Annotated in this window: 54 protein-coding genes and 1 pseudogene (1 of these 55 only partly in view); 25 read left to right on the top strand and 30 right to left on the bottom strand. The window is 61.0% G+C overall.

What is annotated here, in order from left to right; all coding sequences use genetic code 11:
• The 3 genes from G5137_RS18115 to G5137_RS18105 all read right to left on the bottom strand — a co-directional run.
• Window positions 1-262: the 5' portion of a DUF885 domain-containing protein gene (locus G5137_RS18115; RefSeq protein ID WP_421255758.1), read on the bottom strand. 1850 nt of this gene lie to the left of the window's left edge; 262 of the gene's 2112 nt are visible here — the first part of the coding sequence; it begins with the start codon at window positions 260-262; its stop codon lies beyond the left edge, outside the window.
• A 202-nt stretch (window positions 263-464) separates the two neighbouring features.
• Entirely contained in the window at window positions 465-944 is a 480-nt protein-coding gene (bfr, locus tag G5137_RS18110; RefSeq protein WP_005335967.1) for a bacterioferritin, read from the bottom strand.
• A 144-nt stretch (window positions 945-1088) separates the two neighbouring features.
• Window positions 1089-1295: a bacterioferritin-associated ferredoxin gene (locus G5137_RS18105; protein ID WP_111901511.1), complete on the bottom strand. Its 207-nt coding sequence runs from the start codon at window positions 1293-1295 to the stop codon at window positions 1089-1091.
• A gap of 136 nt (window positions 1296-1431) precedes the next feature.
• Between G5137_RS18105 and G5137_RS18100 the strand changes: the two genes are divergently transcribed.
• Entirely contained in the window at window positions 1432-1743 is a 312-nt protein-coding gene (locus G5137_RS18100; RefSeq protein ID WP_005354958.1) for an HlyU family transcriptional regulator, read from the top strand.
• Complete coding sequence (locus G5137_RS18095) at window positions 1740-3806, top strand: tRNA(Met) cytidine acetyltransferase TmcA (protein WP_421255757.1); 2067 nt, start codon at window positions 1740-1742, stop codon at window positions 3804-3806. The genes G5137_RS18100 and G5137_RS18095 overlap by 4 nt, the downstream gene beginning before the upstream one ends.
• Here the strand turns inward: G5137_RS18095 and G5137_RS18090 are convergent.
• Complete coding sequence (locus G5137_RS18090; RefSeq protein ID WP_421255756.1) at window positions 3793-4512, bottom strand: SDR family NAD(P)-dependent oxidoreductase; 720 nt, start codon at window positions 4510-4512, stop codon at window positions 3793-3795. The two genes, G5137_RS18095 and G5137_RS18090, sit on opposite strands and share 14 nt — an antisense overlap.
• Window positions 4513-4713: 201 nt before the next feature.
• Here G5137_RS18090 and G5137_RS18085 point away from each other — a divergent pair, with 201 nt between their 5' ends.
• The 3 genes from G5137_RS18085 (at window position 4714) to G5137_RS18075 (ending at window position 7017) form a co-directional block, all read left to right on the top strand.
• On the top strand, window positions 4714-5730 hold the full coding sequence (locus G5137_RS18085; protein ID WP_421206066.1) for a chemotaxis protein: 1017 nt from the start codon (window positions 4714-4716) through the stop codon (window positions 5728-5730).
• Window positions 5731-5905: 175 nt separating this feature from the next.
• Entirely contained in the window at window positions 5906-6385 is a 480-nt protein-coding gene (locus G5137_RS18080) for a hypothetical protein (RefSeq protein ID WP_421255755.1), read from the top strand.
• 17 nt (window positions 6386-6402) lie between these two features.
• Window positions 6403-7017: a superoxide dismutase gene (locus G5137_RS18075; protein ID WP_421202983.1), complete on the top strand. Its 615-nt coding sequence runs from the start codon at window positions 6403-6405 to the stop codon at window positions 7015-7017.
• 83 nt (window positions 7018-7100) lie between these two features.
• Here G5137_RS18075 and G5137_RS18070 read toward each other — a convergent pair whose 3' ends face one another.
• The 9 genes from G5137_RS18070 to G5137_RS18030 form a co-directional block, all read right to left on the bottom strand.
• Window positions 7101-8048, bottom strand: a complete 948-nt coding sequence (locus tag G5137_RS18070; protein WP_421255754.1) for an ElyC/SanA/YdcF family protein — start codon at window positions 8046-8048, stop codon at window positions 7101-7103.
• Between the two features lie 187 nt (window positions 8049-8235).
• Window positions 8236-10995, bottom strand: a complete 2760-nt coding sequence (locus G5137_RS18065) for a collagenase (RefSeq protein ID WP_421255753.1) — start codon at window positions 10993-10995, stop codon at window positions 8236-8238.
• A 218-nt stretch (window positions 10996-11213) separates the two neighbouring features.
• The gene (locus G5137_RS18060; protein ID WP_421172275.1) at window positions 11214-12641 is read right to left on the bottom strand and encodes an AMP-binding protein; all 1428 of its coding nucleotides are present in this window, start codon (window positions 12639-12641) and stop codon (window positions 11214-11216) included.
• Window positions 12634-13563: an o-succinylbenzoate synthase gene (menC, locus tag G5137_RS18055; protein ID WP_216950106.1), complete on the bottom strand. Its 930-nt coding sequence runs from the start codon at window positions 13561-13563 to the stop codon at window positions 12634-12636. Before menC ends, G5137_RS18060 begins: the two co-directional genes overlap by 8 nt.
• Window positions 13563-14423 (bottom strand): 1,4-dihydroxy-2-naphthoyl-CoA synthase, encoded by an 861-nt coding sequence (menB, locus tag G5137_RS18050; RefSeq protein ID WP_005354934.1) that lies wholly within the window; start codon window positions 14421-14423, stop codon window positions 13563-13565. The genes menC and menB overlap by 1 nt, the downstream gene beginning before the upstream one ends.
• Complete coding sequence (locus G5137_RS18045; RefSeq protein ID WP_258224330.1) at window positions 14416-14541, bottom strand: hypothetical protein; 126 nt, start codon at window positions 14539-14541, stop codon at window positions 14416-14418. Before G5137_RS18045 ends, menB begins: the two co-directional genes overlap by 8 nt.
• Window positions 14534-15331, bottom strand: a complete 798-nt coding sequence (gene menH / locus G5137_RS18040; RefSeq protein ID WP_323912755.1) for a 2-succinyl-6-hydroxy-2,4-cyclohexadiene-1-carboxylate synthase — start codon at window positions 15329-15331, stop codon at window positions 14534-14536. The genes G5137_RS18045 and menH overlap by 8 nt, the downstream gene beginning before the upstream one ends.
• Window positions 15291-17048 (bottom strand): 2-succinyl-5-enolpyruvyl-6-hydroxy-3-cyclohexene-1-carboxylic-acid synthase, encoded by a 1758-nt coding sequence (menD, locus tag G5137_RS18035; RefSeq protein WP_421172274.1) that lies wholly within the window; start codon window positions 17046-17048, stop codon window positions 15291-15293. The genes menH and menD overlap by 41 nt, the downstream gene beginning before the upstream one ends.
• Window positions 17049-17080: 32 nt before the next feature.
• The gene (locus G5137_RS18030; RefSeq protein ID WP_019445479.1) at window positions 17081-18403 is read right to left on the bottom strand and encodes an isochorismate synthase; all 1323 of its coding nucleotides are present in this window, start codon (window positions 18401-18403) and stop codon (window positions 17081-17083) included.
• Window positions 18404-18611: 208 nt separating this feature from the next.
• Between G5137_RS18030 and G5137_RS18025 the strand changes: the two genes are divergently transcribed.
• Window positions 18612-19517 (top strand): 1,4-dihydroxy-2-naphthoate polyprenyltransferase, encoded by a 906-nt coding sequence (locus G5137_RS18025; protein WP_421255752.1) that lies wholly within the window; start codon window positions 18612-18614, stop codon window positions 19515-19517.
• Between the two features lie 73 nt (window positions 19518-19590).
• On the opposite strand, the gene G5137_RS18020 is transcribed toward G5137_RS18025, so the two are convergent.
• On the bottom strand, window positions 19591-20985 hold the full coding sequence (locus G5137_RS18020) for a PepSY-associated TM helix domain-containing protein (protein ID WP_421255751.1): 1395 nt from the start codon (window positions 20983-20985) through the stop codon (window positions 19591-19593).
• Between the two features lie 268 nt (window positions 20986-21253).
• Here G5137_RS18020 and G5137_RS18015 point away from each other — a divergent pair, with 268 nt between their 5' ends.
• The gene (locus G5137_RS18015) at window positions 21254-21658 is read left to right on the top strand and encodes a hypothetical protein (protein WP_421255750.1); all 405 of its coding nucleotides are present in this window, start codon (window positions 21254-21256) and stop codon (window positions 21656-21658) included.
• Here G5137_RS18015 and G5137_RS18010 read toward each other — a convergent pair.
• Both G5137_RS18010 and dbpA read right to left on the bottom strand, forming a co-directional pair.
• A complete protein-coding gene (locus G5137_RS18010) occupies window positions 21655-21945 on the bottom strand; it encodes a YkgJ family cysteine cluster protein (RefSeq protein WP_216980058.1) in 291 nt (96 codons plus the stop codon). The two genes, G5137_RS18015 and G5137_RS18010, sit on opposite strands and share 4 nt — an antisense overlap.
• Window positions 21946-22034: 89 nt before the next feature.
• Window positions 22035-23414, bottom strand: coding sequence for an ATP-dependent RNA helicase DbpA (gene dbpA / locus G5137_RS18005; RefSeq protein ID WP_421255749.1), 1380 nt, complete (start codon window positions 23412-23414; stop codon window positions 22035-22037).
• 544 nt (window positions 23415-23958) lie between these two features.
• On the opposite strand from dbpA, the gene G5137_RS18000 reads away from it, so the two are divergent.
• Window positions 23959-25164 (top strand): NupC/NupG family nucleoside CNT transporter, encoded by a 1206-nt coding sequence (locus tag G5137_RS18000; RefSeq protein ID WP_005363118.1) that lies wholly within the window; start codon window positions 23959-23961, stop codon window positions 25162-25164.
• Between the two features lie 64 nt (window positions 25165-25228).
• Here the strand turns inward: G5137_RS18000 and G5137_RS17995 are convergent, their stop codons facing one another.
• Together G5137_RS17995 and G5137_RS17990 are read right to left on the bottom strand one after the other, a co-directional pair.
• On the bottom strand, window positions 25229-25729 hold the full coding sequence (locus G5137_RS17995) for a metal-dependent hydrolase (RefSeq protein WP_041234360.1): 501 nt from the start codon (window positions 25727-25729) through the stop codon (window positions 25229-25231).
• Window positions 25730-25854: 125 nt separating this feature from the next.
• On the bottom strand, window positions 25855-26304 hold the full coding sequence (locus G5137_RS17990; RefSeq protein WP_124928468.1) for a YaiI/YqxD family protein: 450 nt from the start codon (window positions 26302-26304) through the stop codon (window positions 25855-25857).
• Between the two features lie 140 nt (window positions 26305-26444).
• Here G5137_RS17990 and zntB point away from each other — a divergent pair, with 140 nt between their 5' ends.
• On the top strand, window positions 26445-27410 hold the full coding sequence (gene zntB, locus G5137_RS17985; RefSeq protein ID WP_162506411.1) for a zinc transporter ZntB: 966 nt from the start codon (window positions 26445-26447) through the stop codon (window positions 27408-27410).
• 13 nt (window positions 27411-27423) lie between these two features.
• Window positions 27424-27936: a mechanosensitive ion channel domain-containing protein gene (locus G5137_RS17980; protein WP_005354921.1), complete on the top strand. Its 513-nt coding sequence runs from the start codon at window positions 27424-27426 to the stop codon at window positions 27934-27936.
• Between the two features lie 142 nt (window positions 27937-28078).
• Here G5137_RS17980 and G5137_RS17975 read toward each other — a convergent pair whose 3' ends face one another.
• Complete coding sequence (locus G5137_RS17975; RefSeq protein ID WP_216952830.1) at window positions 28079-28492, bottom strand: hypothetical protein; 414 nt, start codon at window positions 28490-28492, stop codon at window positions 28079-28081.
• 262 nt (window positions 28493-28754) lie between these two features.
• On the opposite strand from G5137_RS17975, the gene pulA reads away from it, so the two are divergent.
• Window positions 28755-32819 carry a pullulanase-type alpha-1,6-glucosidase gene (gene pulA / locus G5137_RS17970; protein ID WP_421255748.1) on the top strand — a complete coding sequence of 1355 codons (4065 nt, stop codon included), beginning with the start codon at window positions 28755-28757 and terminating at the stop codon, window positions 32817-32819.
• Window positions 32820-33029: 210 nt separating this feature from the next.
• Here pulA and G5137_RS17965 read toward each other — a convergent pair whose 3' ends face one another.
• The gene (locus G5137_RS17965; protein ID WP_421255747.1) at window positions 33030-35453 is read right to left on the bottom strand and encodes a zinc/cadmium/mercury/lead-transporting ATPase; all 2424 of its coding nucleotides are present in this window, start codon (window positions 35451-35453) and stop codon (window positions 33030-33032) included.
• 184 nt (window positions 35454-35637) lie between these two features.
• Between G5137_RS17965 and tpx the strand changes: the two genes are divergently transcribed.
• Complete coding sequence (tpx, locus tag G5137_RS17960; RefSeq protein ID WP_005341463.1) at window positions 35638-36138, top strand: thiol peroxidase; 501 nt, start codon at window positions 35638-35640, stop codon at window positions 36136-36138.
• Window positions 36139-36196: 58 nt separating this feature from the next.
• Here the strand turns inward: tpx and G5137_RS17955 are convergent, their stop codons facing one another.
• A complete protein-coding gene (locus G5137_RS17955) occupies window positions 36197-37024 on the bottom strand; it encodes a transporter substrate-binding domain-containing protein (RefSeq protein WP_100646827.1) in 828 nt (275 codons plus the stop codon).
• A 145-nt stretch (window positions 37025-37169) separates the two neighbouring features.
• Between G5137_RS17955 and G5137_RS17950 the strand changes: the two genes are divergently transcribed.
• Window positions 37170-38399 carry a DEAD/DEAH box helicase gene (locus G5137_RS17950; RefSeq protein ID WP_421255746.1) on the top strand — a complete coding sequence of 410 codons (1230 nt, stop codon included), beginning with the start codon at window positions 37170-37172 and terminating at the stop codon, window positions 38397-38399.
• A gap of 3 nt (window positions 38400-38402) precedes the next feature.
• On the opposite strand, the gene G5137_RS17945 is transcribed toward G5137_RS17950, so the two are convergent.
• Window positions 38403-39233, bottom strand: a complete 831-nt coding sequence (locus tag G5137_RS17945) for a CPBP family intramembrane glutamic endopeptidase (protein WP_227341890.1) — start codon at window positions 39231-39233, stop codon at window positions 38403-38405.
• A gap of 162 nt (window positions 39234-39395) precedes the next feature.
• On the opposite strand from G5137_RS17945, the gene G5137_RS17940 reads away from it, so the two are divergent.
• Complete coding sequence (locus G5137_RS17940) at window positions 39396-40100, top strand: substrate-binding periplasmic protein (protein WP_254204244.1); 705 nt, start codon at window positions 39396-39398, stop codon at window positions 40098-40100.
• A 71-nt stretch (window positions 40101-40171) separates the two neighbouring features.
• On the opposite strand, the gene G5137_RS17935 is transcribed toward G5137_RS17940, so the two are convergent.
• Together G5137_RS17935 and G5137_RS17930 are read right to left on the bottom strand one after the other, a co-directional pair.
• Complete coding sequence (locus G5137_RS17935) at window positions 40172-40468, bottom strand: hypothetical protein (protein ID WP_005348860.1); 297 nt, start codon at window positions 40466-40468, stop codon at window positions 40172-40174.
• A gap of 53 nt (window positions 40469-40521) precedes the next feature.
• On the bottom strand, window positions 40522-40896 hold the full coding sequence (locus G5137_RS17930; protein WP_026034971.1) for a YacL family protein: 375 nt from the start codon (window positions 40894-40896) through the stop codon (window positions 40522-40524).
• Between the two features lie 209 nt (window positions 40897-41105).
• On the opposite strand from G5137_RS17930, the gene G5137_RS17925 reads away from it, so the two are divergent.
• The 7 genes from G5137_RS17925 (at window position 41106) to G5137_RS17895 (ending at window position 48533) form a co-directional block, all read left to right on the top strand.
• Complete coding sequence (locus G5137_RS17925; protein WP_159142986.1) at window positions 41106-42221, top strand: sugar diacid recognition domain-containing protein; 1116 nt, start codon at window positions 41106-41108, stop codon at window positions 42219-42221.
• Between the two features lie 118 nt (window positions 42222-42339).
• Window positions 42340-43602: a GntP family permease gene (locus G5137_RS17920; protein WP_005340326.1), complete on the top strand. Its 1263-nt coding sequence runs from the start codon at window positions 42340-42342 to the stop codon at window positions 43600-43602.
• Window positions 43603-43611: 9 nt separating this feature from the next.
• Window positions 43612-44745, top strand: coding sequence for a glycerate kinase (locus tag G5137_RS17915; protein ID WP_421255745.1), 1134 nt, complete (start codon window positions 43612-43614; stop codon window positions 44743-44745).
• A gap of 232 nt (window positions 44746-44977) precedes the next feature.
• Window positions 44978-45541 carry an NnrU family protein gene (locus tag G5137_RS17910; protein ID WP_042084306.1) on the top strand — a complete coding sequence of 188 codons (564 nt, stop codon included), beginning with the start codon at window positions 44978-44980 and terminating at the stop codon, window positions 45539-45541.
• Between the two features lie 58 nt (window positions 45542-45599).
• Window positions 45600-46136, top strand: coding sequence for a glutathione peroxidase (locus tag G5137_RS17905; protein ID WP_005340333.1), 537 nt, complete (start codon window positions 45600-45602; stop codon window positions 46134-46136).
• An 82-nt stretch (window positions 46137-46218) separates the two neighbouring features.
• Entirely contained in the window at window positions 46219-47154 is a 936-nt protein-coding gene (locus tag G5137_RS17900; protein WP_421255766.1) for a LysR family transcriptional regulator, read from the top strand.
• Between the two features lie 182 nt (window positions 47155-47336).
• Window positions 47337-48533, top strand: coding sequence for a NupC/NupG family nucleoside CNT transporter (locus G5137_RS17895; RefSeq protein ID WP_160881766.1), 1197 nt, complete (start codon window positions 47337-47339; stop codon window positions 48531-48533).
• A gap of 101 nt (window positions 48534-48634) precedes the next feature.
• Here G5137_RS17895 and G5137_RS17890 read toward each other — a convergent pair whose 3' ends face one another.
• The 5 genes from G5137_RS17890 to G5137_RS17870 all read right to left on the bottom strand — a co-directional run bounded on the left by G5137_RS17890 (window position 48635) and on the right by G5137_RS17870 (window position 51631).
• Window positions 48635-49054: a DUF4426 domain-containing protein gene (locus tag G5137_RS17890; RefSeq protein ID WP_120414748.1), complete on the bottom strand. Its 420-nt coding sequence runs from the start codon at window positions 49052-49054 to the stop codon at window positions 48635-48637.
• A gap of 43 nt (window positions 49055-49097) precedes the next feature.
• Complete coding sequence (yggU, locus tag G5137_RS17885) at window positions 49098-49400, bottom strand: DUF167 family protein YggU (protein WP_005340341.1); 303 nt, start codon at window positions 49398-49400, stop codon at window positions 49098-49100.
• Complete coding sequence (locus G5137_RS17880) at window positions 49400-49951, bottom strand: YggT family protein (RefSeq protein ID WP_421255744.1); 552 nt, start codon at window positions 49949-49951, stop codon at window positions 49400-49402. The genes yggU and G5137_RS17880 overlap by 1 nt, the downstream gene beginning before the upstream one ends.
• Window positions 49952-49962: 11 nt before the next feature.
• The gene (gene proC, locus G5137_RS17875; protein ID WP_421255743.1) at window positions 49963-50787 is read right to left on the bottom strand and encodes a pyrroline-5-carboxylate reductase; all 825 of its coding nucleotides are present in this window, start codon (window positions 50785-50787) and stop codon (window positions 49963-49965) included.
• A 142-nt stretch (window positions 50788-50929) separates the two neighbouring features.
• Window positions 50930-51631 carry a YggS family pyridoxal phosphate-dependent enzyme gene (locus tag G5137_RS17870; RefSeq protein WP_204480235.1) on the bottom strand — a complete coding sequence of 234 codons (702 nt, stop codon included), beginning with the start codon at window positions 51629-51631 and terminating at the stop codon, window positions 50930-50932.
• A gap of 39 nt (window positions 51632-51670) precedes the next feature.
• Between G5137_RS17870 and tapT the strand changes: the two genes are divergently transcribed.
• From tapT to G5137_RS17850, 4 genes are all read left to right on the top strand, one after another.
• Entirely contained in the window at window positions 51671-52705 is a 1035-nt protein-coding gene (gene tapT, locus G5137_RS17865) for a type IVa pilus ATPase TapT (protein ID WP_005340354.1), read from the top strand.
• A 28-nt stretch (window positions 52706-52733) separates the two neighbouring features.
• The gene (gene tapU / locus G5137_RS17860) at window positions 52734-53843 is read left to right on the top strand and encodes a type IVa pilus ATPase TapU (protein WP_216954525.1); all 1110 of its coding nucleotides are present in this window, start codon (window positions 52734-52736) and stop codon (window positions 53841-53843) included.
• Window positions 53844-53890: 47 nt separating this feature from the next.
• On the top strand, window positions 53891-54664 hold the full coding sequence (gene yaaA / locus G5137_RS17855; protein ID WP_421206081.1) for a peroxide stress protein YaaA: 774 nt from the start codon (window positions 53891-53893) through the stop codon (window positions 54662-54664).
• 194 nt (window positions 54665-54858) lie between these two features.
• Window positions 54859-55284, top strand: coding sequence for a hypothetical protein (locus G5137_RS17850; RefSeq protein ID WP_005340360.1), 426 nt, complete (start codon window positions 54859-54861; stop codon window positions 55282-55284).
• Window positions 55285-55441: 157 nt separating this feature from the next.
• On the opposite strand, the pseudogene G5137_RS17845 reads toward G5137_RS17850, so the two are convergent.
• A pseudogene (locus G5137_RS17845) lies at window positions 55442-55683 on the bottom strand (integrase core domain-containing protein); the annotation flags it as partial.

The raw sequence follows: 55683 nt of genomic DNA, 5'->3' as shown, positions 1-55683 counted from the left end.
TTAGCACCGTGGGATCCAGAGCATTCAGTCGTTGGAGCAGTGAGCTGTCGAGTGCTTTGCGCTTGGCGATGCTGGTGGCATCGATGGCAAAACCGTAGGGGTCGAGCGACTGGCTCTCTCGCAGGGCTTCATCCATGGTCTGCATCAGGGATGCCTTGGTGGCTGCGGGATCTGCAGGTGCGTTCGAGCTGTTGTCATTGCAGGCGGCAAGAGACAGGGCAATGGCGCAGGCTAGCGCGAGCTTGTTGGGTAGGAAGTGCATGATGTAGTCCTTTCACATGTTGTTATTGTATGTCCCTGTGAGGGGCCCCAATAGTGCAACTCCCAAGCGTCTGTTTTTGCGATCTGAATAGCAAAAATACGCTTATTTTTCATGCTGATAAGTGGCGTGAAAAGCTATGCAGCCAGACATTAAAAAACCCGCCTGAGCGGGTTTTTTAACCGTTTTTTCATGCCATAACTATTCAGGATGAACCATGGTGCAGTTGCGACTGCTGGTAGTTCTCCAGCCCGATGCGATCGATAAGGTCTAGCTGGGTCTCCAGCCAGTCCACGTGTTCCTCCTCATCCTCCAGGATCTCCTGGAACAGGTCGCGGCTGATGTAGTCCTGCACCGACTCGGCGTAGGCGATGGCTACCTTGAGGTCGGGGATGGCATCCATCTCCAGCGAGAGGTCGCAGCGCAACATCTCTTCGACGGTCTCGCCGATGCGCAGCTTGCCCAGATCCTGCAAATTGGGCAGCCCTTCGAGAAACAGCACGCGCTTGACCAGCTCGTCGGCGTGTTTCATCTCATCGATAGACTCGTGATACTCCTTGTGCCCGAGCGCCTTGAGGCCCCAGTCATCGTAGATGCGGGCGTGCAGGAAGTATTGGTTGATGGCAATCAGCTCATTGGCCAGCACCTTGTTGAGGTGGGCAATGATCTTGGGATCTCCTTTCATCGACAGTGCTCCTTGGTTCGTGCCTGAGGCTCCGATCGTTAGAGCTTAGTCCAGAAAAGTGACAACAAGAGGTCTGGCGAGCCAGCTCGCCTGAGAAAAGGGGTGACCCTGTTGGCGGGTCGCATCAGAAAAGAGGTGTCCGGATCACGCCACTTCGTAGTAGAGCACGGGTTGCTCCTGCTCCAGCTTGTCGAGCTCGGCGGCGATGATCTCCATGGTCATGCGCACGCACTTGCCACATTGGGCGCCCACCTCGAGCGACTGCTTGAGCTGGCGGAATTCGCTTTTACCTGACTGCACCGCTTTGCGGATCTGGGTATCTGTGATGCCGCGGCACAAACAGACGTACATGATGGTCACCTCTTGTGGAATGAGATGAAATCTAAATGAGAATGGTTCGTAGTGCAAATAACCATTGGTAATAAGATCCCCTGCTTGCCACTGTGCAACCCCTTGGGGACAATGCTGGCAACCAGAGGAGATCACCATGCTCAAGAAACTGTTCAGTGCCCTGTTCGGGGGCGAGCCGACCAAGGCGCCGGAAGTCACTCCCACCGAATATGCCGGCTATCTCATCTATCCGGAGCCCATGGCGGAAGGGGGTCAGTACCGATTGGCAGGGCGTATCACCAAGGAGCTGGACGGCGTGCTGCAAACCCACCGTTTCATCCGCTCCGATCTGTTTGCCAATCCGGCCGATGCCGAGCGTTTCATGGTGCAGAAGGCCCACACCTTTATCGATCAGATGGGAGATCGCATGTTCGAGCCCCGCAAACCGGCTGACAGCCAAGCTTCATGACATTGCAAGAGGTCACCCTGCTGCGCGAGGCGCTGGCCCGCGCCGGTGAGCGGCGCCTGATCTGGCTGGAGGGGGAGGATGCTGAGTGCATTGCCCGCGCCCAATCCCTGCTCGGCGAGACCGTCTTCTGGCTGGGTGCCGGGCCCGAGCATTATGCTCCGCAACCAGCAGCCAAGGCGCTGCAGCGGCTCGGTCAGGAGTGCGACACGCTGGTGTTCAACGCCTTCAGCGGCTTTCATCCCGACGCCTTCGGGGCGCTGGCGGGCACTCTATGCGCCGGTGGCTTGCTGTTGCTGCTGACGCCGCCCAGAGTAGAGTGGCCTTCATGGCCGGATCCCGACCGGATCCGGCTGGTGGCCCAGCCGGAGGAGGCGGGCCGGGCCGGCCACGCCTTTATCGCCCGGCTGGTGCGGTTGCTGGCGGGGGATCCTGCCCTCTCTCTGGAGCCGCCGGTTTGCTCGCAGCCGTGGCAACCGATTGGGCCCGCACGCAGGCTGAGCTGCGATCAGGCACGGGCACTGCCTGCCATCCACAAGGTGTTGCAGGGCCATCGTCGTCGGCCGTTGGTGCTGAGCGCCGACCGCGGTCGTGGCAAGAGTGCGCTGCTGGGGCTGGCTGCCGCCGAGTTGCTGCGCCAGCAACCCTCGCTGAACATAGTGGTGACGGCCCCCTCACAGGCAACGGTAGCGACCCTGTTTGCCCACGCCGCTCGCGGGCTAGATACTACGCCTGAACAGCTGACCGGACTGAGCTACTGCTCGCCGGATCGGCTGGTGCACGAGGCGATTAATCCCGATCTGCTGCTGGTGGATGAAGCGGCCGCCATTCCGACCCCGCTGCTCGAGGCCATGCTTGCCCGCCAAAGTCGCATCGTGTTTGCCACCACCGAGCACGGTTACGAGGGGACGGGGCGCGGTTTTCACCTGCGCTTCAAGCGTGTGCTCGATAGCCAGACCCCGGAGTGGCAGGAGATCCGCCTCTCTGAACCCATTCGCTGGAGTGAGCGTGATCCACTGGAGCCGCTGATTTTCCGCCTGCTCGGCCTCAATGCCGAAGTCGCAATGCCCTTGCCGCCGACCAGCCCGAGCTGGCGTCTGGTCAATCAGGAGGCGCTGGAGAGCGACGAGACGTTGCTCAACCAGCTGTTCGGCCTGCTGGTGCTGGCTCACTACCAGACTACGCCGAGCGATCTCAGATCCCTGCTGGAGAGCCCGGATCTCGATATCCATCTGCTGGAGCAGGACGAGAGCCTGCTGGGTGTGGCCTTGGTGGCGCGGGAAGGGGAGATAGAGCCCGAGCTGGCCGAGGCGATCTGGGCCGGACGCCGCCGTCCGCGCGGCCATCTGCTGCCCCAGTCGTTGCTGGCCCACGCCGGTTTCAAAACGGCGGGGGGGCGCAGCTACGCCCGGGTGATGCGCATCGCCATCCATCCCGAGCTGCATCGCCACGGTCTGGGGTCGCTGCTGCTTGGCAAGCTTGAGGAGCACTATCGCCAGATTGGCACCGACTACCTCGGCTCGGCTTTTTCGGCCAGCGCCGACCTGCTCCCTTTCTGGCGTAAGGCCGGGCTGGAGGTGCTGCGCATCGGCCTGCAGCGGGATGCCGCCAGCGGCTGCCACGCAGCCCTGCTGCTCAAAGCGCTGAAACCCGGGCATGAGCCCGAGCTGGATCAGTGGCAGCAGCGTTTTGTACGCCAGCTGCCGACCCTGCTGGCGGGTGAGTTGAAAGGATTGGATCCCGAGCTGGTATGGCAATGTCTGCAAGGCAGCACCGCTACCGCAGCGGAGCTTGGCGAGTACGAGCGCGATGAGGTTGAGTGCTTTGCCCTGCATCACAAGCCATTCGAACTGAGCCAATCCAGCTTGCAGTTGTGGTTGGCGCGCAATCTGGATGTGCTGGCTTCGCTGACTCCTGACGAGCGTTATCTGCTGATCGCAGCCATCTGGCAATACGCAGAGTGGGGAATGCTGGCCGCGAGGTTGCAACTGGTGGGCAAGCCCGCTGTGATCAAGAGTTTGCGGGCACTGCTGGCGCGTCTCCTGATCTCCCCTACCACTCGATAGGTTTGCCCTGCCAGTCGAGAAAGCTCAGCTCGCCATCCGGTTGCAGCCGGTTCATCAGGTTAATCAGATGGTCGGCTACCAGCTCGGGGCTCTGCACATTTCCCGCCGGTACATTGGCGTGAAACGGGCGAGAGAGTTGGGTATCCACGGTGCCGGGGTGGAAAGCCAGCAATTTGACGCCGGGGGCCCGCCGGGCCAGCTCGATGGCGGCACACTTGAGCAGCATGTTGAGGGCAGCCTTGGATGCACGATAGCCATACCAGCCGCCTGTTCGGTTGTCGCCAATGCTGCCGACCCGGGCACTGAGAACGGCCAGAGTGCAAGGCTCGCGGCCAAACAGCGGTAACAACTGGCTGATCCAGCGCAGCGGCAACAGGGCGTTGGTCTGGTAGAGGCGGGTCATGGCATCGAGATTGATTGCTTCGAGTCGCTTCTCTGGCTGGATTTCCCCCTGATGCAGGATGCCGTTGCAGATCACCACCCTGTGCGGTTTCGGTGCCAACTCCGCGATGCGGGCTACCGCAGTTGCCATCTGCTCATCGCTGTAATCACAACATAGCCAGTGCAGGGCTGGCGAAGAGGCTCCTGCTGGTGCGGGCTGACGGCTGATGGCAATCACTGGCCCGACACCCTCCGCCAACCAGTGTGCGACCAGCGCCGCCCCGATACCGCCAGAAGCGCCAATCACGACGATACCTTCACTCATCTCAGGCTCCTTGTGAGTGCATGATGGATTTCACCATCCGCCAATGTTGTCCTGATTGGCAGATACGCTCCCGCCAGTCTGCGGGATCAAGCGGTTAACGCTGTAATCTTGCCGAGATCCGAGCCGTTGGGTGAATTCCATTCCTATACTGAGGGAAAACCGCAGCGGTCTGCTGCCCGCGCAACCAGAATGAGAGTCACCATGATGTCCAAAGATGGGGAAGAGCGTAAATCTATCCTGACCGAAAGTGGCACCAACGAGCTTGAGATCATCGAGTTTCACCTCAAGAAGCAGCTACCGGACGGTCGTGAAAAAACCGCTTATTACGGGATAAACGTCGCCAAGGTGCGCGAGGTGATCCGGGTGCCGGAGACCACAGATTACCCCAATGCCCAGCGCCATATGGTGGGGGTCTTCTCCCTGCGGGATCGCCTCATCCCGCTGGTGGATCTGGCGGGCTGGCTCGGCATCGAGACCAACCCCGACCCCAGCCACAAGGTGGTGATCGTCACCGACTTCAACAAGATGGCCAACGGTTTTCTGATCGATAGCGTCAGCAGGATCCATCGGGTCTCCTGGGAGGATGTGGAGTCTCCCAGCCAGTTTCTGGAGGCGGGGGAGAACGACTGCGTGGTGGCCGTGGTCAGGCGTGATGGCAACCTCATCATGATCCTCGACTTCGAGAAGATCATCGCCGATATCAACCCCGAGCTCAGCATGGAGAAGTACGACGTCACCCAGGATCGCAAGGTGCTCATCGACGATCGCATGATGGCGCTGCGACAGGGCAAGACCATTCTGGTGGTGGACGACTCGGCCTTTATCCGCAAGATGATCGAGACCACCCTGCGCACCGCTGGCTACAACGTGATCACGGCCAAGGATGGGGGAGAGGGGCTGGAGATGATGACGGATTTCGATCGCCTAGCCCAGGAGGAGAGAATGCCGGTGACCGGCTTCGTCAATGCGGTGATCACCGATGTGGAGATGCCGCGCATGGATGGCATGCACCTGCTCAAGCGGCTGCGGGACACCCCCTCCTACAAGGAGATGCCCATCGTGATGTTCTCCTCCCTGATGAGCGATGACAACCGTCAGAAAGCGCTGCAATTGGGGGCCAACGATACCATCACCAAGCCCGAGATAGGGCGCATGGTGGGGATGATGGATCACATGCTGCTGGGGATTGCCCCGCCCTCGCCCGCCAACAACATCTGACCTGCCGTTAACTTCCAATTGGCCGGTCGAATCCACTGACCGGTGCCTCAAGCGGCCACTCCTTGCCAAGGGGTGGCTGCGTTGTTTTGGCTGTTTACTGCGATTCCCGACGCCCCTTGTCTCCCGGATATAATTCATGTAATGATAATTATTATCATTTGTTGGTGTGAAGCATATGACAGCAACCTGGGTGAAGGGGTGGGTCGAGTCGACCGAAGGTGGCAGCAGCATGAGTCACTGGAAAAAGCAGACCCGAGAGGGCAACCGGCTGTTTGATTGCGGCGAGTATCATCATGCGCTGGCTCATTATCAGCAGGCGCTCTGGCTGGCTCGTCAGCAATTGGTGCAGTGGCACGATGCCGATGAGGCGGTGGCGGCGCTGGTTGTGGCTCACCACAATCTGGCGGATCTGCTGGTGGCCATGACTCTGCCCGATCGCGCCGCCGACCTGCTCTGCTATGTGCACGACTGCCTGCTGGCGACCTGTCACTCCCCCGCTTGCTCCTCTCGCCTGCGTGAAGCCGCGTTGCGCCATACCAGCACAACCCGTGCCGAGTTGCTGGCGTTCGTACAGCGCCACGGCAGCCACGCCGGGATCATGCGTTCGCTCGGGCACTGCCTGTGTCAGAGCGAGCCCTCATCCCGGCTCCATTAATCCGAACAGAGGTCATCATGATCCATACCCTACCAGCTCTGAACTATGCCTACGACGCACTGGAACCCCATATCGATGCCCTGACCATGGAGATCCACCACAGCCGTCATCACCAGACCTATATCAACAACCTCAACGCCGCGCTGGAAGAGGCGCCAGAGCTGGCCGCACTGCCGGTAGAGGAGCTGCTGCGCCGCTTCGATACTCTGCCTGCCACCTTGCAGGGGGCGGTCCGCAACCATGGTGGCGGCCATGCCAATCACTCTCTGTTCTGGCTGGTGATGAGCCCGCAGGGGGGCGGTGAGCCGGGTGGTGAGCTGGCTCTGGCCATCGAGCGGGAATTGGGGGGATTCGATGCCTTCAAGCAGGCCTTCACTCAGGCGGCTCTGAGCCGCTTTGGCAGTGGCTGGGCCTGGCTGGTGGTGGACAAGGCGGGCAGATTGCAGGTGGAGAGCAGTGCCAATCAGGATAGCCCCCTGATGCATGGCCATACCCCGATCCTGGGGCTGGATGTGTGGGAGCACGCCTACTATCTCAAGTACCAGAACAAGCGTCCTGACTATATCGCTGCCTTCTATCAGGTGGTGGATTGGGCCGAAGTGGCCCGCCGCTATCAGGCGGCGCGAGGCTGACTTGGCCGCTGGGAATGGGTGTACAGGTCACCGCCACAACCTGCGCTGTAATAACAAGACCCGCCAGTTGGCGGGTCATCTGTTTATGGTGTGGCTGTGCTGGCGCTGGCGGCTGAAGGGGCCACCGGCAATGTGGGCAAGGCCGCGCTGGGCGTCTTGGCGGTGGTTTCTACCGCGGGTTTAGCGGGAGTGACCGGCTCAGTCGTTGCCGCAGCGGATAAAGCTAGCGTGACTTGTTCAGTCACAGCCGAGGCAGATGGGGTAGCCGACTCGGTGGCAACAGCGGCAGAGACTGCCGCTGGCTTTGCCTCATCCACCGCCGGTTTGGGTTGTTTTAGGCAGGGTTGCAGGCTGCCGATGGTGCTCAGTGACTGGCAAGGCACAGGCAGACCGATGGGGACCGGAGCCCCGAGGAACTTGGGCCCCTTGTCCAGTACATAGAGGTCGAGCAGCCCCATCAGGCGGGCAAAGACTTCCCGCACCCGGGTGCGGATCCCCTGATAGGCGCTGGGATCCTCGGCATTGAAGCCGACCGCATCGATACCGAAATGGCGAGCGATGAAAATGGCCCGCTCGTTATGAAAGCCCTGGGATACCACGGTAAAGCGCTCCTGGCCGAACACCTCCTTGGCGCGAACCACTGAGTCGAGGGTGCGAAATCCGGCGAAATCCATATAGATGGCGGAGGCGGGGATGCCCGCCTTGATCAGGGCGCGGCGCATCTGGCGTGGCTCGTTGTACTGCACGGTGGCGTTGTCACCGGAGACGATGATGAAGTCCACCTTGGCATTGTTGTAGAGCTCGGCCGCCGCCTTGATGCGGTATTTGAAGTAGTGGTTGGGGCCGCCACCAGAGAGATATTTGGAGGTACCCAGCACCACCGCAACCCGGTTGTAGGGCACCTTGTCCACCTGATCGTAGGTGTAGTGACGGGCATCCGAGACGATCCACTCGCTGTAGCCCAGCAGCATGGCAATCAGGGCCAGCAGCAAAACGAGGCAGGCGAGGAGGATCTTGGCAAACTTCTTCATGCGCGGTGCGGTCAGGGTCTGAAGTTGGGAGTGGCTATCGGCATTCTATTACAACTCGGCCGCTGGCGTCAGGCTTGATAACGGGCGGGCACCTCATTCGGGCAGAGGCTGTCGCAGCAGAGGCCGGGGGTGCGGGAGGATAAAGCGAGGGGCTGCAATGGCAGCCCCTCTGGTCGGCGAAGGTTTATCAGTGGGCGGAGTCGTTACCCTTGCAGGCGTCTGACTCCTTGTTTGCTTGCCACCAGGGCAGCAGATCCCGGGCGAGCCATGCCTGATAGGCGTTGCTGTCGTTGGCGATCAGCCGGTCCAGCTCCCCTTCGAAGTCGCTCATCGCCTGCTGCCGATCCGGATTGCGCAGCGCCTGTGCCAGCGCCAACCAGCTGGCGCCGCGACCGGTATCGTTGAGGAAGCGGTGCACGGTATAGGACCAGGAGTAGACCATCTCGCCACCCTGGTCGTAGTCAAGGTGGAGGATCGCCGCCAGTGTCGGACGCTGGTTGGCGGGGCGGTTTGCCACGTTATCCAGACCACGGGCAAAGCACTGGGCGTGGGCGATGTACTCTGCAATCCCCTCTGCCCACCAGGTGGTGCGGTTGAGCGGATAGTGGCCGAAGCTGCCGTACTGGTTGAAGCGACCATCCAGATAGTGAACGTACTCGTGGCGCAGGTTCCACACCTGGAAGGCGGGGCGTTTCCACTCCGCCTCATAGGCGAAGAAGCGGGCCTGATTGCCGGGCCGAGCCGGATCCCCCTCGATATAGATGCCGCCATTGTCGGTGGAGACACCAAACAGCGCGCTGCCGTAGCGGCCCCAGTCGGCGGAGGAGTTGAAGATCACCAGCTCCAGCGCTTCGTTGTGATCATCGGCCACCGGTTGCCAGCCTGTCTCCATCTGCTGGTGGAAGCGCTGCTCTTCATCACCCAGCTCGCGGCAGATCCCTTCGGCTTGAGCCAAGGTCAGATCCTGGGCGCGCAGACGCAGGGTGGGCGAGCAGGTGTGCTCGAACGGCAGAATATCTTCCATGCGGATCGGGGTACAAAGCCCGGCGAACTCGCCGCTGATACAGGCTTCGCTGGTGCGATCCGTGTAGGTGAGGTAGTAGCTGGAGAGGGTCAGGGAGACCTCTTCCAGCATGGCGGCAGGATGTTGGCCACCCGGGATCAGCCCCTGCTGGCGCATGATGGCGATGACATCGCGATCCAGCTGTTGGCGATAGGCGATCGCCTTATCCGGGCTGGTGTGATGGAGGTAGCGCATCATCTGGTAGAGACGGCTGTGGGCATCGAGGATGTTGTTGAAGATAAACAGATCCCGTGAGCCATCGCGCTGTTTCCAGAGGGCCAGCTCGCTCAGGCCCAGTTGCAGCAGGCTCTGGCGCAATGCCGCCTCCTGTTGCAGCACAGCTGCGCTGAAGTCAGCCTGCTGACCGTAAGAGGCGCTCTGATCGACCAGATTGAGCAGCTCGAACAGGCCATCGGCCCAGGGGTTGTGGCCATTGAGCTGCGCCGCATGTTGCACCGCATAGCCGAGCGCCTGGTTGAGCTGGGCCAGCATGGGGGCGGCACTCTGGCGGAAGGCGGCTTGCCCAAGCTGTCCCTGCGCCGCCACGCTCCAGGCTTCCAGCACTGTGCCTGCCTGATCCTGCGGTTCGGCGCCCAGCAGCAAGGGGTGGTTGAGCAGATCAATCATCACCCCGGCCAGTGCCCGGGCGGCCTGATCACTCTCCTTGCCAACGCCGCCGTGGTAGTTGTGGGCGCGCACATAGTAGAGCAGCTTGTCCATCGCCGGATGGGTCGGCTGGTTGGCCGCCAGCAGAGCACGCATGCCGCGCACTACCGCCATCAGCTTGGCGTCATCGTGGCCGTAATCCGCCTGCCAGGCAGGACTGTTCTGGCCGCTCACGTCGGCCACCAGTTTGGCGGCATCGCTGTCGAGCAGATCCACATCGGGCTGCTCTGGCTCGGAGCAGAGACGACCGTTGGCGCGGCGGCACTCCAGCTGTTCCTCCTTGCTGGCCAGCACGATGGGGCGATTGAGCACCCGACTCTCCTGCCACTCTTTGCTCTCTGGCAGGGGTTGCCACTCGCCGCCGGCGACCGGGTATTGGTAGCCGCTATCTTGCAACGTTACCTGAACCTCGCTGCCAGCGGGGATCACCTGACGGCAGATGCGATAGCGGATGGTGTTGCTCCCCTCCTTGCGCTCCTGCGGCTCATCACACTCCTGTTGAGGCGTGAGTTGATCCAGCTGCCACTGATAGCGGCGCCAGACATGGATCTCGCTGACCTGAGCGGCAGCCTGACTGCCTGCCACCGGTTGCAGACGGAAGAAGATCTGTTCCAACCGGCCATCCCGCTCACTCGGGGTCTCTTCAAGTACCTGCAACTGCTGCCAATCCTGCGGCTGATAGTGCCACTCCGACTCGGCGCAGCGGCCCTGCGCGTTGAGTTCGCAGCGATCCAGCTCCCTTTCGCTCTGACCCAGGATGATGGCTTGTGGCAGTGGCAGGCGATCCTGCCGTTGGGCGGTCGGCGTGCCCGCCAGTTGCTCCCAGCGACCCTGCTTGAGGCCATAACCGAAGTCATAACTGCTGGCCGGGATCAGCTTGCCCGCCGGAATCCGATCTTCACAGCGCACGAAGCGGATCTGCCAGCCCGCATCTACCTTGAGCTGCTGCTCGCCACACTGCTGCTCGGCGAGGGCCGCGAGATCGCTGTTCTGCCAGTCGAAGCGACGGTAGACCCTAAGCTGCTGGTAAGGAGCATTGCTGCTGCGCGCCTTGAGCTCGTAGGTGATCTCGGTGATGCGCGCGGCCAGTTGCCGGCTCGATTCGCCAGTCAGCTGATACTGTCGCCAGTCATTGGGGGAGTAGTTGGCTTGCGCCGAGGATGTAGCCAAAAGCAGGGGGCCTGCCAGCAGCAGCCACCCGGTACCTGAGCGGTTCATTTTTATCCCTTTGTTGTTGTTTGTGTATTGTCTTGCGAGTAATCGCAAGGCAATTTAAACAGTTCCAAAGGGATATCAATTGCCAATTAAAAATCAGATAAATCAATAAGATGGTGGCTTTTTGAGCCTGATCGAATTATCGTGGGTTGGCGCCGCAGTGAGGACTCACATGTTTCTTTTTTGTTTTCAAAGAAGATCGGGAAATTGTGAGTCCGATCTCATTCAGCTTGTCGTGCCCGAGTGGTTTGTTGTCGGGCTACCTTGCCCAGCAGTTGGCGGGAGGGTTTGAGATTGCCGCCAAGATCGGGACAGGGGAGCCAGTGGTCGGGCACCATAAAGCCGGGCAAGGCGCTGCGGATCCAGGCTGCCAGCTCGGGGTAGGGAACCGGCTCACCGTGCCAGTCGATAAAGGCGGCGGGGCGTTGCCCCCACTCATCGCTCGGTACCGGTACCACCAGCGCCTGGGCGACAGCGGGATGATCCACCAGTCGCTGCTCGATGGTTTCGGGCTGGATGTTTTCGCCACCCGAGATAAAGAGGTTATCGAGCCGCCCCTCTACCAGCAGTTCCCCTGCCGCAGTGAACCTCCCCTTGTCGCGGGTATGAAACCAGCTCTCGTCATCGAGGGGCAGTTCCAGCTCGCCATCTCGGTAGTAACCGGCAAACAGGGTGGCGCCGCGCACGCAGATCTCCTGCTCCCTGATGCACACTTCCCGTCCCGGTAGCGGTTTGCCAACTACGCCTGTATCGCCGGGTATAGCGGTGCAGACCTGACTGCCCATCTCGGAGAGACCATAACTCACCTTGGGTTCGAGCCCCATGGCGCAGAGGCGGCTCACCAGCGGTTGCGGGATGGCGGCACCGCCGAGCAGCAACTCGCGCAGGCGGGTACGGGCGGGATCAAAACCCTCTGCCAGCAGGCGCCAGAGCTGGGTTGGCACCAACGAGAGGTGAGTGATGGGCTGGCACTCCAGCCGCTCCTTGAGGGAGCGTTCACGTTGATCCAGCACCAACGTGGCGCCCGCCAGAAAGACCCGAAACAGGATGGCGTAGCCGCCCACATGGAACAGCGGCAGGGAGAGTAGCCAGCCGCAGGCCTCATCGAGGGGAATGAGGGTGGCAGAGCCGCGTGCCGAGGCCAGGTGGTTGCAGAGCCGGTGCACCACCGCTTTCGGCGTGCCGCTGGAGCCCGAGGTGAGGATCATATTGTTAAGCTGGGTCGATTCCAGCGGCCATGTTTCCTCGCTTGCCGGCAGTTCGTGCGTGAAGTCGAGGCACAAGGGTTGCCAGTTGCCTGCCGGGATCTCCCCTGCCGACCAGAAGGCATCGGCATCGAGTTGCACCGCCAGCTCGCGCTGCTTTTCGAGAGGAAAGGCGGGGTTGAGCGGGCAGAACACCACGCCGCTGCGCACGCAGGCCCATGCCAGCAGCACATCTTCCAGCGCACCGCGCACCACCGCCGCCAGATGAGCGCCACGACGCACTCCGGCTTGTTCCAGCTGTTGGCACAGGCTGTTGAGGCGAGCATCGAGCTGGCGATAACTGAGAGGCGAGGCGGCGTGGATGGCAATGCGGTTCGGTGCTGTGATTGCCCGGTGGCGTACCGGGCAAGGTGTCTGTTCGGGTGAACGGGAAGGGTCAATCACGGTAATACAGTTGCTCCAGTCGGCTCAGATCCGGTTTGCCATCTTCCCCCAGCAGATTGCCCGCCATCCAGCGGCGGGTATCCAGACCTGGTGCCTGTTCGGGAGCCCATTCGCCAGCCAGATGAAACAGCTGGTTCAGGCCCAGATCCGATTCGAAGCAGGAGGATATGATCACCTTGAGCCGCAGTTCGCGGGCGCGGGCGATCAGCGCTTCGCAGTTGGCCAGCGAACCGAGTAGGGTGGGTTTGAGTACCAGCGCTCGCAGTTGCGGGATCGGCTCCCACGGCTTGCCTTGCGCCAGCAGTTCGTCCAGCGCCACCGGCATGCCGGTGCGGTTGGCGACAAAGGCGATGTCGGCAAAGTCGGCGCAGGGGTCTTCCAGATACTCGATGCGATTCGGGTCGAGGTGGCCGCAGAAGGTCCACGCCTCCTCGCGGGTCCAGCCCTGGTTGGCATCCAGCACCAGCTTGAGGGAGGGGAGGCGATCGCACAGCAGGCGGATCAGCGCCAGCTCGTCACGCATCGGGTAGCGTGCCACCTTCAGCTTGGCCTTGCCGGGCGTGCGGTGCAGCCACTCTTTCCAGTTGCGCAGCAGCTCCTGGGGGGAGCCTTGAATGAGGGGATAGGGCTCCGGCAGCGGGTTGCGCTGCTCGGGCCATGTCCGGCGCGCGCAGTCGAGGCCAAATTGCACCGACGGCAGCACGGGGTTCGGGGTGTCGCCGGCGGCCAGGGCCGCCAGCGCGGCAAGGGCTTCTGCCTCTGCCTGTTGCAGGCTCTCTTTCGAGAAGCCGGGCAGGGGGGCGATTTCCCCCCAGCCGTCGTTGATGCGCACCAACAGCCCCTCTCGCGCCACCTCCACCTTGCCGTGAAAGGTCAGGGGCTGGGTAAAAGGCAGTTGATAGCGATACAGGGCTAGTGTCATCAGGGGTTCCGCTTGTATTTGGAGAAGTCGGGGCGACGCTTTTCGTTGAAGGCGTTGCGGCCTTCCTGACCCTCTTCGGTCATGTAGAACAGCATGGTGGCATTGCCCGCCAGCTCCTGCAAGCCCGCCTGACCATCACAGTCAGCGTTGAGCGCCGCTTTCAGGCAGCGCAGCGCCATCGGGCTGTTTTGCAGCATTTCACGGCACCAACGCACGGTTTCGCGCTCCAGTTCTGCCAGTGGCACGACGGTGTTGACCAGACCCATGTCGAGGGCTTGCTGGGCATCGTACATGCGGCAGAGGAACCAGATTTCGCGGGCCTTCTTCTGGCCGACGATGCGAGCCATGTAGGAAGCACCCCAACCGCCATCGAAGGAGCCGACTTTCGGGCCGGTCTGGCCAAACTGGGCGTTGTCGGCGGCGATGGTCAGGTCACACATCATGTGCAGCACGTGGCCACCACCGACCGCGTAACCGGCCACCATGGCAACCACAGGTTTCGGGCAGGTGCGGATGTCGCGCTGGAAGTCGAGCACGTTGAGGTGGTGAGTCCCCTCGTCATCACGGTATCCACCGTAGTCGCCACGGATCTTCTGGTCGCCGCCGGCGCAGAAGGCTTTCTCGCCAAAACCGGTCAGGATGATGGTGCCGATCTGATCGTCATAACGGGCATCGGCCAGCGCCTGCAGCATCTCTTTGACGGTGCGGGGGCGGAAGGCGTTGCGCACCTGGGGACGGTTGATGGTGATCTTGGCAATGCCATCGTTGGACTTGTGATACAGGATGTCCTCGTAACCGGCGGAGCAATCCTGCCACTCAACCGGAGCGTACAGTTCCGCTTCCGTCATTGCTTCAATCATGGTTTTTTCCTTCTGATCTGGGAGAGTGCAGTTGAGCACCGAGTTGAACACTGAGTTGAGCAATCCCGGCATGTTGAACAGGTGCATACAGTTCAGCTTCCGTCATTGCTTCAATCATGACTCGTCTCTTCTTGTTGGTTGACCCACTCCGCGAGGAGTCGGGCAAAGTTATCAGGCTGATGGGCGTGCAGATTATGGCCGCCATCCAGCACCAAGTGGTTGATTCTGCGATTTTGGTTCGCCAGCTGGCAAGCCAGCTGATGGAATTTGTGATCCCGCTTGCCACTCACATAAGTAACCGGCAGCTGGCTCGCCATGAGCCAGGGGGCGAGATCCGGCTGCTTGCCGAGCGAAGTGGCGCGCAGCGTGGTGGCGATGCCCTGACCGTCGTTGCCAAGGCGGCGGGCGATCTGGCTGGCTCGAGCCGCATCGTCAAGATCGGCAAACACCCCTTGCCGGTACCAATCTGCCAGCACGTCAGCCAGAGGCTCCTGCTCGAAGCGCCGCGCCCACTGTTCATCGTGCTGGATGCGGGCGGCCCGCTCACCGGCTGGCAGCCCCGGGTGGCAGTTCTCCAGCAGCAGTCCCGATAGCCCCGCCGGCTCACGGCTGGCGTGGTAGAGGGCCAGTCGCCCACCCAGCGAGTAACCCGCCAGCAGATAGCGTTCAATATTGCGGCTGGCCAGCTCGGCAACCAGCCACTGGTGGCTCTGTTCAAAGTCGCTGACGTTGAGAGCGCTATGCTGGCCGTGACCCGGCAGGTCGAGGGCGATGCAGCGGATGGCGGGCAGCCGGTCGATCACCGGTTGCCAGTCGCCGCCATCCCCCAGCAGGCCGTGCAGCAACACCAGCGGCACATTGGCATCTTTATTTGCCACGGATGGCGGCCCCCAGCGCCTTGAGATCATCGGCTACCTGCTCGCTCGGTACCCGGATCTCGATCAAGGTAACGCCATGTTGGAGGGCGGCGCTGTAATCGCGTTCGAACTCGGGCAGGGTGGTCGGCGCCCGATAGGCGAGGCCAAACATGGCGGCGGCATGTTCAAAGCTGAGACCGTGGGGCAGCCGGTAGTAGCTCTCCAGCAGCTCCCCTTCGGTGGGCACCGGCAACATGCGAAAGATACTGCCGCCATCGTTGTTGAGCAGGATCACCACCAGCGGTCGACTCGCCTTGCTGAGCAGGGCGAGGCTATTGAGATCGTGCAGGGCGCTGAGATCCCCAAGCAGCAGGGTGGTGGGCTCATCACTGCCTGGCTCGACCGATTGGGCAAATCCGTAGGCGGTGGCGATCAGGCCATCGATGCCGGAGGCGCCACGGTTGGTCATCACCCGGCTCGGCCCCTTGCCCGTTTCGCCGAGCATATCCATCAGTCGGGCCGGCATGCTGTTGCCGACAAACAGTTGCCCTTCGATCAGGCTGTTGAGGCGATGGCAGACCCCGAGCTCGGAGAAGTGCTCGCAGGCAGCGGCGATCTGCTGGCTGGCGTTGTGTTGCAGCTCGGCCAATGTGTGCCAGGGGGCTTGTGTGGTGACCGGATGGGCCGCAGCAAAGGCGCTGGCACTGCAGAGCAGCCGGTTGCGCAGCCGGTAGTCGGGATCGAGCCGCGCCGGTTGCGGATCCACCAGCCAGTAATCCTGCCATGAATGGTGTTTTATGAACTGGCCAAGCCGCTTGGAGACAAGCCGCGCGCCAAATTGCAGCAGCACCTCGGCGCGGCCCAACTCGGCGACGAATTCAGGGTCGTTGAGCGCCAGATCCATGTGGATGAGGTTGCGGCTGTCGAAGCGGATCTGGCTCTGCAGATCTGCCAGCAGCGGCCAGCCGAGTTGCTCCGCCAGCGCGGCGGCGGCCTGTGCCTGATTCGGGTCGGTAATGCGGCCAGCTACAACGATGCCGCGCTGTTGCCGAAAGGTTTCCCACTCCGCCTGAGGTGGGCAGGTCGGCTCGTTTTGCTGCCACGGGCTCCATGGCTTGTGCGAGCCGAGCCAGTCACCCAGGGGGGCCAGATAGTCGGAGAAATCCTGATAGTGCTCGCCCGGATAGAGGGGCTCGGGGTACATGCAGTTGAAGTGCACCACTCCGGGAGTGAGTGCCTGTTTGGCCAAGGCTTGATCTACCGAGCTCAGCACAAACGCCGCCGGAATGGTCGGGGTGGGGCTCGGCAGGTTCTGCTGATAGACGGGGTAGCGGCCGAAGATCCCCTGCTGGTCGATCGCCTGATTGGCGCCGTTGTCGATAAGTTCGTGAGGACGATCGGCGGAGAGAATAATCAGCGGCACGCCGGTGAGCTGGGCCTCAGCCACTGCGGGCCAGAGGTTGGCTACCGCGGTGCCAGAGGTCATGATCACCGCCACCGGCCGGTTGCTCCCCTTGGCTAGCCCCAGCGCCATAAAGCCGAGGCCGCGTTCGTCAAAGTGCAAGTGACGACGAAAGCCCTGATGGGCCGCGGCGGCCATGGTCAGCGGCGCAGAGCGGGAGCCGGGGGCCAGCGCGATATCGCGCACCCCGAGGCGAAAGAGCTCCTCCAGCAAGAGGGAGGACCAGACGTGGTTGAAGGTGGCGTGCTGGCTCGAAAACGGTGTGCAGGCAAACTCTTCGCTGGCAGGCTCTTTACGGGTGGGCATAGGGGCTCTCGTAGCGTGAAAAGGGTGAATGACTATCCCAGCAGGGAGAGCACATTGGCGATCTTGTTGTCGAGTTCGGCCCACTCGGCGACAGGCTCGGAACCGGCGACAATGCCGGCACCGGCAAACAGGGTGACGCTGCCCGGCTGAATGCGGGCGCTGCGAATGGCGACCGAGAACTCGGACGTCTCCCGACTCAGCATGCCGCAGGCTCCGGCGTACCAGCCCCGATCGTAGGGCTCGAACTCGCGGATAAAGGCGAGCGCTGCCTCGCGCGGGGCGCCGCCCACCGCCGGCGTCGGGTGGAGGGCGTCGAGCAACTGCCAGTCGCAGACCCCGGGCTTGAGCTCGGCTTCGATATCGCACTTGAGGTGTTGCAGCAGCCGCAGTTTCAGAATGCGCGGCTCGGTCAGGGTGGCATCGTGGGTCAGTGGCGCCAGACGGCTGAGGATGTCGGCATGTACCAGCCGGTTCTCCAGCCGGTTCTTGCTGTCGGCCAGCAGCTCGGCGGCCAGTTGGGCATCCACCTCTTCATCGCCGGAGCGGCGGATGGTGCCCGCCAGTGCCTCGGTAAAGAGGTGGCGATCTTCCCGGCGGTAGAGCCGCTCGGGGGAGCAGGCGATAAAGGCCTGCTCGGGGGAGAATTGAAAACCGAAGTGGAAGCAGTCCTGGGCGTGGCGGGCCCACTGGTCGAGCATGGCCCAGGGATTGATATCCGCATCATGGTTCGGACTGGTCAGCACGCTCTCCCGCGACAGCACCACCTTGGGGGTGTGCGCCTGAAAATCGGGGGCGGTGACGCGCTCTACCAAGGTCTGCCACTGGGCGGGGCCAGGGCAATCCTGTCGCTGCCAGGGCTGCTTTTGCAGGGCGGGTAGCGGGGCTTCCGGGCGCAGGGCATCGAGGGCGGCTTCTGCCGCCTGCAGTTCGGCCTCGAGATTGTCGTCATCCAGCCAGAGGTTGAGGCAGAGGCTGACGCACTCGCCACGGCGCACCAGCTCGATGCGGGGCAGCACGAAACGGCAGGGGCCAAACCCTTGCCAGCCGGATTGGGCCGGATCGAACGCCAGTCCGCCATAGTAGCGGGGGCTGTCGTCATGATGCTGGTTGGCTGTGTTAGTACACACCTGCTTGATGGCGTGCGGCTCGGTCAGTTCATGGATGGCGCCCAGCGCGACATACTCGGGACGAGCCTCTCCACGGGCCTGCCAGTAGATGCGGGGATAGAGGGTTTGCGCCGCGAGCCAGCCCAGAAAGGAGCGGATTTCGATCGCCACTCTCAACCGTACGAAGCCGCTGACGTTGCTGTGACGCAGGGCGTCCAGTTGTTGCTTGATATGGGTCTGAGCCAACATGGATTCTTGTCTGAGCCGGGTAGTAACGAGCGATCCGGTAGCTGGATGCCGTAGGTTTATGCCAAAGGGCGATGATTTCCTATATATTATCTGCCCATTCGTCCATGTAAATCGCCCGCGGGAGCTTCACTCTCCGGGGCCAAGTATACCCAAATCCGGTTCGATAACCCTTAACACGATCAATATCCGATTGTTTGGCCATCACAAAATGACAAATACCTTCTCTGTTTGGTTGCTGGCGGCGCGTTTGCGAACATTGCCGCTCGCCTGCTCTTCCATCCTGCTGGGCTCGGGGCTGGCTGCCAGTCGTGGTGCCTTCGATGGCACCATCATGGCGCTCTCTCTGCTGACCGCCATCCTGCTGCAGATCCTCTCCAATCTGGCCAACGATTACGGCGATGCGGTCTCCGGCGCCGACAACGGCGAGCGGATCGGCCCGCAGCGGGCGGTGGTCTCCGGCCTTATCACCAAAAAGCAGATGTGCGTGGCGATGGGGATGACCGCGCTGGCGGCGGTGGCCAGTGGCCTGCTGCTGCTGGGCTGCGCCTTCGGCGGCCAGTGGCTGCAGATTTTGGCATTTGTAGTGCTGGGTGGTGCGGCCATTGTTGCGGCGGTGACCTACACGGTCGGCAAGACTCCCTACGGCTATCGCGGGTTTGGCGATATCTCGGTGTTCTTATTCTTCGGCCTGCTCGGGGTGCTCGGCTCCTACTACCTCTTCACCAAGACGCTGGAGTGGGATCTGCTGCTGCCCGCCACCGCTTGTGGCCTGCTGGCCACCGCCGTGCTCAATATCAACAATGTGCGCGACATCGAGACCGACGCCGCCAGCGGCAAGATCACCCTGGCGGTGCGCCTTGGCCGCAACCGCGCCATCGCCTATCACTGGGTGTTGCTGGGGGCGGCGCTGCTGGCCACCATCGCCTTTATCCTGATCCAGCCCGCCAGTTTCTGGCCGTGGATCTTCCTGCCCGCCATGAAGCCTCTCAGCGATGCGGCCAAGACTCTTCGCGAAAGCTACGATGGCGAGGTGCTGACCGGTTCCCTCAAGAAGACCGCCATCAGCGCCTTTCTGTTCAGCCTGCTGCTCTCCATCGGGTTGGCGCTATCCTGACGGGGGGCGCAAACGCCAAGGCGAACAATGAAAAGGGCTCCCGAGATGGGAGCCCTTTTTGGTTTTGGCCGGTTTAGCTGGCGCGCGCCACCTTGAGCGTGCGGCGGGAGAAGAGCAGGGTATCCAGCAGCCAGATGGCGACCATGGAGGCGCCGACCAGCGGGAAGGCGATCCCCAGCAAAATGAGCAGGGCGATGGCACCGCGCATCGGCGGGAGTTTGGCAGGCAGTGGCGGCGCGGCGAGACGGCCCTGCGGACGGCGGCACCACCAGATCCACAGACCACTCACGGCGCTGGCCAGCACCATCAGGCAGATGGTCAGCATGGCCAGCTGATGGGGCCAGCCGTAGAGCTTGCCCATGTGCAGCATGACGCCGCTCTCCACCGTCTTGGCAACCGTGCCGTAATCCTGCCAGCGCACATCGGCCAGCACCTTGCCGCTGTATTGATCGATATGCAGGGTGGCGTCGTTGCGTGGATCGTCGGCAAACAGGGCGATGGTGTAGACGCCGGTGGTGCCGACCGGCGGGGTGATGCTGTACCCCGGACTCACCTTCCGGGCAGTGGCGATATCCACCACCTGTTGCAGCGGGATCCGCTGGCTGGCCATCACCATTCCCTCGTGCTCGCCGTGGTTCATGGCACCGTGATCGTGCCCCTCATCGACCGGCTGCGAGCTGGGCATAGGGGTGTTCTCCACCGCCCAGGGGACGGTCTGCTCATGGGCCTGATTGAGGTTGCGGGCCAGCGGTGCCGATTTGGGCACCTCATTCCACATGGCGGCCGGGAAGCGGTTCCAGACCGCGGCAAACTGATCGCCCCAGAAACCGGTCCAGGTCATGCCGCTCAACAGCAATAGCAGCAGGAAACCGGCGCCCCAGAAGCCGACCACAGCGTGCAGATCCCGCCACCAGAGACGTCCGCGCTGGCTCACTCTGGGCCAGAGGATGCCGCCCACCCCGGGCCCCTTGCGTGGCCACCAGAGGTAGAGGCCGCTCAGCAGCAGCACCAGCCCCCAGCCTGCAGCCAGTTCGATCAGCCGATCTCCGGTGGTGCCGAGCAGCAGGTCGGCGTGCAGGGAGCGAGCCACCGCTTGCAGATTCCACTTGTTGTCCATGGTGCCGAGCAGGGCGCCGCTGGCGGGATCCATAAACAGGGTCAGTTCCTGTTCACCCCGATTGACGATGAACTGGGCGCTCAGGTCGGGAGCGGCAGGCGGCAGGTATTTACGCAGGCTAGCATCCGGCATGGTCATCATCGCCTTGGCCAGCAGCTGGTCGGCACTCAGGGTCTGGCTGGCGGGGGCGACCTTCATCAGCTCGGGGTACATCAGGTTGTCGAGCTGGGGTTTGAACAGATAGACGATCCCGGTCAGTGACAGCAGGATCAGGAAAGGGGCGACAAAGAGACCGGCGTAGAAGTGCCAGCGCCAGATCCGTTGGTAATGACTCGAGTCCCTGTTTTTCATTGCACATCCTTGTTGGGGTGCCAAACCTTTCGGTTGGTGGAATGTTTGTGGCGGCGCGGATAATAGCAGTAACGTTTCGTTAACTGCAATCACACATCTCGAGACCGATTCAGTGCGGGATGTCGGTAACATGAGGTGCCGACGGTTTGCTGGATAGGATGACCACACTTTGGGGAAAGCCTGTTTGCTGCTGGACTTTTCCTTATAAATTATTACCTTGTGGTAACAATTTGCAGGCGATGGTGGTGGTAACGGAATGGGAGCAGTCATGCAGCCACATGGGCAATTTGACATGGAGCGCAGGGGCCAGATGCTGATCTGCCGCCCGAGTGGCCCCTTCAATCTGGCAGGTGCCATGGCCTATGAGGCGCGCTTTCGTCACGAACTGGCCGGTCTGATGGATGGCCCCTGGGGAATTGTCGAGGTCGCGACCGAGTTTGAAGCGGCCGGGCCCGAGGTGCTGGCCCGTTTTCGTCGCCAGTTTGGCTGGTGTGCCGAGAGTGGCTGTCAGTTTCTGGCTGTGGTTTTCGTAGGGGGCTTCAAGCGCTATCTGGCCGATCAAATCTTCAAAGGCTTGCCGTTTCGGGCTGTGCGCTATTTCGAGCAGGAGGGGGCCGCCATTCGCTGGCTGGAGCAGGAGCTATCGCTCTGCGCAGTGAGCCGCTCAATTTAACCGAGATTGATAAACCACTTGTCCCGCTCGTCGATGCAGTCGGGTTCCCCCATCTCGAATTCACGGCAGATCAACGGCCGTACCTCGTAGATACGGCACATCATGGTGTTGCGGTCGAGGGCGGCGCACCAGCCATCGTCCAGCCGGCGCATGACCGGTATCTCGCCTTCCCGTTCCAGTACATAACGGTCCGGCACGCCAGTATCGGTAAAGAGCATCACTTCGAGGCGGCAGCAGCAGGCTTCGCAGTTCTGGCAGCTCACATCGGTCTGGATTGCTTGGGTCATGGTGCCTGTCTTGCCGCATGGCGGCATCGGAGATATGAAACAGGCGCCTGTCAGGCGCCTGTGGTCTGGCTAACGGCTTGCAAAGAACCTTAGCCCAGTTTGCGGGCGCGGTAGCTGCGACCCTTGATCTTGCCTTCCTGCAGCCGCTTGAGTGCAGCCTTGGCCACGCTCTGTTTGACCGCGACGTAGGAGTATTGCTCGGAGATCTGGATCTTGCCCACGTCGGCGCCGGCAATGCCGCCTTCACCGGTCAGGGCACCCAGAATGTCACCGGCCCGCACCTTGGTCTTGCGGCCTGCATCGATGGAGAGGGTTACCATCTGCGGTGCGATTGGCTTGATGTCGCGGCCGATGCTGTCGAGATCACCCAGCGGCATCGGAGCCTGCTGGTACTCTTCGATAAAGTTGACGCGCTGGGCCTCGTTCGGCTGATAGAGACTCAGGGCCAGACCCTGCTGGCCAGCACGACCGGTACGACCGATGCGGTGCACGTGCACTTCCGGATCATAGGTCAGCTCGTAGTTGATGACGGCGCCCAGCTCCTTGATGTCGAGGCCGCGGGCCGCCACATCGGTGGCCACCAGAATGGTGGCGCTGCCGTTGGCAAAGCGCACCAGCACCTGATCCCGCTCGCGCTGCTCCAGATCGCCGTTCAGCGCCAGCGCCGAGAAGCCCTTGGTGGCCAGATGGTCGGCCACGTCGTTACAGGCGCGCTTGGTGTTGCAGAACACCACGCAGGAGCTGGGCTGGTAGTGACTCAGCAGCCAGGTGAGGGCGTCGAGGCGCTGACCGGCAGGCACTTCGTAAAGCTTCTGTTCGATGGCGCTCCCCTCGTGCAGGGACTCCACGCTCACCTCGACCGGATTGCGCTGCACGCCGCGGCTCATCTGGGCGATCCCTTCCGGATAGGTGGCGGAGAAGAGCAGGGTCTGACGCTGTTGGGGGGCATAGCTGATGACCCGGTTGATATCTTCGCCAAAGCCCATGTCCAGCATGCGATCCGCTTCATCCAGCACCAGCGTCTTGAGGCCGGATAGCTCCAGCGTGCCTTGCTCCAGATGCTTGAGAATACGACCCGGGGTGCCGACGGCGATGTGGGCACCAAAGCTCAGGGTGGCGGACTGCGGTGCGGTCGGGGTGCCGCCGCACAGGGTGACCAGCTTGACGTTGGGCAGGGCGCGCGCCAGACGACGGATCTCCTGAGCCACCTGATCCGCCAGTTCGCGGGTCGGGCAGAGCACCAGCGCCTGCACTTCGAGGCGGTTGACGTTGAGCTTGGCCAGCAGGCCGAGGCCGAAGGCGGCGGTCTTGCCGCTGCCGGTTTTTGCCTTGGCGATCAGGTCTTTGCCATCGAGCACCAGGGGCAGGCTCTGGGCCTGGATCGGGGTCATCTGCAGGTAACCCAGGCTGGTGAGGTTCTCTTGCAGGGCGGGGGAGAGATTGAGGCTGCTAAATTCGCTGTTGTTCACAAAAGGACTCTATTTCGGAGAAAACGGGGATGCGCGAGCGCTAAGGCCGCGCATCATACCAGAATGTGGCACCGGATGTGGCGGATTTTTGAACGGCTGGTCACGAGGGGGCCATGAAAGGTTCATTTGTTGCCAAACCGATCGCGGGCGAGCACTGACAATGTAATAAGGACTATTCTTCAAACACACATCTAATTATTTATCGCGGATAAACGTTTTCTATTTTCAGTGTTTTAATATAATGACTGGAAAATATTCCACGAGTAGTTATTGCGCCATAGGGAATGTTGCGAAAATGCTGATGAAATATTTTCAAAGAACATAAAAACGGCGCCAGCCTTACTCAATATGATGTTTTTAAAGGAATTTATATTTTCCATGTTGCGCGATTAATATCAGTTCATTGCACAATTAATTTAAAAACGTTTGTATTATCCTGCCTCCATAATATTGCGCGGGATTGTGATGGCTATCTGATTTTTAAATGTGCAAATGTCTATGATGGCGCCGGTCAAAAATTACAATTTACTCAGGTGCTACAGGTATGGAATACGTTCACTTTGTGCTCGGACTGGTGATGGTCCTCGCTCTCTCTCTGCTGGCTAACCGCCACAACTGGAAACAGATCAAGCTGCGTTATATCGGCCAACTGCTGGTGGTCGAACTGGCGCTGGCCTGGTTCATGCTGAACTCGGAAGTGGGTCTGGCGGTGGTGGGGGGCTTTGCCGCCGGCTTCACCAAGTTGATGGAGTTTGCCAAACAGGGTACCGACTTCGTGTTCGGTGGTCTGGTCAACGAAGGGGCCTTCTCCTTCTTCCTGATGGTGCTGATGCCCATCGTCTTCATCTCCGTGCTGATCGGTATTCTGCAGTACATCCGCCTGCTGCCGCTGGTGATCCGCGGTATCGGTACCGTGCTGGCCAAGATCAACGGCATGGGCAAGCTGGAGTCTTTCAACGCCATCAGCTCGATGATCGTCGGTCAGTCCGAGAACTTCATCGCCCTCAAGAACATCCTGCCGCACCTGAACGAGAAGCAGATGTACACCCTGGCGGCGACGGCCATGTCTACCGTCTCCATGTCCATCGTCGGTGCCTACATGCAGCTGATCGAGCCGCGCTACGTGGTCGCCGCGCTGGTGCTCAACATGTTCAGTACCTTTGTGGTGCTCTCTCTGATCAACCCCTACGAGCCGGATAACTCCGTGACCGACATCAAGGCCATTGCCGAAGGTGACGAGCACCACACGCCGAAGAAAGAGAACTTCTTCGAGATGCTGGGCGAGTACATCATGGCCGGTTTCACCGTTGCCGTGATCGTGGGTGCCATGCTGGTGGGCTTCATCGCTCTGATCGCCCTCATCAACTACCTGTTCGAGATGGCATTTGGCGTGAACTTCCAGTTCGTCATGGGCTACCTCTTCTACCCGATCGCCTGGATCCTGGGCATCCCGAGTGGTGAAGCGCTGCAAGCGGGCTCCATCATGGCGACCAAGCTGGTGACCAACGAGTTTGTGGCGATGATGGATCTGGGCAAGGTGGCTGCCGAGCTCTCTCCGCGCACCGTCGGTATCCTCTCCATCTTCATGGTCTCCTTCGCCAACTTCAGCTCCATCGGCATCATCGCCGGTGCGGTAAAAGCGCTGAACGAAGAGAAGGGCAACATGGTTTCCCGCTTCGGCCTGAAGCTGGTCTACGGTTCTACCCTGGTCAGCCTGCTCTCTGCCGTTATCGCAGGCATCATGATCTGATCCTCTAGTGGTTCGCACCACTGCTTGGGCCCCTGACCTCGTCAGGGGCTTTTTTGTTTCTGGCTCACAGCCGCCAGCCGCACCACCAGCCGGCGACCAGCAAGGTGAGAGTGCAAAAGCCGGTTTCGATGGCACCGCCGCTGCGCAGCGGCCAGCCCGGCAGGCGGTAACGGCGCTTGATGGGCCAGAAGAGCGGAATGCCCGCCGGGGTGAGCCAGTCCCCCAGCAGATGGCTGAGGTAGCCGACGATCAGCGCATCCTTGACCCCCATGGGCAGGGTGTCCGGCGGCAGGCTCTGGTTCAGCCCCCAGACAGCGGCGGCGACCGCCAGCAGACTGTGGGTGAAGCCGCGATGGCCGAACAGCCGCGACAGAGGTTTCGAGATCCACGGCAGGCGCTGCCCCAGCACCGATTTGGGGTGGTCGAGGTCGGGCAACAGGGCGCTGGCCAGCGCGGCAGGGATTGTCTGCCACAGGCTGGCATCGGCCAGCGCCGGAGTGAGCTGCAGTTTGTGGGCGATCAGGGTGCAGGTAACGGAGAAGAGCAGGTGCCCTTGGGCGGTCATGATGATTACGGCGTGGACAAGATGGCGGCGCATCTTACCAGCCTGACGGTTGTGGTCAGCTCTTATTTTAAAAATCAGGATGTTACGGCGAAAAAGCGCCCAAATTGGGCGCCTTTATAGCCTATTTATAACTTGCCTTTGACCAGCCACTTGTCGAGGGCATTGGCAAAACGCTGCTTGTCGGCGGCATTGAGGGGGGCCGGGCCGCCGGTCTGCACCCCGGCCGAGCGCAGCTCTTCCATAAAGTTGCGCATGCCGAGCCGCGCCTTTATGGTCTCGCGGGTGTAGATCTCGCCACGGGGATTGAGCGCCTCGCCACCGGCATCGATCACCCAGGAGGCGAGGGGGATGTCGCCGGTGATCACCAGATCGCCGGGTTGAACCTGCTGGGCGATGACATGATCAGCCACATCGAATCCCTTCTCCACCTGCTGGGTTTTGATGAAGGGCGAGGGGGGCACCCGCAATCCCTGATTGGCCACCAGGGTGGTGACGACCTGGGCGCGGTGGGCGGCGCGGTAGAGGATCTCCTTGACCGGAATGGGGCAGGCATCGGCATCAACCCAGATGGGCATGGCATGGTTTCCTGTAGTGAAAGCGGATGGAAAACGAGAGCGGCCATGTTAACACAGGCCTCCCCTTCCAGGCGCGGGGCTGAGTCGGCCCCGCCTTTGGTGTAAGCTGGGGCCAGCACATGAAACGAGAAGGAGACGAGATGGATCGGGTGCCCGGTGAAGTGATTTATGCCCTGACCCTGGATGGCAAGGGTGGCATGGCGCCGCTGACGGCGGGAAGCGAAGTCCCGGCGGGACATCCCGGCTGGCTGCATCTGGATTACGGCAATCCCGATTCGGCGCGCTGGCTGTTGCAGACCCCCTTGCTCAGCGAGGCGGCTAGGGAGTCGCTGCTCGGCCAGAGCAATCGTCCCAAGCTGGTGCGGATGGGGGAGACGGTGCTGCTGATCCTGCGCGGCATCAACCATAACAAGGATCACAGGCCCGAAGAGATGGTGGCGCTGCGCATCTTCATCACCCCGGATCTCATCATCAGCAGCCGTCGTCGTCCGCTGCTCTCCGAACAGGATGTCTTCAACCAGCTCAAGCTGGGGGGCGGCGCCGATACCCCGGCCGACTGGCTGGTGGAGATCTGCGATGCCCTGACCGATCGGGCGGGGGAGTTTGTCGAGGAGCTGCACGACAAGATCCTCGATCTGGAGGAGATGGTGCTGATGCGCGACATGCCCGCCAATGGCCGCTTGGCGCTGATCCGCAAGCAGCTCATCATGATCCGCCGCTACCTCTCGCCGCAGCGGGATCTGGTGGCGCGGCTGGCCAACGAGAAGATCAGCTGGCTGGATGAGGATGATCGCCGCCGTCTGCTCGATATCGCCGACCGGCTGCGGCGCTGGCTCGATGACCTCGATGCCGGAGTGGCGCGCACCGCCGTGCTGGCAGACGAGATCAACAATCTGATGGCAGAGGCGACCAACCGCCGCGCCTACCAGATGTCGGTGATGGCACTGCTCTTTTTGCCGGCCAGTTTCCTGACCGGTCTGTTTGGCATCAACCTCGGCGGTATCCCCGGGGCCGAGAATCCGACCGCCTTCTGGGTCTTCTGCGGATCCTTGGTGGCGCTGGCAAGCGGGCTGGCTATCTGGCTCAAACATCGGCGCTGGTGGTAAGGAGGCATAACCCATGTGGCAATCAATTGGCCTGACCCTGCTGCTGTTGCTGGGTCATACCCTGATCCGGCGGCTTATTCACAAGAGCCTGCTGGCGCTCGGCCAGAGCAGGCAGGTGAGCGAGAACCGGGTGCTCTACGTGGCCCATGTGTTCCACTTCCTGCTCGGCTGCGCCACCCTGCTGGTGCTGGCCGGGGTGTGGGGGCTCGACTTCTCCCGACTGGTGGTGCTCGCGTCCTCCTTCTTTGCGGTATTGGGGGTCGCCATGGTGGCCCAGTGGTCGATCCTCTCCAACATCACCGCCAGCATCACCATCTTCTTTGCCTTCCCCTACAAGATTGGCGATCGGATCCGCATCCTTGACAAGGATGATTCGGTCACCGGCGTCATCACCGAGATTGGCCTCTTCTATGTGCGGGTGCGTGATGACAACGGCGATCTGGTCACCTATCCGGCCAACCTGATCCTGCAAAAGCCGGTCAGAAAGCTGGAGGGCAAGGTGGCGGAACCGCTGCAACCGGAGTAGCAGGACATTTGCTGCCGGGGGGCTGGGCGTAGCGAGGAGTGATGCTCTGGTGTAAATCCACCACGCCTTCATTCGACACAGGCTATTGTGGATGCGTGCTGCGGCCACAATAGCCAGAACGACTCAACAGTTGGCTCCGCAGCTAGATCTCCTGTTGTGAGAGATCGGCCTGCGGCTTGTGTTGCCAGATTGCGCCGAGCAGCAACTTGAGCAGCAGTCCGGGCGGGTTGTCCAGCAGTTTGCCGGACTCCAGCAGCAACTGGCCATCGGCGCGAAATCCGAGGCTGGCATCTATGGTGCCATCCTCCGAGACCACCTGGATCAGGCCATTGAGGGCGGAGCGCTCACCGGGCTGACAGCGCAGCCGCAGTTCGCGGGGTTCCCCCAGCAGGGTAAAGGCGCGGCTCAGCGGGGGTGAGTCTTCATAATCGGGCCAGTTGAAGAAGTGATACTGTTCGGCCAGGGCGCCTGCCTGCTGGCAGAACTGGTCGAACAGCTGCCCGATCGCCTGATACTCCTGATCGAGTCGTCTTGCCTGCTCTTCAATCCGTTTCATTGCTTACTCCTTGTCTATCCACTTGATCAGACATTGCTTTTCTGACCCCGTGACTGCCGTTTTCCAGATATGAGGCCAAATGGCCGCGAGGTCTGTGAGCCGGATCGAAGTTTCAGTCTGAAAACGTTATCTTGTTGAAACTGGATGGTTTTTTTGCCCTCTCGCTCACATTTGAATCGATTACCGCTGATTAATATGGCACCGCCTGGCAATGACCGGGTGCTCGACTATCGAGACTAACTACAGCGGGAATTATAAAAATATGGATATGAAAAAGACCAAAGTGGCGCTGGTAACAGCCTCACTGCTCGCGCTTTTGTCTGGCTGTAATGACAACAGCTCTGATGCCTCCGGTGTGAACCCCGTCCCCCCTACACCGCCTACACCTGAAGTCACCGATGGGCCTGTCGCTCGTCTGCCCAAGATGGATCCCCCGAAAGAGTTGCTGGTTGCCGGCGACAATCAGGTGGTCATTGCACTGGTGGATACCCAGTCGGCAGCCAAAGGCGCCAAGGCACCGTTTGACAGCTACAGCCTGCACCTTTGGAACAACGACGCCTGCAAGGCAACGGCAGATAGCGGCCTGAATACCGGGTGGGATGACAAGAGCAAGACACCGGCCACCGCCGACAGCTTTGGTCCGGCCTGGGTCGTTCCGCTCAACAAGGTGGAAGGGTGCATCAACTTTATCGCCCGCAACGGCGATCTGGCCAACCTGACCGGCAGCGATATGAAGGTGATCTTCAGTGAGCACCCGGATCGCACCGTGGCCATTGTCGCGGGCAAGAAAGATCTGTTTGGCAGCCGTGCCGAAGCCTTTACCGCCGCCTTTGGCGTGGCGGGGGCCAGCGCTCATTTGATCGATGGCAATACCCTGATTTGGCAAGGGGGCAAGGACAAGCCCCACGTTCGCCTCTATTACACCGACTCGGGCACCATCAAGGCCAATGCCGATGGGGTGTTCGATTTCCCCTATATCAGCCTGACCGCGACCAGCCTGACTGCCGAGCAGCAGGCCAAATATCCGCACCTCAAGGATGCGGCCGCCTTTGCCCTGCCTGCCGGGAAAGATCTCAAGCCCCTGCTCAAGGGTGAGCTGGTGGCTATCGGCACCGATGCCGACGGTATCCTGCAAGGAGCCACCCTGGTGCAGAGCGCCGGCGCCCTCGATGCGCTCTATGCTCCCGAGGCGACCAAGCTGAGCTATGGCGCCGTGGTAGAGGGCAATCGGGTGACCTTCCGTCTCTGGGCGCCGACCGCCAAGTCGGTCAAGCTGGCCCTCTACAACGCCAGCCACCAGAAGAGTGGCGAGGTAGCGATGACCTTTGACAGCGCCAGCGGCAGCTGGAGTTATGAAGGGGGCAGCGAGCTGATCGGCCAGTTCTATCGCTACGATATGGAGGTCTACCATCCGCTGAGCCGCAAGGTTGAGCACTACGAGGTGACCGATCCCTACTCCCTGAGCCTCGCGATGAACTCCGAGTTCAGTCAGGTAGTGGATCTCGAGGACCCGGCCCTGAAACCGGAAGGGTGGGACAGCCTCAAGGCGCCCCACAGCCAGCAGAACCCCGCCGACATCACTATTTATGAGGCCCATGTTCGTGACCTGACCGGCAACGATGCCTCCACCGATGAAGAGAAGCGCGGCAAGTTTGTCGGTCTGACCCAGCCCGACTCTGTACCGGTCAACCATCTGAAAGCGCTGGCAAAGAGCGGCGTCAGCCACTTGCACCTGCTGCCGGTGTTCGATATCGCCACCGTCAACGAGGATCCGGCCAAGGTGGCCAATCTCGGCGATGACTTCAGCAAGCTCTGTCAGGTCAATCCGGATGTGAAAACATCCAAATTTGGTGGCTATTGCGGTGGCGGCCAGACCGTGGGAGATGTGCTGGCCGACCTGCAAGGGGGCGACAGCAAGGATAATCCGCAGGTGCAGGAGCTATCCGGTTACCTGCGCGGCGTCGACTCCTTCAACTGGGGTTATGATCCCTACCACTACACCACGCCGGAAGGCTCCTACGCCACCAACGCCGAGGGCACCAAACGTATTCTGGAGTTCCGCGAGATGGTCAAGGCCATCAAGCAGAACATCGGCATGAACGTGGTGATGGATGTGGTCTACAACCATACCAACGAATCCGGGCTCGGCCCCAAGTCGGTGCTCGACAAGATAGTGCCTTGGTACTATCAGCGCCTCAATCCGGAGACCGGCTCGGTGGAGAACTCCACTTGCTGCTCCAACACGGCGCCGGAACACGCCATGTTTGCCAAGCTGATGGATGACTCCCTGGTCACCTGGGCGCGCGACTACAAGATCGACGCCTTCCGCTTCGACCTGATGGGCCACCATCCGAAAGATCAGATGGTGCAGGCGCTGGCCGCGGTGAAGAAGGTCAATCCCGAGATGTACTTCTACGGCGAGGGGTGGAACTTCGGCGAAGTGCAGGATGACAAGCGCTTCGTGCAGGCTACCCAGAAGCATCTGGGCGGTACCGGTATCGGCTCCTTCTCCGATCGCTTGCGCGATGCGGTGCGCGGCGGCAGTCCGTTCGACGGTGGCGATACCATTCGCAAGACCCAGGGCTTTGGCAACGGTGCCTTCGTCGATCCTAACGAAATGAGCAAGGTGGATCTGGCGACGGCCTTGCACCAGTCCGATCTGGTGCGGCTCGGCATGGCGGGCAACCTCAAGGAGTTCGTGCTGACCGACAAGGATGGCATGCCGAAGAAAGGCGCCGAGATCGACTACAACGGTCAGCCTGCCGGTTATGCCCAGGATCCGGTGGAAGTGCAGAACTATGTCGACAAGCACGACAACCAGACCCTGTTCGACAACCTGATCTACAAGGCGCCTGCCGGAGCCGATCTGGTGCGGATGCAGGGGGTCTCGCTAGCGACTGCCATGCTGGGTCAGGGCATTCCCTTCACCCACGCCGGTGTCGAGCTGCTGCGTTCCAAATCCATGGAGCGGGACAGCTATGACTCGGGCGACTGGTACAACAAGGTCGACTACACCCTGGGCGACAACAACTTCGACAAGGGATTGCCGCGCAAGGACAAGGATGGCGACAACTATCCACTGATCGAGCAGGTGCTCGGCAAGCATGCCAAGCCTGGCTCGGCCGAGATGGCGCAGATGGTGAGCTTCTATCAGGAGCTGGCGGAGCTGCGCAACTCCTCCCGCCTGCTGCGTCTGGGCAGTGGCGCCGAGGTGATCAAGCGGGTCGACTTCCGCAATACCGGCCCGGATCAGGTGCCCGGCCTTATCGTCATGACGGTGGATGATGGCGTCAGTGCCGGAGCGGATCTGGATCCGGCCATCGACGGTCTGGTGGTGATGATCAACGCCAGCAACCAGAGCCAGAGCATCGGCGACTTCCGTGACGGTAACGATCAGCCGATCGATCTGAGCGGTATGGTGCTAAGCAGCAAGCATCGCGCAGTCGACAGCATCGCCAGCGGCGCCGCCTATGATAACGGCCAGCTGACGCTGGGGGCCTGGTCTGCCGCTGTGTTCGTCAAGCCGCAGTCTGGTGCACAGGGTGCGGGCCTGCCGGTCAGCAAGAAGACCGACCTGAGCACCCTGCCACCGTTTGGCAACACCGATGTTTATCTGAAGGGGTTCCTCGATGAGTGGGGCAACACCAACCAGATGACCTTCAGCGGCAACTTTATGTACGAGTTCACTACCGAGGTGAGCACCGACAAGCTGGGTACCACCAGCGTCAAGATCGCTGACGCCAGCTGGGGGCCGGTCAACTACGGCAGCTGTAACGCCGGTGACAAGCTGGTGGTTGGCACTCCGCTGACCCTTTGCAAGGGGGGAGAAACCGGCAATATCGGGCTCGATCTGGCCAAGGCAGGCAGCTACAAGTTTGTCTTTACCGCCATGAACAAGGACAAACCGACCCTGAGCGTCAGCTTCACCGAGCCTGTGCAGAGCTGCAAGGTGCTGGATACGGTGGCGGGCAATCCGCTTGGCTACAACCTGTTCGTCAAGGGTGAGCTCTCCGGCTGGGGAGCCCAACCTCAGTACCAGCTGAGCTACAAGGGGATGGACGGCGATCTCGCCATCTATCAGGCGGCGTTCAACTACGCTGGCAGCACCGAGTTCAAGGTCGCCAACGAGGACTGGAGCAAGGAGTACCTGCTCAACGGTGGCGGCGCGGTGAACGCTGAAACCGGCTATTCGTTCGCCTTCTCCAAGGGGGGCAGTGCCAATAACAGCATCACCCTGCCGCAGGGGTTGTGGAGTGTGCTGGTGAAGGTTGACCCGGCTGGCGTCAAGGCGGGCACAGCCGTCATTCAGGAGTGCAGCGTCAAGTAAGCAAGCCATTGAGTCCGGGGGATGGCTCGGCGCCCCCGGGTTGAATTCCACCTTGCCAAGGGTGGGATAACTCCGAGAGAGTAAGCAAAGCGCGACTGCCGACCGGCAGGCGCGCTTTTTCTTTTACGGGGTGCCGTGAGAGAAATGAGAGGAAAAAGAAAAGCCGTCCCGGTTGGGGGACGGCTTTTGGCTGGGATGCTATCGGCTGGCTTAACGCTTGCGCAGCAGGCGCAGGGCGTTGGCGGTCACCAGTGCGGTGGCGCCGGTATCGGCCAGCACCGCAATCCACAGGCCGGTGATGCCGAGCAGGCTGGTGACCAGGAAGATGGCCTTCAGCCCCAGTGCCAGCGCGATATTCTGGTGAATATTGGCCAGTGCCGCCCGCGACAGCCGGATCATCGCGGCAATACCGCCGAGCTGGTTGTGGGTCAGCGCCGCATCTGCCGTCTCCAGCGCCACATCGGTGCCGCCCCCCATGGCGATGCCGATACTGGCCCGCTTCATGGCGGGGGCATCGTTGATGCCATCGCCGATCATCGCGACTTTCTGCGAGCTGGCGAGCTTGGCAATTTCATTGACCTTGCCCTCCGGCAGCAGACCGGCGCGCCAGCCCATGCCCAGCTCGGTGGCGATCGCCTCAGCAGCGCGGGGGTTATCGCCGGTCAACATAATGCTGTTGAGCCCGAGTCGGTTGAGCTCTTGCAGCGCAGCTGCCGCTTCCGGCCGGATCTGATCCCGCAGGGCCAGCAGGGCAACCGGTAACGCCTGAGCATCGCTGCTCTGGCAGAGCACCACAACGGTCTTGCCCTGCCGTTCCAGCGAACCAATCCGGGTTTGCTGTTCCATATTCAGGATCGCCACCCGGCTCGGTGCCAGCAGTTGCCACAGCTCACCGTTGATGCGTCCCTCAACCCCCATGCCCGGCAGGGCACGCAGGTCGCGAGTCTCCGCCAGCGTCAGCCCCTGTTCGGTCGCGTTGGCGACCACGGCGCGGGCCAGCGGGTGGTGGGAGCCCTGCTCGATGGCAGCCGCCAGTGCCAGCAACTCGGCCTCCGGTTGGCCATTGAGGCTCACCAGTTCGGTCAGTTGCGGCTTGCCCAGGGTCAGGGTGCCGGTCTTGTCAAAGGCGACGGTATCGATATGGGCCAGTCGCTCCAGTGCGGCCCCCCCTTTGATCAGCGCTCCCTGACGGGTGGCGGCTGCCAGCGCCGAGGTGACCGCTGCCGGGGTGGAGATGACCAGCGCGCAGGGGCAGCCGATCAGCAGCAGCGCCAGTCCGCGATAGATCCATTCGTCCCAGCTCTGGCTGAAGGCAAGGGGCGGCACCACCACCACCAGCAGAGCAACCAGCATCATGGCCGGGGTATACCAGCGGCTGAAGCGGTCGATAAAGCGCTCGATGGGGGCGCGCTGGCTTTCGGCCTCCTCGATGAGGTGCAGAATGCGGTCGATGGCGTTGTTGCCGGGCTCGGAGACGACTTCAAGGCGCAGTACCCGATCGGCCGCCAGACTACCGGCCGGCACCTTGTCACCCTGACGGCGTTCCACCGGAATAGACTCACCTGTCAGGGCGCTTTCGTCAAACGCACCGAGTTCATCGAGCAGGCGGGCGTCGGCAGGTAGACGGGCACCTGGGGCGATTTCGATGATATCGCCGGGACGCAGCTCATCGGCAGCTACCTCTTCCCGCACCTCGCCCTCGGCAGTGGTACGGATGCGCAGCGCCTTGTCGGGTACCAGCGCCATCAGGGCGGTCACTCCGGCCCGGGCGCGTCCGGCGGCGTAGGCCTCCAGATGTTCACCCAGCATAAAGAGCAGCAGCACCATGGCCGCTTCGGCGGTTTCGCCGAGAAACAGGGCGCCCAGGGCGGCGACCGTCATCAGGGTCTCGATGGCGAAGGGGGAGCCGCTTTTGGTCAGCGCCCACGCCTTGCGGGAGATGGGCCACAGCCCCCAGAGGGTCGCCAGGGTAAAGAGTGGCTGACCGAGCTCTTTCGGCAGCAGGGCGGCGACCAGCATCAGACTGGCCAGTGACAGGGGCTGCCAATATTTGCCCAGGGTGTTTAGCTGCGGGCTTTGGCGTGTTGCTCCCTTTGTGATTGTGTGGGCTCTGGTGGCTTGAGCACCCTTGAGCTGGAAACCAGCAGCCAGCACAGCGGCGGTGACGGGATCCGGGGAGAGGCCTGGGGCCAGATCCACTACCAGCTTCTCGGTGGCAAACAGCACGCGTGCCTGCTGCACGCCGCTCACCCGGCAGACGGCTGTCTCGATCTTGCGGGCGCAGCTGGGGCAATCCATCCCCAATACCTGCCAGCTGTGGCGGCTGTTGCCTTGCACCGGCGCAACCAGCGGGTCTGCAGGGGGCATATCATGCTCATGCTCGTGAGCTGGTGATAAGGAGGCGCTGCAGCACGCTTGATCGTGACAGCCTCCCCGGGGAGGCTCTTCATCCCCGGGGGATTCATTGCCGTCACGGGATGCGTGCTCATGAGGCGTCTGGGTTGAACAGCAACTGACGGGCGTGGTGTTGTCGCAGCAGTGGCTATCGTGGTGATGTTCACTCTGGCCAGAGGCCGCCTTGCTGACGGCCTTGATGGGGGCTGCGTGCTGATGATTGCAGCAGGATTTGCTCATGATGAGTCCCTCTTGATGGATCCCGCCCCTGCGAGATCCCTGATTACCGAGAAGAAGTCTAAACCTTGGTGTTAAGTCCAAGGTCAACCCCTTTATATCCCTTGTCTTCGCGGGTGTTTGTCTGGTCTCGCCGCCCCTATACTGATCACTCGGATTTTTACTACACCAATAAAGGACATAACACATGAGCAACTCAGTCACTCTGCAAGGCAACCCGGTTTCCGTCGCTGGTCACTTCCCGGTCGCCGGTGAGCAAGCCAAGCCCTTCTCTCTGGTGGCCAAGGATCTCTCCGACGTGACCCTGGCAAGCTTTGCCGGTCAGCGCAAAATCCTGAACATCTTCCCGAGCGTCGATACCCCAACCTGCGCGACCTCTGTGCGCAAGTTCAACGAGCAGGCCAGCGCGCTGGAGAACACTGTCGTGCTGTGCATCTCAGCCGATCTGCCGTTCGCCCAGTCCCGCTTCTGCGGCGCCGAAGGTCTGGACAAGGTAGTGACTCTCTCCACCCTGCGCGGTGCGGCCTTCATGGAAGATTACGGCGTGGCCTTCTCTTCCGGCCCGCTGGTCGGTCTGACCGCTCGCGCCATCGTGGTACTGGATGGTGACAACAAGGTGCTGCACAGTGAGCTGGTCGCAGAAGTGGCCGACGAGCCGAACTACGCCGCTGCGCTGGCCGTGCTGTAAGGCTGCAAGCCATAAAAAATCCCGCTTCGGCGGGATTTTTTATGCGGGAATTGTCTGTTCAGGGTGTTGCGGGCGGGGTGGTCGCCGGTTCAGCCTTGGCGGGTGGGGAGGGTTGCCACTCCACATAGGGGCGGTGGATCTTCTCGTAGATCTCGGCCAGTTTGCCGGTGGCGGCGAGTTGCTCAATGGAACGACTTAAAAATTCGTCTATTTCATCCCCGCTCCCCCCTTTCTGGATGATGAAGACATCCTCGAAATCACCAAAGAATTCACGGCGAATATTGGTCAGCTTCAGATTTTTCAGCATCAGGTCCGCCTCTTCTTGTGCCCAGACAAAGGCGTCTATGCGACCCCGAGACAGTTTGCGCAGTGACTGCTCGATACTCATCGAGCGCTGTACCGAGAAGGGCATATAGTCGGGAACGGCTTCAATCAGCAGATCCCGTTTGGTGGGCACTATGCCATAGGCCATATCTGTGGTGACCGGATGGGCCGTATTGCTGTAAATCACATGGGCCACCTTGCCAAAGCTGCGGGTACTGAAACGGTAGGGGAGCATATCGACCTCCCTGAGATTGCGGATGGCGGGCAGACCGAGATCTGCCTTGCCAGCGATCACTCCGGCCATGGCCCGGGCGATGGGATAGATGGTGATCCTGATGGTCACATCGGGATGAAGATCGTCGATGGCGCGCACTAAATCAACGAAAGGTCCTGTCTTGTCGGCATTGATCAGTCCCGGCAGCTCACCGAGATGCGCGTTAAGAGTACGCACCGGTTTGGCCTGTTCGGCCGCACTGTCGCTCGCCGTGCTGCCGGACAGGCCGAGCGAGATGCTGCCAAGCAGCGCACTGGTCAGCAGCAGGATGGGGATGTGTCTGGTCATGACAGTTTTCTCTGTGATGGGTCAGCTCAAGTGTAGTCAGCCCGTTGCAATCCCCCCCTTGGCCTGGCCATCATTGATAGGGTTTTACTTCTCGGCCCCCGCTCACTAGACTTCGCCTCCCACTTCTCTTTGTTAACGTAGCGCCATGACCTTTCGCGAACTTGCCCTCCATCCCGCTCTGCTGGCCTCTTTGCCCGCCACCTTGCAGACGCCGACCCGCATCCAGCAGCTGGCGATTCCGGCGGCGTTGGCGGGGCAGGATCTGCTGGCACTGGCCCAGACCGGCAGCGGCAAGACGCTGGCGTTTGGTTTGCCGCTGCTGCAACGGCTGGATCCTGCCTCCAGCCAGGTGCAGGGTCTGGTGCTGGTGCCAACCCGCGAGCTGGCGATTCAGGTATCTGCCGCGCTTAAAGAGGGGGCCGAGGCGCTGGGATTGTGCATCGTGACGTTGTGTGGGGGCGTTGCGCAGGAGCGGCAACAGGCCGAACTGGCGCAGGGGCCACAGCTGCTGGTGGCTACACCCGGGCGGTTGCGGGATCTGCTGACCCAACAGTTGCTGGGGCTGGATGGTCTGCAGCTGCTGGTGCTGGATGAGGCGGATCGCCTGCTGGAGATGGGCTTTGCTCCCGACATCAAGGCGCTGCTCGGCTTTATTCCGGCGGATCGCCAGACCCTGTTCTTCTCCGCCACCTTGCCTGCCGAGCTGGAGGCGCTGGCCAACGGCCTGCTGCGTGAGCCAACCCGTATCGAGGCCACACCCCTCAACAGCGTGGTGAACGAGATCGAAGAGCGACTCTATCTGGTCAACAAGAGCAGCAAGGTGCCGGCGCTCATCAGCCTGCTCAAGGAGCAGGCGTGGCCGCAGGTGCTGGTCTTTATCAGTGCGCGGGATGATGCCGACGGGGTCGCCAGAAAGCTGGCCAAGGCGGGCATTGCGGTGGCTGCTCTCCATGGCGAGAAGGAGCAGGCGGTGCGCGAGCAGGCGCTCAATGATTTCAAGGAGGGTCGGGTGCGGGTGCTGGTGGCCACCGACCTGATGGCGCGCGGCATCCATGTGGAGGCGCTGCCGCTGGTGATCAATCTGGACTTGCCCGCCAGTGCCCCTGTCTACGTTCACCGCATCGGGCGTACCGCCAGGGCTGGCCGCGAGGGGTTGGCCATCTCGCTGGTTTGTCATGGCGAGAGTGACATGCTGCAAGCCATCCGCACCCTGACCGGCCGCGAGCTGCCGCTGGGAGATCTGGCGGGATTCCCGGTCACCGACCAGCCTGCCAGCGGGGAGGGCAAACGCCCCCCTCGTGACAAGCAGGCCAATCGCCGTACTCAGGCCAAACGCAGCGTCAAGCCGTTCAAGGGCAAGACGCCGCGCAGTTGACCGTCAGGCTCTGGCCAGCGGGTAGGTGAAGAGCACCAGATGGGCGAAGTTGAAGGCGAAGTGGATCAGGATGGCCACGGAGAGTCGCCCGCTGAGCTGGAATACCAAGCCGTAGCAGCAGCCTGCCAGGGTCGCAAACAGCGCCAGCAGTGGGCCACCGGGCAGGTGGATGGCTCCGAACAGTAGCGCGGCCACGATGATGCCAATCCAGGGGCGGTAACGCTCGGTCAGCCCCTGCTGAATAGCGCCTCGAAACAGCGCCTCTTCCGCCACGCAGGTGAACAGCAGGTTGTTGAGTGCAAACAGCCACCACCAGTGGGGCAGACCCACTTCCGGTTTCAGTGCCCCCAACTGCCAGGCGATGACCAGCAGGGCACCCAGCGGCAGCAGTAACAGAGCCAGCGGACGCCAGCGGATAGCGCCTCCCTTACCAAGCAGCGTCGGACAGGCCAGCAGCAGCCCAAAGAAGAGCAGTGGCTTGTCGAGGTTCAGATACATGTTGAATGGCACACTGGCGGGGCCTGCCAGTACCTGATCCAGCACCTTGAGATTGCTGAAACCGGGGATCAGGTGCAGGGTCAGTGCCACCGCCCATGCCAGCAGGGCTGACCATGCGAGGGGGCGGCTATGGCCGGAGAAGGTGGGCAGACGCCAGGCCAGCAGCAGGGCTGCCAGCGTCACCAGCAGTGCGGTCGTGGTGATGCGATCCAGCCAGAGCGCCAGCAGCAGAGCCACAGCAAGCAGCAGGAAACCTGGCAGGCGTTGGCGTGCCATACAGAGCAGGGTGGCCAGTGCCAGTGCTGCCCAGATCAGTATGTCAGGTAGGGGTAACATCGGAACTCCTCTGTAATAAAAGCGCTGCACCTTAGCAGGGGCGTTGGCGCAAAGGCAACCAGACCGGGTTATTTGGGTCAGCCTCCTATACTGAACTGGAGAGTAAAGAGAGGGATGGCGATGAAGCACTATGGCTGGTTGTTCTGTTGTTGGTGTGGATGGTTGTCATGCGCCCCCCTGTCGCTGGTAACCGGAGATTTTTCGCCCTATTCCGGGGCCGGGCTGCCTGATGGTGGGCAGAGCACCCGGCTGGTGACGACCCTGCTGCGCGAGGCTGGCTATGACGAGCTGAAGGTGGATTACCTGCCATGGAACCGGGGCTACGAGCTGGTTCGCAACGGCCTGGCATCCGCCACCTTCCCTTATGCCTGGACGCGTGAGCGAGCCAAGCTGTTCTATTACAGCGCCCCCATTCATATCGATCACCTCTCCTGGTTCACCTATCGTGGCAGTGATGCGGTACTCGATGGCAAGTGGCAGGGGTTGAGAGTCTGTATTCCTGCCAGCTGGAGCACCAGTCACGCAGATGAGGTGATTGCCCGTTTTTCATTGCGGCTCACTCGCCCCAAGAGTTTGGTGCAATGTCTGCAACTGCTTGAGCGGAAACGGGTTGATCTGATGCCGATGAATGATGCGGTGACGGCGGACGCCAGCATGCAGGTGTTCGGCGACCCGAACTATCTGCAACCGCTCCCCTATTTTCGCCAGCGGGATACCTTCTATTTGCTGGTGTCGCGCAAGATGCAAAATGGACGCGAACTGATAGAACGCTTCAACGAAGCCTTGGCTGCGGCACGTGCCAGTGGCCATTACGACCAACTGGTTCCCTGGGGACAGCCACGTCTGCTGCGCTGTGAGCAACCCTGAGTCAGAGCAGATTGGCACCAATTAAAAAGCCGGAGCAGTGGCTCCGGCTTTCTTTATGCCTTCTGGGGCGATTAGCGGCCTGATTCTGCGATCACGCGGGCGATGATATCGGCGCGCTTGCCGGCTTCCAGTTCGCCCAGGGCGATCAGGCCAGCCTTGAAGATGACGTTCTTCGGCAGGCTGACGTCGTCCAGCGTGGCGATCGCTTCAACGTGCATGCCGTTCAGACGGCTGGCATCGCGTGGGCTCAGGTTGACCTGAGTGTTCATCACCTGCTTGCCTTTCTTCTTGGCAGGTGCAGCCGCTTTCTTGGTGGATTCCTGTTCTTCGTCTTCCGGCAGTTCGTCATCAAAATCGTAAATAGACATAGTCAATCCTGTTGAGTTAGGCAAAAGGGCACATTTGCCCGACATTGGGTCAATCAGCCCATATCCTCGTTACGGATAAAGGCGCGCCAGGAGGTGAGCACCTGGGCAAAATCTTCCAGCCCGCACATGGCCAGCTGTTCATCATCGTAGTAGGCGAGATCGTCAAGATCCTCACCCAGCTCGATATTGAGGGCGTTGGCTTTCACCTCCGCCTCTTCATGGGTCAGCAGCAGGGAGTAGTCACCGCCGTTGAGCCGGTATTCGACTCGGGTGCGGTTGGAGAGCTGATCAATGATGGAGAAGAGCTCGTCGAGCTTCTCTTCATCCTTGCCAACCTCGTCGATCAGCCACTGACCGATGGCTTCATGGCCCATGGAGAACCGGGCGCGATAGCCACCAAACGGGTCGCGGCGAAATTCATAATCCATAGCACAGTCCAGATCGGAGGGATGGGCCATCACGGGCAGGCGGGTGCAAGCACGCAATTCCTGCTCCATGGCGGGGCACACATCGGGTAAAGTGGCCTATTCTAGCGATCCCCCTCTCGCTTGTCTTGATGATGTGGCATCTTTGCGCCCATGTGCCCTGAATAGGCCCGTGGTGGCGTCGCCAGATCAGCCCCTTGTCCGGAGATGTTATGCAGCTAAACGATAACCTTGCCCGCCAGATCGTCGCACGGGCGATGAAGATCCTGTCGTTCTCGGTCAACGTGATGGACGAACACGGTCTCATCATTGCGTCCGGCAATCCGGATCGGATCCATCAGCGCCACGAAGGGGCCGTGCTGGCGCTCACCGAAAACCGGGTGGTGGAGATTAGCGAAGCGACAGCCCTGCAGCTCAAAGGGGTGCGACCCGGCATCAATTTGCCCATCTCCTATCAGGGGGAGCTGATCGGGGTGATCGGTATCTCTGGCGATCCGGAGGAAGTTCGTGCTTACGCCGAGCTGGTGCGAATGACGGCAGAGCTGATCCTGGAGCAGGCGGCGCTCACCGAGCAGTTGCAGTGGGACAAGCGCCACAAGGAGGAGCTGGTGTTGCAGCTCATTCGTGGTGAGGGGCGAGTCGATCAATTGCAGCAGGCGGCCCGTTTTCTCGGACTGGATTTGGCCCAGCCTAGGGTGGTGGCCGTGCTGGCGCTGGAGGAGGCGGATCCGGCGCGTCTGCGGGAGCTGGTTCATCAGCTGGAAAATCCGGAGCGGGACAATCTGGTCGCCATCAACGGGCTCGACGAGATAGTGGTGCTCAAACCGGCGCAGTTGAGTGAGGGCGTCTGGCAATCGGCGCAGGAGCGCAGCCGGATCAAGCAGTTGCTGGCTCGCATTCCCCACTTCAAGGTGCATATCGCGGTGGGCGATTACTTCGCCGGGATCGACGGGCTGGCGCGCTCTTATCAGACGGCGCGAGATACCCTGCGCCGTGGCATGCGGCAGGCGCCGCGCAAACAGGTCTACTTCTTTGAGGACTACCGTTTGCCAGTGCTGCTGGGCAGTCTGGCGGACTCCTGGCAGGCGGATCAGCTGCGCACACCGCTGCAGAAACTGGCCCGGGAAGATGGCAAGGGGGTGCTGCAGAAGACCCTGCGCCATTATTTCTTGCAGGATTGTGATCTGCATCGCTGTGCCGAAGCGCTGTTCATTCACCCCAATACCCTGCGCTATCGGCTGGGGCGGATAGAGCAGATAACCGGGTTGAATTTCAACAAGTTAGACGACAAATTTTTGCTCTATCTCGGCCTTAATCTCGACTTGTGATTGTGAAGTTGGACAAAAAACCACTTTTACATGACGCAATTTTTGGTTTATAAGCCAAAGCATTCTGATTGCAGATCTCCATAATGGCGGCCATTCACTCCCATTGAAGGTGTCCGTCATGATCCCGGTTACAGCCCTTGGCGCCATCGCAGCGCTCTCCATCGCCATCATCCTCATTTTGAAGAAGGTGCCGCCCGCTTACGGCATGATCGTGGGGGCTTTGGCCGGTGGCCTGATTGGCGGTGCCGATCTGACCCAGACCGTCGCCCTGATGATCGGCGGTGCCCAGGGGATCACCACAGCTGTGATGCGGATCCTGGCGGCCGGTGTACTGGCGGGCGTGCTGATCGAATCGGGCGCCGCCACCACTATCGCCGAGACCATCGTCAAGAAGCTGGGTGAAACCCGCGCCCTGCTGGCGCTGGCGCTGGCAACCCTGATCCTGACTGCGGTCGGCGTGTTCGTGGATGTGGCCGTCATCACGGTGGCTCCCATTGCGCTGGCCATCGCCCGCCGTGCCGATCTCTCCAAGGCGGCCATCCTGCTGGCGATGATCGGCGGCGGCAAGGCGGGCAACGTGATGTCCCCCAACCCCAACGCCATTGCCGCGGCTGATGCCTTCCATCTGCCCCTCACCTCTGTGATGGCGGCGGGCATCATTCCGGGCCTGTTCGGTCTGGTGATGGCCTACTGGTTGGCCAAGCGTCTTAACAACAAGGGCAGCAAGGTTGCCGCCGACGAGGTGGTGAGCTTTGCCGGTGCCAAGTTGCCGGGCTTTGCCGCCGCCATCAGTGCACCGCTGGTCGCCATCCTGCTGCTGGCCCTGCGACCGGTCGCCGGTATCGTGGTGGATCCGCTGATTGCGCTGCCGCTCGGTGGTCTGGTCGGTGCCCTGATGATGGGTAAATTTAGCAAGGTGAACCAGTTTGCGGTCTCCGGCCTCGCCCGCATGGCGCCGGTTGCCATCATGCTGCTGGGTACCGGTACCCTGGCGGGCATCATCGCCAACTCTGGCCTGAAGGATGTGCTGATCAGCGGCCTGACAGCCTCCGGTCTGCCTTCTTACCTGCTGGCGCCCATCTCCGGTGCCCTGATGTCACTGGCGACTGCCTCGACCACCGCCGGTACCGTGGTGGCCTCCAACGTATTCAGCTCCACCCTGATTGAACTGGGGATCAGCAGTCTGGCCGGGGCGGCGATGATCCATGCCGGTGCCACCGTGTTTGACCACATGCCCCACGGATCCTTCTTCCATGCCACCGGTGGCAGCGTCCACATGGGCGTGGGTGAGCGCCTGAAACTTATCCCTTACGAAACCGCAGTCGGTCTGACCATTGCCACTGTCTCCACCCTGATGTTTGGCGTGTTTGGCCTCGCCTAAGGAATTGATATGAAAATTGTTATTGCCCCCGATTCATTCAAGGAGAGTCTGAGCGCCATGGCGGTGGCTGATGCCATCGAGGCCGGTTTCAAGCAGGTACTGCCGAACGCCACCTACGTCAAATTGCCGATGGCCGATGGCGGTGAAGGCACGGTGCAATCGCTGGTGGATGCCACCGGTGGCCGCATCCTGCCGGTCGAAGTGACCGCGCCCCTAGGTAACAAGGTGCAGGGCTTCGTCGGCCTGCTGGGTGATGGCGAGCGCGCAGTCATCGAGATGGCCGCCGCCTCCGGCATTCATCTGGTGGCGCCCGAGCAGCGCAATCCGCTGCTCACCTCCAGCTTCGGCACCGGCGAGCTGATCCTGGCCGCGCTGGAGATGGGGGTGAAGCACCTTATCCTCGGTATCGGCGGCAGCGCCACCAATGACGGCGGTGCCGGCATGATCCAGGCGCTCGGCGGCAAGTTGCTCAAAGCCGATGGTTCAGCCATCGAGCTGGGTGGCGCGGGTCTCGGTGAGCTTGCGACCATCGACCTGAGCGGTCTGGATCCGCGTCTGGGCGAGCTGGTTATCGAGGTGGCGTGCGATGTGAACAACCCGCTCTGCGGCCCGAAAGGCGCCTCCGCCGTGTTTGGCCCGCAAAAGGGGGCGACCCCGGAGATGGTGGCGCAACTCGATGCCAACCTTTCCCGTTATGCCGACTGCATTGAGCAGGCCCTTGGCAAGCAGGTGAAGGATATTCCGGGGGCGGGTGCCGCCGGTGGCATGGGGGCCGCGCTGGTCGGTCTGCTTGGTGCCGAGCTCAAGCCCGGCATCCAGATCGTCATCGAAGCGCTGAAACTGGCCGAGGAAGTGGCCGATGCGGATCTGGTCATCACCGGCGAAGGGCGCATCGACAGCCAGACCATCCATGGCAAGACGCCAATCGGTGTCGCACGTTGCGCCAAGCAGTTCGGCAAGCCGGTGATCGGTATCTCCGGTTGCCTGACCGACGATTGCGGTGTGGTACATGATCACGGGCTGGACGCGGTATTCGCCGTGGTCAACCGCGCCATGTCTCTGCCGGAGGCGCTGGAGAGCGCCAGCACCAATATTCAACTCACTGCGCGCAACGTCGCGGCGCTCTATCAGCTCAAGGGCTGATCCGGTTCGGCCGATGCGCCCCATCGGCCACTCAATATCCCCGTTTGGGGCATCTCCCATCCCGCGAGATGTCTGACTGCCCTGGCACTTATTTGCCGATCCATCGTGATCGGCTCTTTTCTTTCTGCTCCTTTGTCTTGCCACACTTTTGACTCTATGGGTCAGCGCGGTTTTGATAGGCGCACATCTCCCTTTACGGCATAGTGGTCGTACCAAGTACAAGGAGAGACTCATGTTCCTGCTGACCCTGGGGGTTGCGCTGTTTACCCTGATCCATCTCTACCCCTGTTTTGCGGTGGCCCATCGGGCGCGGCTGCGCGAGCGGCTGGGTGAGAATCGCTACAAGGGGCTCTTCTCCCTGCTGGTGTTTGTCGCCATCGCCTGCATCATCGCCGGTTGGCGCTCGGCCAGCTCGCTGCCGCTCTACTTCCTGCCGGAGTGGGGGCCGATGACCATGACGGTGATGATGCCCTTTGCGCTGATCCTCTTTTTCTCCGGCCAGGGGCCCAACCATCTGCGCCGTTGGCTGGTGCATCCCCAACTGCTCGGAACCCTGCTCTGGGCGGTGGCCCATCTGCTGGTCAACAGCGAGGCGCGATCTCTGGTGTTGTTTGGCGGCATCGGGCTGTGGGCGCTGGTGAGCATGGTTTGGATTTCGGTGCGGGACTGGCAGCGATATCCCCGTCCTGCGGCCAACTGGACGGGCACCGGCATCAGCGTCGGGGCGGGCCTGGCTGCCACCGCGCTGCTGGTGTTCTGGGGCCACGGCTGGCTGACCGGCATTCCATTGCATTGAGAGTGAACTGCGGCTCTGGTAACCGCGTATGATGGACAAAACAAAAGGAGTCTTGGCGATGAAATGGTTCACTCTGTTGCTGTTATTGGGGGCTGGCGCGGCCTCTGCGGCGTGCCCCGATTATTTCAATGTGGAGATGCGGGAGCTAAACAACTCTCAGCGCCACAACCTCTGTCAGCTGACCGAGGGCAAGGTGGTGCTGGTGGTCAATACCGCCTCCTACTGCGGCTACAGCGGCCAGTTCCGCGATCTGGAGAAGCTCTACCAGAGCTACAAGGATAAGGGATTGATTATTCTCGGTTTCCCCTCCAACGACTTCTGGCAGGAGGCGGGTAACGAGACCAAGACCGCCGAGGTGTGTCGCCGCGACTATGGCGTCACCTTCCCGATGTTCAATCGGGTAGCGGTGCGGGGCTCCGATGCTGTGCCACTGTTCAAGGGGTTGGCGGCGGCCGCTGATGGGGATGAGCCGAACTGGAACTTCCACAAGTATCTGGTGGGGCGCGATGGCAAGCTGATCGCCAGCTACGGCGCCAACCAGAATCCGGCTGACGACCCCCTCAAACTGCAGATCACCCGGGCGCTGGGGCTCTGACTCTACCCCTTGGCGGGCGGCTCTGGAATAATGGGCTCCCGCCACTCAATCCGGTTATCCTGTGCTGCAACGTCTTCCTCAAATGGTGATCTTCGATGCGCTGGTGCGCGAGCAGGGGATCTCTGCCGCCGCCCGTCGCCTCGGGGTCTCCAAATCCCATATCAGCAAGCAACTGGCGCTGCTGGAGACCACCCTTGGCGCCCAGCTGGTCCAGCGCACCACCCGCCGCTTCGTCCTGACCGAGCTGGGTCAGGAGTATGCCCGTCACTGTCATGCGCTGGTGGCGGTGGCGCAGGAGGCTGACTCCATGATCGCCGAGCGGCGCGGCAAGGTGAGCGGTGTGCTCCATCTCGGGGTGGGCCAATCCTTCGGCCGTCTGCACGTCATTCCCCATCTCAAGGCGTTTCAGGATCGCTATCCCGAGCTGGAGCTGGAAGTCTCGCTGTTCGACCACAGAACCAATCTGGTGGATGAAGGGCTGGATCTCTGGCTTACCACCTATGAGGACAAGCCGGAAGGGCTGGTGGGACAGCGGCTGGCCGACATCGGCTTCGTGGTTGCGGCTTCGCCGGATTACCTGCTGAGCAACGGTACGCCGCTCCATCCCAAGGATCTGGCCCAGCACAATTGCATCACTTACCAGAGTCGGGAGCGGCGCTATCATCAGTGGTCGTTTCGCCAGGGCAAGGAGCGCCAGACGGTGCAGGTGGCGGGCAACTATCGGGTGGATATGGCGGAGGCGGTGCGGGATGCTGCACTGGCCGGGCTCGGCATCGCCTATATCGCCAACTACTTGTTGGACAAGGAGTTACAGAGCGGCAAGCTGATCCCTGTGTTGCCAGGGTGGCGACCGAACCAGCAGATGGCGGTACACGCCGTTTATGCCCGTCGCGAACATCTGGATCCCAAGATCCGTCTCTTCATCGATTTCCTCAAGGCCAGCTTTGGCCCCGAACCCTATTGGGAGCAGCGACTGGCCCCCTGGCTCGGGGGTAAATTGTCCGGCAGTGAGGAATAATTGTTTCCATATAAGAACTCTCGATTTCTTCTGATACTAAAATCGAACCAAATCAGCCAGTTGGCGCAACCGATATCGTGCAAACGTTTTTTCTAACAGGGTTGTAACCAAGCGGACTTGCAGTGACGGGGGGAGAGGCGCAGAATCCGCGCCCATCTTTTGCCCCACCTGATGGAGTCCCTATGATTGCCCTGCTCGGCATCCTGAGTATCCTGGCGCTTGCCGTCATCTGCTCTGATAATCGTCGTCGTATCCCGTTGCGAACAGTTGGCCTTGCCCTCTGCCTGCAAATCATGTTTGCCGGTCTGGTGCTCTGGCTGCCTGCCGGTCAGCAGGTGCTGAACGGGGTCAGCGAGAGCGTAAGCAGCGTGATCGGTTATGGTCAGGAGGGGATCGCCTTCCTGTTCGGCGATCTGGCCAAGTTCAAGCTGGGCTTCATCTTTGCCTTCAACGTGTTGCCGGTCATCATCTTCTTCTCCGCGGTGATCGCCATCCTCTACCACATTGGCATCATGCCTCGGGTGATCGCCCTGCTGGGTGGTGGCTTGCAGAAGCTGCTGGGCACCGGTCGTGCCGAGAGCCTTTCCGCGACAGCCAACATCTTCGTCGGCATGGTGGAAGCGCCGCTGGTGGTCAAACCCTACCTCTCCAAGATGTCCGATTCCCAGTTCTTCGCTGTGATGAGCTGTGGTCTCGCCTCCGTCGCCGGTGGCACCCTGGTGGGCTATGCCAGCCTCGGGGTTGAGCTGAAATACCTGATCGCTGCCGCCTTCATGTCGGCCCCTGCCGGTCTGGCGATGGCCAAAATCCTGGTGCCGCCGGGAGCTGAAGAGGTCGATCACCATCAGGATGTGGAGATCCCCCGCGCCACCAACGTGATTGAAGCGGCGGCCGATGGCGCCATGTCCGGCCTCAATATTGCGGTGGCGGTCGGTGCGACCCTGCTGGCCTTCGTTGGTGTGATCGCCATGCTCAATGGTCTGCTGGGTTGGGCTGGTGGTCTGGTAGGACTGGATCTGAGCTTCCAGATCATTCTGGGCTGGCTGTTTGCCCCCGTCTCCTGGCTGATCGGTGTGCCCTGGGATCAGGCGCAAGCCGCTGGCGCCCTGATCGGCACCAAGATCGTGGTCAACGAGTTCGTCGCCTTTATCGGTCTGGTGCAGGATCAGACCCTGAGCGAGTCGAGCAAGGCCATCGTGACCTTCGCCCTGTGCGGCTTTGCCAACATCTCCTCCATGGCGATCCTGATCGGCGGTCTGGGCTCCATGGTGCCGGAGCGCAAATCCTTCATCGCCCGTTACGGCATGCGCGCCATTCTCTCCGGCGTGCTGGCGAACCTGATGAGCGCCTGTCTAGCCGGTCTGTTCCTCGCTCTGTAACCGCTGCGGTACGGGATAGATGCAACAAGGGCGCCCTGATGGCGCCCTTGTCATATGGATAAAATGAAGCCCCGGCCTTGGTCGGGGCTTCTTGTTGCTGCTCAGTCTACGTAGAAGGTCTGCTGGAAGCTGAGGTTCTGTTGCTGCCCACCGCCCATGATCTTCAGGGTGAACTGATAGGTGTCTTCGTTGCGATAGGGGAGGGTCGCCAGATAGTAGATGGCATCGCCCTCTTTTACCTCCTGAAAGTTCAGGGTGCGGATGGTACCGGTCAGGTTCTTGGCCTCACCGGTGATCCCCACGGCTTGCGCCACTTTCTGCTTGTCCTGTACCGCGATATTGATGATGGCGTTGTAGCGGCTGCGCTCCAGTCCATACGCCTTGGCGACCTCGGGGGTGAGGAAGCTGGAGTTGAAGGCGTTGTAGTGCACCAGCCAGGGCCCCAGCTCCTTCATCTGTTCTGCCTTGAGCGGCAGGGTCATCAGCAGTGCCAGCAGGCCACTCATCCAGACTGTTTTCATCTGTCATCCCTCTCATATCTACGGTTGGCGCAGGCCGATTCATTCAGCCTTGCGTGTCATTCAGCAGTGCACTCACTTCTTGCGGCAACTGTTTGGGGCTGTCGATGGCGACGGTTTTGTGTCGCCCCAGCTCGCCCCGCACTATGGTGATCTGTCCCTTGGCTACCTTGAACTGCTTGGCCAGAAACTTGATCAGATGGCTGTTGGCCTGGCCATCAACCGGCGGCGCCGTGATGGCCACTTTCAGCTCTTCGCCATGCAATCCGATGATTTGATCCCGACTCGCCTTGGGCTGGATCACCAGATGCAGTACCAGTTCATCCCCTTGTTGCAGGACGGCTGGCATCAAATCATCCACCACAGCTGGCCGAACAGGTCACCCAGCAGGTAGTTGATGGCTTGCAGGCCGATAAAGGCGACCAGCACCGAGAGATCCAGTCCGCCCAGTGCCGGCAGTACGCGGCGGATAGGGGCGAGGAACGGCTCGGTCAGCTGATGCATCACGTATTCGATGGGGTTGCGGCCCTGGCTGACCCAGCTCAGGATGGCGCGGATCAGCAGTACCCAGAAGATCATCGAGCCCGCTTTTTTCAGCACGGTCAGCGCGGCAAACAGGCTGATGCTGAGCCAGTCCGCCAGCAGTACGTTCATGCTCTTGAGAATGGCCAGCTTGGCGAAGGCGATGGCCAGCGCCAGCACCACGGAGGCGAGGTCTATGCCGCCAAAGCCCGGGATAACGCGGCGCAGCGGGATCACCAGCGGATTGGTCAGTTTGACCACCATCTGGCTCATCGGGTTGTAGAAGTCGGCACGGGCCCACTGCAGCCAGACGCGCAGCAGGATCACCATCAGGTAGAGATCGAAAACGGTGTTAATCAGAAAGTAAGCAGTGTTCATCTGGGCTCCTGTTAGAAGAGAGTTTCCATTTCGGTGGCGCGAGCAACGGCCGCCTGCATGGCTTGCGCAGTCAGCGGCATCAGCCCCTGCTGCTGGAATGTCTTGATGGCTTCGGCTGTGGTGCCGCCCTTGCTGGTCACCTGTTCACGCAGGGTCTGCAGCGCCAGCTCCGGGTTTTGCTCCACCATGGCGGCTGCGCCCAGCGCGGTCTGCTGCACCAGCAGGCGTGCCTGCTCGGGCGAGAAACCCATTGCCTCTGCCTCTTCGGCGATTGCCTGCATAAAGAGGAAGAAGTAGGCCGGAGCACTGCCCGCCGCGGCGATGACGCCGTTGATGCCGGACTCCTGCTCTACCCAGAGGGTCTTGCCGACCGCCTGCATCATCTGCTCGGCAAAGTCACGATCGTGGGCTCCAATATGCTCGGGTGCATAGAGGCCGGTCATGCCCAGACCCAGCAGGGCAGGGGTATTGGGCATGGTGCGGATGATGCAGTCATGGCCACCGGCCATCTCGCCAAGGCGCGCCACCTTGATGCCAGCCGCGATGGAGATGAGCAGCTTGCCCTCAAGGGAGCCCAGCTCGGCAACCAGAGCGGCCAGCATGCCTGCCATCAGCTGCGGCTTGACTGCCAGCACGATCACTTCGGCGCCTCGGGCCGCCTCGGCATTACTCTGGGTGATGCGAATGCCATGTTCGCTCGCCAGCGTCTCCAGCTTGGGCAGACTGGGGTTGGCGGCCGTGATCTGCCCGGCGGGATAACCCGCCTTGACCAGTCCGGCGATGATGCTGCGGCTCATGTTGCCCGCGCCGATAAAGGCCAGCGTTCTATGCTGCATCAGATGCTCCTGTTGCACATGGGGTCGCGGCGGGGTTGGCGCTGCCTGCACCACCTGACGCCAGAATTCGGTGTTCCATCAAACGCTCCTGTTGATGAAGTCGCGGCAAGAGGCGGACGTATGGGTTATCCGCTGGCCTTGCCTATGAGTAGTCACGGGCGCCGAAGATGGCGGTGCCGACCCGCACCATGGTGCTGCCGTGGGCGATCGCCAGTTCAAGATCCTCGGTCATGCCCATCGAGAGGGTATCCACCGTGGGGTATTGTCGCGCAAGCTCGGTGAACAGAGTCTGCATACGGGTCATTTGGGCGGCCAGTATGCTCTCGTCGCTGGTGTGCTCTGGAATGGCCATCAGTCCCCGCAGCACCAGTCGCTCACTTTGAGAGACCAGCTCGGCAAGGCGGAAAATCTCTTGTTCCGACGTTCCGGATTTGCTGCTCTCTCCGCTAATATTGATTTGCAGACAAACATTTAGCGGTGCCATTGTAGTTGGGCGCTGGTTGTTGAGGCGGTCGATCAGCTTGTCCCGATCCACGCTCTGCACCCAGTCAAACCGTTCGGCGACCAGTTTGGATTTGTTCGATTGCAAAGGGCCGATAAAGTGCCACTCTATGTCGCTATATTCCGGCTGCTGGCGCAAGGTATCGATCTTGGCCGCTGCTTCCTGAGCGTAGGATTCGCCAAAGCAGCGCTGACCTGCGGCATGGGCGGCCATGATGGCCTCGACAGGTTTGGTCTTGCTCACGGCCAGCAGGCGGATCTGCTGCAGGTTGCGGCTCGCCCGTTCGGCGGCCTGGGCAATACGTTCCTTTACCTGAAACAGGTGCTGGGCAATCTGGTTCATATTTCGTTAGTGATCTTGTGATGGGAGAATGACAAGTCTATGGATATCACAGAGTTATTGGCTTTCAGTGTAAAGCATAAAGCCTCGGATCTACACCTCTCGGCCGGGGTTCCCCCGATGATCAGGGTTGATGGTGAGGTTCGCAAGATCAATTTGCCCGCCCTGGAACACCGGGAAGTGCATGCCCTCATTTACGACATCATGAACGACCATCAGCGCAAGGAGCTGGAGGAGAACTTCGAGGTCGACTTCTCGTTCGAGGTACCCAATTTGGCCCGTTTCCGGGTTAACGCCTTCCAGCAGGCGCGCGGCTCGGGTGCGGTATTTCGTACTATCCCCAGCACTGTGCTGAGCCTCGAGGATCTCGATGCGCCGGAGATCTTCCGCAAGATTGCCGAGTTCCCGCGGGGTCTGGTACTGGTGACCGGCCCGACCGGTTCGGGTAAATCGACCACCCTGGCGGCCATGGTCAACTACATCAACGAGAACTTCCATCACCACATCCTCACCATCGAGGACCCCATCGAATTCGTCCACGAGAACAAGCGCTGCCTGGTGAACCAGCGGGAAGTACACCGTGATACCAAGAGCTTCAGCAACGCCCTGCGCTCGGCCCTGCGGGAAGACCCGGACATCATTCTGGTTGGCGAGATGCGCGACCTCGAGACCATTCGTCTGGCCATGACTGCCGCCGAAACCGGCCACCTGGTGTTTGGCACCCTGCACACCTCGTCGGCGGCCAAAACCATCGACCGTATCATCGACGTCTTCCCCGGCGCGGAGAAGGACATGGTACGCTCTATGCTCTCCGAATCCCTGCGGGCGGTTATCTCCCAGACCCTGCTCAAGCGCATTGGTGGCGGTCGGGTGGCAGCTCACGAGATCATGATGGGCATTCCGGCGGTGCGTAACCTCATTCGGGAGGACAAGATTGCCCAGCTCTACTCGGTGATCCAGACCGGGATGACCCACGGCATGCAGACCATGGATCAGAGCCTCAAGCAGCTGGTGAGTCGCGGCGTGGTGGCATCCCTCGATGCCAAGGCCAAGGCCGTTGATCCCAACAGCATTTAAGCGACTTGTACCCAGGGAGGGATAAATGATGAATCTGGATGATCTGCTGAGCCAGCTGGTCGAGCGAAAGGGATCGGATCTGTTTGTGACGGTGGGATCGCCGCCCATTCTCAAGGTAAATGGCCATCTGGTGTCGCTGGGGGGAGACGCGCTCGACAAGAAAGGGGCGCTGACGCTGGTCAGGGATACCCTCAGCAGCGATCACTTCGAGCGCTATGTCCGCACCAAGGAGGCCAACTACGCGATTTACCGCGAGGCGCTGGGTCGTTTTCGGGTCAGCGCCTTCTGGCAGCAGGAGCTGCCCGGTATGGTGATTCGTCGTATCGAGACCCGCATTCCCACCTTTGAAGATCTGCAGCTCCCCAGGATCCTGCAGGAGGTGGCGATGGCCAAGCGCGGGCTGGTGCTGTTTGTCGGTGCCACCGGGGCGGGTAAATCGACCACTCAGGCGGCGATGATCGGCTATCGCAACCAGCATGCCGATGGTCATATCCTGACGGTGGAAGACCCGGTGGAGTTCGTCCATCAGCATGGCCGTAGCCTGGTGACCCAGCGGGAGGTGGGGATCGACACCGAGTCGTTCGATGTAGCACTGAAAAGCTCGCTGCGTCAGGCACCGGACGTGATCCTGATCGGCGAGATCCGAAGTCAGGAGACCATGGAGTTTGCCCTGCAGTTCGCCGAGACCGGCCATCTCTGTCTCGCCACTTTGCATGCCAACAACGCCAACCAGGCGCTGGATCGCATCCTCCATCTGGTGCCGCAGGAGAAACATCGCCAGTTTCTGTTCGATCTCTCCTTCAACCTCAGAGCTATTGTCGCCCAGCAACTGGTGCCGAGTGTCGATGGTTTGCGGCGCAGTGCGGCATTCGAGATCCTGCTCAATACCCCGCTCATCACCGACATAATCCGCAAGGGAGAGATGCACCGTCTCAAGGAGGTGATGACCAAATCTGCCGAACTGGGCATGCAGACCTTCGATCAGGCGCTTTTCAGCCTGTTCTGCGCCGGCCAGATTGGCTACAGTGAGGCCCTCGCCCATGCCGACTCGGCCAACGACCTGCGGCTGCTGATCAAGCTCTCCGGTCGCGAGCAGCTGGGGTCCGGCACACTGGAAAATGTGACGCTGGATGAATGAAACATGGGGCCGATCCGCTGTTCGGCCCCTAGCCAGAAAGGAACGTTATGCTGATTGTGGTTTCCCCGGCCAAGACGCTGGATTACGAGTCACCGCTGGTGACCCCCCGTTTCACCCAACCCGAGCTGCTGGAGCACTCCGCCGAACTGATTAGCCGAGCCCGCCAACTGAGCCCTGACCAGATCGCCACTCTGATGAAGATCAGCGACAAGCTGGCCGGTCTCAATGCCGCCCGGTTTGCCGAGTGGCAGCCAGATTTCACCCCCGCCAATGCCCGTCAGGCGCTGCTGGCCTTCAAGGGGGATGTCTACACCGGTTTGGCGGTAGAGGATTTCAGCGAGGCCGATTTTGACTTCGCTCAGGCACACCTGCGGATGCTCTCCGGCCTCTATGGCGTGTTGCGTCCCCTCGACCTGATGATGCCCTATCGACTGGAGATGGGGACCAGGCTCGACAATAGTCGCGGCAAGGATCTCTACCAGTTCTGGGGGGAGGTGATCACTCATCACCTCAACGACGCGCTGGCAGCCCAGAGGGATGAGGTGCTGATCAATCTGGCCTCCGACGAGTATTTCAAGTCGGTACGACCCAAGAGCCTGAAAGGGCGGATCGTCACGCCGGTGTTCAAGGATGAGAAGAACGGTCAGTTCAAGATCATCAGCTTCTACGCCAAGAAGGCTCGCGGCATGATGGCCCGCCACATCATCAAGCACCGTCTGACCGAGGTGGAGCAGCTGACCGGCTTCAACGCCGAGGGCTACTACTTCGTGCCGGAAGAGTCGGACGCCAATACCCTGATGTTTAAACGCGCCGAAAATTAATTACAAAAAGAGGGAACCAATCTTTCGACCCGAGGGTCTGAATATGTGAATCCTCTGTTGTAAGCACTTTTTATTCGCCGACGTTTGATACGTCGGCTTTTTTATTGCCGTTTTTATTGTCCATCGATTGCCTTCGCCGGGACTATGTGGTTCAGATAGACTCAAGACAGGGAGCGAGTTGTCGTGAGGTGAATATGGAACAGAAAAATGCCATTCGGCAGGTTGCCGTCCCTTGGGCTCCGTCCCGCCAGCTACCGCCCGGTCTGGTTGTGGCCGAGTTGCATCAGGATCTCTGGAGCGACTCCCTGACCATCATGCTGGGGCGGGCGCGCAGCATCGATTTACCCCCGCAAATCCTCTGCCGGGTCTATTTTCGCCATATTTATGCCCTGCGGGTCATCGAGGATTGCGATCTGGCCGAGGGGAAGGATAGCCACGCCATCGAAGAGCAGATCCAGCTCATCACTCCATCCCGTTTTGCCAGCTGGTTCCATCAGGAGTCGGACGGCCTGCATCTGGATGAAGATCTGCAGCACTATCGCATCTCGACCTGGGATTATTGCGCCGATGTGCTGACCTCCTCGGCGCCGGAGCTGCAGTTCCTGCCCCAGAGCGAGTAGCCAGCTGTTACGTCAGAGGCGAAGGGTGATCCTTCGCCTCTTGGTTTTTGGACGGGGCAGATTTTGTGGCATTCAGGCCATTCAGCCTGGGTGGTGGCCTGTTGTGTTTGTCTAGTCCTGAAATAGGTTTACACATTTTCAACTAGCATTTTTCTACTCAGAACCCTCTATGTACCGCATCGGGGGTTCTGTATTTCAACGCATGATGCGGCCGCTCCGCGTTGTAAATATCCACTGCTTCACGCACCATTTCCCGCGCTTGCGTCAAATCCTGCGGGCTTTGCAACAATAACTCTCCTTTCAAAATCCCGTTCACCCGCTACGCCAACGCATTCTGGTAGCAGTCATACCCATCCGTCATCGAGCATTTCACCCCGTACCGTTCATGTAATGACTGAT

Origin of the sequence: Aeromonas sp. 600282 (genome assembly GCF_049175755.1) — a bacterium.
GTDB classification, from domain to species: Bacteria; Pseudomonadota; Gammaproteobacteria; order Enterobacterales; family Aeromonadaceae; genus Aeromonas; species Aeromonas veronii_A.
The sequence above is the reverse complement of the archived record's forward strand: the minus strand, read 5'-3'. Positions and strand labels throughout refer to the sequence as shown.

Coding starts and splice junctions, on each gene's coding strand:
- bfr (WP_005335967.1), bottom strand. CDS start 944: ATGAAAGGAGATCCCAAGATCATTGCCCACCTCAACAAGGTGCTGGCC.
- G5137_RS18105 (WP_111901511.1), bottom strand. CDS start 1,295: ATGTACGTCTGTTTGTGCCGCGGCATCACAGATACCCAGATCCGCAAA.
- G5137_RS18100 (WP_005354958.1), top strand. CDS start 1,432: ATGCTCAAGAAACTGTTCAGTGCCCTGTTCGGGGGCGAGCCGACCAAG.
- G5137_RS18095 (WP_421255757.1), top strand. CDS start 1,740: ATGACATTGCAAGAGGTCACCCTGCTGCGCGAGGCGCTGGCCCGCGCC.
- G5137_RS18090 (WP_421255756.1), bottom strand. CDS start 4,512: ATGAGTGAAGGTATCGTCGTGATTGGCGCTTCTGGCGGTATCGGGGCG.
- G5137_RS18085 (WP_421206066.1), top strand. CDS start 4,714: ATGATGTCCAAAGATGGGGAAGAGCGTAAATCTATCCTGACCGAAAGT.
- G5137_RS18080 (WP_421255755.1), top strand. CDS start 5,906: ATGACAGCAACCTGGGTGAAGGGGTGGGTCGAGTCGACCGAAGGTGGC.
- G5137_RS18075 (WP_421202983.1), top strand. CDS start 6,403: ATGATCCATACCCTACCAGCTCTGAACTATGCCTACGACGCACTGGAA.
- G5137_RS18070 (WP_421255754.1), bottom strand. CDS start 8,048: ATGAAGAAGTTTGCCAAGATCCTCCTCGCCTGCCTCGTTTTGCTGCTG.
- G5137_RS18065 (WP_421255753.1), bottom strand. CDS start 10,995: ATGAACCGCTCAGGTACCGGGTGGCTGCTGCTGGCAGGCCCCCTGCTT.
- menC (WP_216950106.1), bottom strand. CDS start 13,563: ATGACACTAGCCCTGTATCGCTATCAACTGCCTTTTACCCAGCCCCTG.
- menB (WP_005354934.1), bottom strand. CDS start 14,423: ATGATTGAAGCAATGACGGAAGCGGAACTGTACGCTCCGGTTGAGTGG.
- G5137_RS18045 (WP_258224330.1), bottom strand. CDS start 14,541: ATGATTGAAGCAATGACGGAAGCTGAACTGTATGCACCTGTTCAACAT.
- menH (WP_323912755.1), bottom strand. CDS start 15,331: ATGATCTCAAGGCGCTGGGGGCCGCCATCCGTGGCAAATAAAGATGCC.
- menD (WP_421172274.1), bottom strand. CDS start 17,048: ATGCCCACCCGTAAAGAGCCTGCCAGCGAAGAGTTTGCCTGCACACCG.
- G5137_RS18030 (WP_019445479.1), bottom strand. CDS start 18,403: ATGTTGGCTCAGACCCATATCAAGCAACAACTGGACGCCCTGCGTCAC.
- G5137_RS18025 (WP_421255752.1), top strand. CDS start 18,612: ATGACAAATACCTTCTCTGTTTGGTTGCTGGCGGCGCGTTTGCGAACA.
- G5137_RS18020 (WP_421255751.1), bottom strand. CDS start 20,985: ATGAAAAACAGGGACTCGAGTCATTACCAACGGATCTGGCGCTGGCAC.
- G5137_RS18015 (WP_421255750.1), top strand. CDS start 21,254: ATGCAGCCACATGGGCAATTTGACATGGAGCGCAGGGGCCAGATGCTG.
- G5137_RS18010 (WP_216980058.1), bottom strand. CDS start 21,945: ATGACCCAAGCAATCCAGACCGATGTGAGCTGCCAGAACTGCGAAGCC.
- G5137_RS18000 (WP_005363118.1), top strand. CDS start 23,959: ATGGAATACGTTCACTTTGTGCTCGGACTGGTGATGGTCCTCGCTCTC.
- G5137_RS17995 (WP_041234360.1), bottom strand. CDS start 25,729: ATGACCGCCCAAGGGCACCTGCTCTTCTCCGTTACCTGCACCCTGATC.
- G5137_RS17990 (WP_124928468.1), bottom strand. CDS start 26,304: ATGCCCATCTGGGTTGATGCCGATGCCTGCCCCATTCCGGTCAAGGAG.
- zntB (WP_162506411.1), top strand. CDS start 26,445: ATGGATCGGGTGCCCGGTGAAGTGATTTATGCCCTGACCCTGGATGGC.
- G5137_RS17980 (WP_005354921.1), top strand. CDS start 27,424: ATGTGGCAATCAATTGGCCTGACCCTGCTGCTGTTGCTGGGTCATACC.
- G5137_RS17975 (WP_216952830.1), bottom strand. CDS start 28,492: ATGAAACGGATTGAAGAGCAGGCAAGACGACTCGATCAGGAGTATCAG.
- pulA (WP_421255748.1), top strand. CDS start 28,755: ATGGATATGAAAAAGACCAAAGTGGCGCTGGTAACAGCCTCACTGCTC.
- G5137_RS17965 (WP_421255747.1), bottom strand. CDS start 35,453: ATGAGCAAATCCTGCTGCAATCATCAGCACGCAGCCCCCATCAAGGCC.
- tpx (WP_005341463.1), top strand. CDS start 35,638: ATGAGCAACTCAGTCACTCTGCAAGGCAACCCGGTTTCCGTCGCTGGT.
- G5137_RS17955 (WP_100646827.1), bottom strand. CDS start 37,024: ATGACCAGACACATCCCCATCCTGCTGCTGACCAGTGCGCTGCTTGGC.
- G5137_RS17950 (WP_421255746.1), top strand. CDS start 37,170: ATGACCTTTCGCGAACTTGCCCTCCATCCCGCTCTGCTGGCCTCTTTG.
- G5137_RS17945 (WP_227341890.1), bottom strand. CDS start 39,233: ATGTTACCCCTACCTGACATACTGATCTGGGCAGCACTGGCACTGGCC.
- G5137_RS17935 (WP_005348860.1), bottom strand. CDS start 40,468: ATGTCTATTTACGATTTTGATGACGAACTGCCGGAAGACGAAGAACAG.
- G5137_RS17930 (WP_026034971.1), bottom strand. CDS start 40,896: ATGGATTATGAATTTCGCCGCGACCCGTTTGGTGGCTATCGCGCCCGG.
- G5137_RS17925 (WP_159142986.1), top strand. CDS start 41,106: ATGCAGCTAAACGATAACCTTGCCCGCCAGATCGTCGCACGGGCGATG.
- G5137_RS17920 (WP_005340326.1), top strand. CDS start 42,340: ATGATCCCGGTTACAGCCCTTGGCGCCATCGCAGCGCTCTCCATCGCC.
- G5137_RS17915 (WP_421255745.1), top strand. CDS start 43,612: ATGAAAATTGTTATTGCCCCCGATTCATTCAAGGAGAGTCTGAGCGCC.
- G5137_RS17910 (WP_042084306.1), top strand. CDS start 44,978: ATGTTCCTGCTGACCCTGGGGGTTGCGCTGTTTACCCTGATCCATCTC.
- G5137_RS17905 (WP_005340333.1), top strand. CDS start 45,600: ATGAAATGGTTCACTCTGTTGCTGTTATTGGGGGCTGGCGCGGCCTCT.
- G5137_RS17900 (WP_421255766.1), top strand. CDS start 46,219: ATGGTGATCTTCGATGCGCTGGTGCGCGAGCAGGGGATCTCTGCCGCC.
- G5137_RS17895 (WP_160881766.1), top strand. CDS start 47,337: ATGATTGCCCTGCTCGGCATCCTGAGTATCCTGGCGCTTGCCGTCATC.
- G5137_RS17890 (WP_120414748.1), bottom strand. CDS start 49,054: ATGAAAACAGTCTGGATGAGTGGCCTGCTGGCACTGCTGATGACCCTG.
- yggU (WP_005340341.1), bottom strand. CDS start 49,400: ATGCCAGCCGTCCTGCAACAAGGGGATGAACTGGTACTGCATCTGGTG.
- G5137_RS17880 (WP_421255744.1), bottom strand. CDS start 49,951: ATGAACACTGCTTACTTTCTGATTAACACCGTTTTCGATCTCTACCTG.
- proC (WP_421255743.1), bottom strand. CDS start 50,787: ATGCAGCATAGAACGCTGGCCTTTATCGGCGCGGGCAACATGAGCCGC.
- G5137_RS17870 (WP_204480235.1), bottom strand. CDS start 51,631: ATGAACCAGATTGCCCAGCACCTGTTTCAGGTAAAGGAACGTATTGCC.
- tapT (WP_005340354.1), top strand. CDS start 51,671: ATGGATATCACAGAGTTATTGGCTTTCAGTGTAAAGCATAAAGCCTCG.
- tapU (WP_216954525.1), top strand. CDS start 52,734: ATGAATCTGGATGATCTGCTGAGCCAGCTGGTCGAGCGAAAGGGATCG.
- yaaA (WP_421206081.1), top strand. CDS start 53,891: ATGCTGATTGTGGTTTCCCCGGCCAAGACGCTGGATTACGAGTCACCG.
- G5137_RS17850 (WP_005340360.1), top strand. CDS start 54,859: ATGGAACAGAAAAATGCCATTCGGCAGGTTGCCGTCCCTTGGGCTCCG.